At 60.8% G+C, this 54620-nt stretch carries 59 protein-coding genes and 9 pseudogenes (2 of these 68 running past the window's edge); 40 read left to right on the top strand and 28 right to left on the bottom strand.

Features of this window, described 5'->3' with window-relative positions; all coding sequences use genetic code 11:
• From IVB26_RS40415 to IVB26_RS40450, 8 genes are all read right to left on the bottom strand, one after another.
• On the bottom strand, positions 1–664 hold the 5' portion of the coding sequence (locus tag IVB26_RS40415; protein WP_247973456.1) for an NAD-dependent epimerase/dehydratase family protein. It extends 449 nt beyond the left edge of the window; 664 of the gene's 1113 nt are visible here — the first part of the coding sequence; the start codon lies at positions 662–664; its stop codon lies off the left edge, out of view.
• 211 nt (positions 665–875) lie between these two features.
• Positions 876–2081 carry a phosphopentomutase gene (locus IVB26_RS40420; protein ID WP_247973457.1) on the bottom strand — a complete coding sequence of 402 codons (1206 nt, stop codon included), beginning with the start codon at positions 2079–2081 and terminating at the stop codon, positions 876–878.
• Entirely contained in the window at positions 2069–3022 is a 954-nt protein-coding gene (locus IVB26_RS40425; RefSeq protein WP_247973458.1) for a glycoside hydrolase 5 family protein, read from the bottom strand. The genes IVB26_RS40420 and IVB26_RS40425 overlap by 13 nt, the downstream gene beginning before the upstream one ends.
• Positions 3019–3786 (bottom strand): TIGR04290 family methyltransferase, encoded by a 768-nt coding sequence (locus tag IVB26_RS40430; protein WP_247973459.1) that lies wholly within the window; start codon positions 3784–3786, stop codon positions 3019–3021. The genes IVB26_RS40425 and IVB26_RS40430 overlap by 4 nt, the downstream gene beginning before the upstream one ends.
• Positions 3783–4589 carry a nucleotidyltransferase family protein gene (locus tag IVB26_RS40435; protein ID WP_247973460.1) on the bottom strand — a complete coding sequence of 269 codons (807 nt, stop codon included), beginning with the start codon at positions 4587–4589 and terminating at the stop codon, positions 3783–3785. Before IVB26_RS40435 ends, IVB26_RS40430 begins: the two co-directional genes overlap by 4 nt.
• 2 nt (positions 4590–4591) lie before the next feature.
• Positions 4592–5695: a CgeB family protein gene (locus IVB26_RS40440; RefSeq protein WP_247973461.1), complete on the bottom strand. Its 1104-nt coding sequence runs from the start codon at positions 5693–5695 to the stop codon at positions 4592–4594.
• On the bottom strand, positions 5692–6288 hold the full coding sequence (locus IVB26_RS40445; protein WP_247973462.1) for a histidine phosphatase family protein: 597 nt from the start codon (positions 6286–6288) through the stop codon (positions 5692–5694). Before IVB26_RS40445 ends, IVB26_RS40440 begins: the two co-directional genes overlap by 4 nt.
• Positions 6288–7388, bottom strand: coding sequence for an inositol-3-phosphate synthase (locus IVB26_RS40450; RefSeq protein WP_247973463.1), 1101 nt, complete (start codon positions 7386–7388; stop codon positions 6288–6290). The genes IVB26_RS40445 and IVB26_RS40450 overlap by 1 nt, the downstream gene beginning before the upstream one ends.
• Before the next feature lie 337 nt (positions 7389–7725).
• On the opposite strand from IVB26_RS40450, the gene IVB26_RS40455 reads away from it, so the two are divergent.
• The 3 genes from IVB26_RS40455 (at position 7726) to IVB26_RS40465 (ending at position 10015) form a co-directional block, all read left to right on the top strand.
• A complete protein-coding gene (locus IVB26_RS40455) occupies positions 7726–8013 on the top strand; it encodes a hypothetical protein (RefSeq protein ID WP_247973464.1) in 288 nt (95 codons plus the stop codon).
• 38 nt (positions 8014–8051) lie between these two features.
• Positions 8052–8942: a glycosyltransferase family 9 protein gene (locus IVB26_RS40460; protein WP_247973465.1), complete on the top strand. Its 891-nt coding sequence runs from the start codon at positions 8052–8054 to the stop codon at positions 8940–8942.
• A 713-nt stretch (positions 8943–9655) separates the two neighbouring features.
• The gene (locus tag IVB26_RS40465; protein ID WP_247973918.1) at positions 9656–10015 is read left to right on the top strand and encodes a transposase; all 360 of its coding nucleotides are present in this window, start codon (positions 9656–9658) and stop codon (positions 10013–10015) included.
• Between the two features lie 2057 nt (positions 10016–12072).
• Here the strand turns inward: IVB26_RS40465 and IVB26_RS40470 are convergent.
• Complete coding sequence (locus tag IVB26_RS40470) at positions 12073–12255, bottom strand: hypothetical protein (protein WP_247973466.1); 183 nt, start codon at positions 12253–12255, stop codon at positions 12073–12075.
• A 239-nt stretch (positions 12256–12494) separates the two neighbouring features.
• Between IVB26_RS40470 and IVB26_RS40475 the strand changes: the two genes are divergently transcribed.
• Positions 12495–12716, top strand: coding sequence for a hypothetical protein (locus IVB26_RS40475; protein WP_247973467.1), 222 nt, complete (start codon positions 12495–12497; stop codon positions 12714–12716).
• Between the two features lie 69 nt (positions 12717–12785).
• Here IVB26_RS40475 and IVB26_RS43625 read toward each other — a convergent pair whose 3' ends face one another.
• Positions 12786–13043, bottom strand: a complete 258-nt coding sequence (locus IVB26_RS43625) for a hypothetical protein (protein WP_458309386.1) — start codon at positions 13041–13043, stop codon at positions 12786–12788.
• 710 nt (positions 13044–13753) lie between these two features.
• On the opposite strand from IVB26_RS43625, the gene IVB26_RS40485 reads away from it, so the two are divergent.
• Positions 13754–15058, top strand: a complete 1305-nt coding sequence (locus IVB26_RS40485) for an Nramp family divalent metal transporter (RefSeq protein WP_247973468.1) — start codon at positions 13754–13756, stop codon at positions 15056–15058.
• A gap of 372 nt (positions 15059–15430) precedes the next feature.
• On the opposite strand, the gene IVB26_RS40490 is transcribed toward IVB26_RS40485, so the two are convergent.
• The 3 genes from IVB26_RS40490 to IVB26_RS40500 are packed head-to-tail and all read right to left on the bottom strand — an operon-like array spanning position 15431 to position 16145.
• Entirely contained in the window at positions 15431–15676 is a 246-nt protein-coding gene (locus tag IVB26_RS40490; RefSeq protein ID WP_247973469.1) for a hypothetical protein, read from the bottom strand.
• On the bottom strand, positions 15673–15939 hold the full coding sequence (locus tag IVB26_RS40495; RefSeq protein ID WP_247973470.1) for an ABC transporter substrate binding protein: 267 nt from the start codon (positions 15937–15939) through the stop codon (positions 15673–15675). The genes IVB26_RS40490 and IVB26_RS40495 overlap by 4 nt, the downstream gene beginning before the upstream one ends.
• On the bottom strand, positions 15939–16145 hold the full coding sequence (locus IVB26_RS40500; protein ID WP_247973471.1) for a type 1 periplasmic-binding domain-containing protein: 207 nt from the start codon (positions 16143–16145) through the stop codon (positions 15939–15941). The genes IVB26_RS40495 and IVB26_RS40500 overlap by 1 nt, the downstream gene beginning before the upstream one ends.
• A gap of 795 nt (positions 16146–16940) precedes the next feature.
• On the opposite strand from IVB26_RS40500, the gene IVB26_RS40505 reads away from it, so the two are divergent.
• The 4 genes and pseudogenes from IVB26_RS40505 to IVB26_RS40525 all read left to right on the top strand — a co-directional run bounded on the left by IVB26_RS40505 (position 16941) and on the right by IVB26_RS40525 (position 19497).
• The gene (locus tag IVB26_RS40505) at positions 16941–17129 is read left to right on the top strand and encodes a hypothetical protein (RefSeq protein WP_247973472.1); all 189 of its coding nucleotides are present in this window, start codon (positions 16941–16943) and stop codon (positions 17127–17129) included.
• Between the two features lie 1022 nt (positions 17130–18151).
• Positions 18152–18561 (top strand): annotated as a pseudogene (locus IVB26_RS40515) (DUF2243 domain-containing protein).
• Positions 18533–18697: a hypothetical protein gene (locus tag IVB26_RS40520; RefSeq protein WP_247973474.1), complete on the top strand. Its 165-nt coding sequence runs from the start codon at positions 18533–18535 to the stop codon at positions 18695–18697. The pseudogene IVB26_RS40515 and the gene IVB26_RS40520 overlap by 29 nt, the downstream one beginning before the upstream one ends.
• A gap of 14 nt (positions 18698–18711) precedes the next feature.
• On the top strand, positions 18712–19497 hold the full coding sequence (locus tag IVB26_RS40525) for a succinate dehydrogenase iron-sulfur subunit (protein ID WP_247973475.1): 786 nt from the start codon (positions 18712–18714) through the stop codon (positions 19495–19497).
• 477 nt (positions 19498–19974) lie between these two features.
• On the opposite strand, the gene IVB26_RS40530 is transcribed toward IVB26_RS40525, so the two are convergent.
• Positions 19975–20196: a hypothetical protein gene (locus IVB26_RS40530; protein WP_247973476.1), complete on the bottom strand. Its 222-nt coding sequence runs from the start codon at positions 20194–20196 to the stop codon at positions 19975–19977.
• On the opposite strand from IVB26_RS40530, the pseudogene IVB26_RS40535 reads away from it, so the two are divergent.
• Both IVB26_RS40535 and IVB26_RS40540 read left to right on the top strand, forming a co-directional pair.
• A pseudogene (locus IVB26_RS40535) lies at positions 20196–20348 on the top strand (Ku protein); the annotation flags it as partial. The gene IVB26_RS40530 and the pseudogene IVB26_RS40535 overlap by 1 nt on opposite strands.
• A gap of 114 nt (positions 20349–20462) precedes the next feature.
• A pseudogene (locus IVB26_RS40540) lies at positions 20463–20708 on the top strand (efflux RND transporter permease subunit); the annotation flags it as partial.
• Between the two features lie 12 nt (positions 20709–20720).
• Here the strand turns inward: IVB26_RS40540 and IVB26_RS40545 are convergent.
• Genes IVB26_RS40545 through IVB26_RS40555 form a run of 3 tightly spaced genes read right to left on the bottom strand, consistent with a single transcriptional unit; the run spans position 20721 to position 23158 of the window.
• Entirely contained in the window at positions 20721–21527 is an 807-nt protein-coding gene (locus IVB26_RS40545; RefSeq protein ID WP_247973477.1) for an ABC transporter permease, read from the bottom strand.
• Entirely contained in the window at positions 21524–22120 is a 597-nt protein-coding gene (locus IVB26_RS40550; protein ID WP_247973478.1) for an ABC transporter ATP-binding protein, read from the bottom strand. Before IVB26_RS40550 ends, IVB26_RS40545 begins: the two co-directional genes overlap by 4 nt.
• A 3-nt stretch (positions 22121–22123) precedes the next feature.
• Positions 22124–23158, bottom strand: a complete 1035-nt coding sequence (locus IVB26_RS40555; protein WP_247973479.1) for a Cj0069 family protein — start codon at positions 23156–23158, stop codon at positions 22124–22126.
• A gap of 321 nt (positions 23159–23479) precedes the next feature.
• Between IVB26_RS40555 and IVB26_RS43630 the strand changes: the two genes are divergently transcribed.
• From IVB26_RS43630 to IVB26_RS40575, 4 genes are read left to right on the top strand one after another with little or no spacing between them, the layout of a single operon-like run.
• Positions 23480–23689: a hypothetical protein gene (locus IVB26_RS43630; protein ID WP_458309387.1), complete on the top strand. Its 210-nt coding sequence runs from the start codon at positions 23480–23482 to the stop codon at positions 23687–23689.
• Between the two features lie 49 nt (positions 23690–23738).
• The gene (locus tag IVB26_RS40565) at positions 23739–23972 is read left to right on the top strand and encodes a hypothetical protein (protein ID WP_247973480.1); all 234 of its coding nucleotides are present in this window, start codon (positions 23739–23741) and stop codon (positions 23970–23972) included.
• Positions 23973–23989: 17 nt separating this feature from the next.
• Positions 23990–24892 carry a DUF1259 domain-containing protein gene (locus IVB26_RS40570; RefSeq protein WP_247973481.1) on the top strand — a complete coding sequence of 301 codons (903 nt, stop codon included), beginning with the start codon at positions 23990–23992 and terminating at the stop codon, positions 24890–24892.
• 28 nt (positions 24893–24920) lie between these two features.
• A complete protein-coding gene (locus IVB26_RS40575) occupies positions 24921–25517 on the top strand; it encodes a superoxide dismutase (protein WP_247973482.1) in 597 nt (198 codons plus the stop codon).
• 215 nt (positions 25518–25732) lie between these two features.
• On the opposite strand, the gene IVB26_RS40580 is transcribed toward IVB26_RS40575, so the two are convergent.
• Complete coding sequence (locus IVB26_RS40580; protein ID WP_247973483.1) at positions 25733–25888, bottom strand: hypothetical protein; 156 nt, start codon at positions 25886–25888, stop codon at positions 25733–25735.
• Between the two features lie 580 nt (positions 25889–26468).
• Between IVB26_RS40580 and IVB26_RS40585 the strand changes: the two genes are divergently transcribed.
• Entirely contained in the window at positions 26469–26885 is a 417-nt protein-coding gene (locus tag IVB26_RS40585; protein WP_247973484.1) for a hypothetical protein, read from the top strand.
• A 146-nt stretch (positions 26886–27031) separates the two neighbouring features.
• Here the strand turns inward: IVB26_RS40585 and IVB26_RS40590 are convergent, their stop codons facing one another.
• Positions 27032–28585, bottom strand: a complete 1554-nt coding sequence (locus IVB26_RS40590) for a winged helix-turn-helix domain-containing tetratricopeptide repeat protein (RefSeq protein ID WP_247973485.1) — start codon at positions 28583–28585, stop codon at positions 27032–27034.
• A 107-nt stretch (positions 28586–28692) separates the two neighbouring features.
• On the opposite strand from IVB26_RS40590, the gene IVB26_RS40595 reads away from it, so the two are divergent.
• On the top strand, positions 28693–29157 hold the full coding sequence (locus IVB26_RS40595; protein ID WP_247973486.1) for a cupin domain-containing protein: 465 nt from the start codon (positions 28693–28695) through the stop codon (positions 29155–29157).
• A gap of 28 nt (positions 29158–29185) precedes the next feature.
• On the opposite strand, the pseudogene IVB26_RS40600 reads toward IVB26_RS40595, so the two are convergent.
• Positions 29186–29430: pseudogene (locus IVB26_RS40600) on the bottom strand (hypothetical protein).
• A 263-nt stretch (positions 29431–29693) separates the two neighbouring features.
• On the opposite strand from IVB26_RS40600, the gene IVB26_RS40605 reads away from it, so the two are divergent.
• The 7 genes and pseudogenes from IVB26_RS40605 to IVB26_RS40640 all read left to right on the top strand — a co-directional run bounded on the left by IVB26_RS40605 (position 29694) and on the right by IVB26_RS40640 (position 34455).
• Positions 29694–30146: an Hsp20 family protein gene (locus IVB26_RS40605; protein ID WP_247973487.1), complete on the top strand. Its 453-nt coding sequence runs from the start codon at positions 29694–29696 to the stop codon at positions 30144–30146.
• 79 nt (positions 30147–30225) lie between these two features.
• Entirely contained in the window at positions 30226–30549 is a 324-nt protein-coding gene (locus IVB26_RS40610; protein WP_247973488.1) for a hypothetical protein, read from the top strand.
• A gap of 952 nt (positions 30550–31501) precedes the next feature.
• Entirely contained in the window at positions 31502–32035 is a 534-nt protein-coding gene (locus IVB26_RS40620) for a hypothetical protein (protein WP_247973490.1), read from the top strand.
• A 390-nt stretch (positions 32036–32425) separates the two neighbouring features.
• A complete protein-coding gene (locus tag IVB26_RS40625) occupies positions 32426–32842 on the top strand; it encodes a molybdopterin dinucleotide binding domain-containing protein (protein WP_247973491.1) in 417 nt (138 codons plus the stop codon).
• Positions 32843–32859: 17 nt separating this feature from the next.
• Complete coding sequence (locus IVB26_RS40630) at positions 32860–33030, top strand: hypothetical protein (RefSeq protein WP_247973492.1); 171 nt, start codon at positions 32860–32862, stop codon at positions 33028–33030.
• Between the two features lie 19 nt (positions 33031–33049).
• Positions 33050–33565, top strand: coding sequence for an SDR family NAD(P)-dependent oxidoreductase (locus tag IVB26_RS40635; RefSeq protein ID WP_247973493.1), 516 nt, complete (start codon positions 33050–33052; stop codon positions 33563–33565).
• Between the two features lie 70 nt (positions 33566–33635).
• Positions 33636–34455 (top strand): annotated as a pseudogene (locus IVB26_RS40640) (enoyl-CoA hydratase-related protein).
• A 73-nt stretch (positions 34456–34528) separates the two neighbouring features.
• On the opposite strand, the gene IVB26_RS40645 reads toward IVB26_RS40640, so the two are convergent.
• Positions 34529–34960, bottom strand: coding sequence for a winged helix-turn-helix transcriptional regulator (locus tag IVB26_RS40645; RefSeq protein ID WP_247973494.1), 432 nt, complete (start codon positions 34958–34960; stop codon positions 34529–34531).
• Between the two features lie 159 nt (positions 34961–35119).
• On the opposite strand from IVB26_RS40645, the gene IVB26_RS40650 reads away from it, so the two are divergent.
• The 10 genes and pseudogenes from IVB26_RS40650 (at position 35120) to IVB26_RS40695 (ending at position 44023) form a co-directional block, all read left to right on the top strand.
• Entirely contained in the window at positions 35120–35983 is an 864-nt protein-coding gene (locus IVB26_RS40650) for an alpha/beta fold hydrolase (RefSeq protein WP_247973919.1), read from the top strand.
• Between the two features lie 33 nt (positions 35984–36016).
• Complete coding sequence (locus IVB26_RS40655) at positions 36017–37021, top strand: NADP-dependent oxidoreductase (RefSeq protein WP_247973495.1); 1005 nt, start codon at positions 36017–36019, stop codon at positions 37019–37021.
• Between the two features lie 78 nt (positions 37022–37099).
• A complete protein-coding gene (locus IVB26_RS40660) occupies positions 37100–37888 on the top strand; it encodes an SDR family NAD(P)-dependent oxidoreductase (RefSeq protein WP_247973496.1) in 789 nt (262 codons plus the stop codon).
• Positions 37889–37926: 38 nt separating this feature from the next.
• A pseudogene (locus IVB26_RS40665) lies at positions 37927–39014 on the top strand (alkene reductase).
• A gap of 93 nt (positions 39015–39107) precedes the next feature.
• A complete protein-coding gene (locus IVB26_RS40670) occupies positions 39108–39887 on the top strand; it encodes an SDR family oxidoreductase (RefSeq protein ID WP_247973497.1) in 780 nt (259 codons plus the stop codon).
• A 232-nt stretch (positions 39888–40119) separates the two neighbouring features.
• Positions 40120–41712, top strand: coding sequence for a class I adenylate-forming enzyme family protein (locus tag IVB26_RS40675; RefSeq protein WP_247973498.1), 1593 nt, complete (start codon positions 40120–40122; stop codon positions 41710–41712).
• A gap of 79 nt (positions 41713–41791) precedes the next feature.
• Positions 41792–42991, top strand: coding sequence for an ABC transporter substrate-binding protein (locus IVB26_RS40680; RefSeq protein ID WP_458309388.1), 1200 nt, complete (start codon positions 41792–41794; stop codon positions 42989–42991).
• A gap of 62 nt (positions 42992–43053) precedes the next feature.
• A pseudogene (locus tag IVB26_RS40685) lies at positions 43054–43313 on the top strand (oxidoreductase); the annotation flags it as partial.
• Positions 43314–43481: 168 nt separating this feature from the next.
• On the top strand, positions 43482–43676 hold the full coding sequence (locus tag IVB26_RS40690; protein ID WP_212479497.1) for a hypothetical protein: 195 nt from the start codon (positions 43482–43484) through the stop codon (positions 43674–43676).
• Between the two features lie 146 nt (positions 43677–43822).
• The gene (locus IVB26_RS40695; protein WP_247973499.1) at positions 43823–44023 is read left to right on the top strand and encodes a hypothetical protein; all 201 of its coding nucleotides are present in this window, start codon (positions 43823–43825) and stop codon (positions 44021–44023) included.
• Positions 44024–44037: 14 nt separating this feature from the next.
• Here IVB26_RS40695 and IVB26_RS40700 read toward each other — a convergent pair whose 3' ends face one another.
• From IVB26_RS40700 to IVB26_RS40720, 5 genes and pseudogenes are all read right to left on the bottom strand, one after another.
• Positions 44038–44637, bottom strand: a complete 600-nt coding sequence (locus IVB26_RS40700) for a phasin family protein (RefSeq protein WP_247973500.1) — start codon at positions 44635–44637, stop codon at positions 44038–44040.
• Positions 44638–44945: 308 nt separating this feature from the next.
• Positions 44946–45169, bottom strand: a pseudogene (locus IVB26_RS40705) (DNA polymerase/3'-5' exonuclease PolX); the annotation flags it as partial.
• 43 nt (positions 45170–45212) lie between these two features.
• Positions 45213–45584, bottom strand: coding sequence for a GGDEF domain-containing protein (locus IVB26_RS40710; protein ID WP_247973501.1), 372 nt, complete (start codon positions 45582–45584; stop codon positions 45213–45215).
• Positions 45585–45653: 69 nt separating this feature from the next.
• Complete coding sequence (locus tag IVB26_RS40715) at positions 45654–45851, bottom strand: PAS domain-containing protein (RefSeq protein WP_247973921.1); 198 nt, start codon at positions 45849–45851, stop codon at positions 45654–45656.
• A gap of 404 nt (positions 45852–46255) precedes the next feature.
• Complete coding sequence (locus IVB26_RS40720) at positions 46256–46960, bottom strand: IclR family transcriptional regulator (RefSeq protein WP_247973502.1); 705 nt, start codon at positions 46958–46960, stop codon at positions 46256–46258.
• Between the two features lie 325 nt (positions 46961–47285).
• Here IVB26_RS40720 and IVB26_RS40725 point away from each other — a divergent pair, with 325 nt between their 5' ends.
• From IVB26_RS40725 to IVB26_RS40735, 3 genes are all read left to right on the top strand, one after another.
• On the top strand, positions 47286–47795 hold the full coding sequence (locus tag IVB26_RS40725) for a lipocalin-like domain-containing protein (RefSeq protein WP_247973503.1): 510 nt from the start codon (positions 47286–47288) through the stop codon (positions 47793–47795).
• Between the two features lie 301 nt (positions 47796–48096).
• Positions 48097–48288 (top strand): hypothetical protein, encoded by a 192-nt coding sequence (locus IVB26_RS40730; protein WP_247973504.1) that lies wholly within the window; start codon positions 48097–48099, stop codon positions 48286–48288.
• Positions 48289–48944: 656 nt separating this feature from the next.
• Positions 48945–49949: an ABC transporter substrate-binding protein gene (locus tag IVB26_RS40735; protein WP_247973505.1), complete on the top strand. Its 1005-nt coding sequence runs from the start codon at positions 48945–48947 to the stop codon at positions 49947–49949.
• Positions 49950–50176: 227 nt separating this feature from the next.
• Here IVB26_RS40735 and IVB26_RS40740 read toward each other — a convergent pair whose 3' ends face one another.
• On the bottom strand, positions 50177–50821 hold the full coding sequence (locus IVB26_RS40740; protein WP_346732898.1) for an ATP-dependent DNA ligase: 645 nt from the start codon (positions 50819–50821) through the stop codon (positions 50177–50179).
• A 746-nt stretch (positions 50822–51567) separates the two neighbouring features.
• On the opposite strand from IVB26_RS40740, the gene IVB26_RS40745 reads away from it, so the two are divergent.
• On the top strand, positions 51568–51717 hold the full coding sequence (locus tag IVB26_RS40745; RefSeq protein WP_247973507.1) for a hypothetical protein: 150 nt from the start codon (positions 51568–51570) through the stop codon (positions 51715–51717).
• Between the two features lie 838 nt (positions 51718–52555).
• Here the strand turns inward: IVB26_RS40745 and IVB26_RS40750 are convergent.
• Entirely contained in the window at positions 52556–52798 is a 243-nt protein-coding gene (locus IVB26_RS40750) for a hypothetical protein (protein WP_247973508.1), read from the bottom strand.
• A gap of 455 nt (positions 52799–53253) precedes the next feature.
• Between IVB26_RS40750 and IVB26_RS40755 the strand changes: the two genes are divergently transcribed.
• Positions 53254–53496 (top strand): hypothetical protein, encoded by a 243-nt coding sequence (locus IVB26_RS40755; RefSeq protein WP_247973509.1) that lies wholly within the window; start codon positions 53254–53256, stop codon positions 53494–53496.
• A gap of 390 nt (positions 53497–53886) precedes the next feature.
• Positions 53887–54620 (top strand): annotated as a pseudogene (locus IVB26_RS40760) (IS110 family RNA-guided transposase); it runs 297 nt beyond the window's last position.

Raw genomic sequence — 54620 nt, forward strand, 5'->3', positions numbered from 1 at the left:
GATTGGAGAGAGCCTGGCGCGGGCCGAACACGTTGAAGAAGCGTAAGGCCACCGTCGAAATGCCGTATGCCTTGCCCGTGATCAGGCACATACGCTCCTGGGCATATTTATTCAGCGCGTAAATCGAGCTGAGCGACGGCTGCTTCGTCTCCGGGGTGGACACGGGATGGAGCGGATCGCCCGCGGTGTCCCGCAATTCCCATTCTCCCTTCCGCAGCTGCTCGATCGGCCGTTCATCGCAGGCGATAACGCTCGCGTCCGCTCCACGATAGAGGCCCTCGCCATAGATGCTCATGGACGATGCGACTACCAGCCGTTCGACCGGGCGTTTGGATAGCGCCTGCAACAGCACTGCGGTACCGAGTTCGTTGGTGCGAACATAAGGTTCGATATCGTACATGCTCTGGCCTACGCCCACCGCCGAAGCGAGATGCAGAACCATGTCGGCGCCGCGCAGGGCCTGCTCGACTGCGAAGGAGTCGGTGACATCGCCGACGACGAGCTCCGCCTCGTCGGCAAGATAGGCGGGTCGCTGACGATTGCCGCCGTGAACCTGCGGACAGAGATTGTCGAGAAGCCGTACGTCATAACCAGCGGCAAGCAGCGCGTCGGCCGCGTGCGAGCCGATGAATCCCGCGCCTCCAGTAATCAATACCCGAGTCATTCATCGCTCCCTGCCGTCATGGGACCGATCCTTTCGGGATCGATCGATGATGAGAGTTGAAGCGCGCTTCTGCTTGGTCGGGCGACCGCACGCGCCAGTCACGTCTGGGAGTTAGAAGCGGTGCAAGGAATGTTCGTTCCTTTGAAACGTACAAACGAAAATTTCTCTAACCTGGATCAATAGCAAAGGTGAATCGCCGGATTATCAAATGTTAGAAGCTTGCGCCGTGAAGCGGTGTGTCGAGACCAAGGTGCTTCGCAACGGTCGCACCGATGTCGGCAAAGCTGGTGCGCCGGCCGATGGGCGATGTCGATCCAACACCGCGAGCCAGGATCGGCACCTGTTCGCGCGTGTGATCCGATCCGCTCCAGGTCGGATCACAGCCATGGTCGGCGGTGATGATCAGGAGATCGTCATTACGCAGGCGGTTCAGCAGATCGGGGAGGCGCGCGTCGAATGCTTCCAGCGCTGCTGCATAACCGGCTACGTCGCGGCGGTGTCCGTAGAGCGTGTCGAAGTCGATGAAGTTCGCGAACAGCAGGCCGCCATCCGCAAGGCCGGCCAGTTCTGCGAGCGTAGCGTCGAAAAGCGCTTCATTGCCGTCTCCGCGCTTGTTCCGTCCGGTGCTGCGATGGGCGAAGATGTCGTCGATCTTTCCGATAGTAACCACATCGCGGCCCGCCCCTTCGGCAAGATCGAGGACCGTCCGCTCCGGCGGCGGTACGGAAAAGTCGCGGCGATGCGCAGTTCGCTTGAAATCGCACGCCGACGTGCCCACGAACGGCCGCGCGATGACCCGCCCGATGTTGAGGGGATCGACGAGCCGTCGCGCAATCGTGCAGACCTCGCAAAGACGATCCAGCCCGAAGGTTACTTCATGGGCGGCAATCTGGAACACGCTGTCGGCGGAGGTGTAGCAGATCGGCTCGCCGCTCCGCATGTGGCGCTCGCCGAATTCGGCGATGATCGCGGTTCCCGAAGCGTGGCAGTTCCCAAGGATGCCGGGAAGGGCAGCTTCTGCGCCGAGGCGCTCGATCAGGTCGGGCGGGAAGCACGGCACGGACTTGGGGAAGTAACCCCAGTCGAACGGCACTGGCACGCCCGCAATCTCCCAGTGACCTGAGGGCGTGTCCTTGCCCTTTGAGATCTCGCTGGCGCAGCCGTAGTGAGGATGCTCGACCGGGGCGTCCAGCGCCGGTGGTATGCGACCCGTGGCGAGACGGCAGGCCGCGCCGAGGCCAAGCGCCACCAGATTGGGAAGCCGCAACGGTCCCCCACGCCGCGAATTGTCCGCTTTGCCCGCTGCACAGGCCTCGGCGATGTGTCCAACCGTATCGGCGCCTTCATCGCCATAGCGATCGGCGTCCGGCGCGGCGCCGATCCCGACCGAATCCATCACGAGGATCAGGGCACGCATGTCGGCTCTCTGGTTGCTGGCTGCGGGCTTGCCACGGAAGACGCGACCCCGGTCTTGGCGCAGTAGCGCTCGACCATCAAGGCGCAGAAGTCCGCGAACTCGTTCGCATCGACCGGTGGGCTGGTATGGTGAGGTTCGAGACCGCGATGCTCCGGCGTGAAGCAGAAGGTCACCGTGACTTGAAACTCGGCGAGCGCATCCATCTGGCGGTCGAACCAATCAAGCGCATTGGGGCGAAAGCTGTCGGCCCAGGACAGTCCGGTCCGCAAATGCGCCACGCCGAGACGGCGCATCCAGCGCACGGCATCATCAAGTCGATGGTCCTCGAAGTGGAACCATTGGCACAGGCCCATTGCCGGTGCACATTGGCCGAACAGGTCGGCTGAAGCTTTCGGCGTGCCGTCTTCACGAAGCAGACCCATGTGGAAGTGGCGATAGTATGAGGAGCCCTCCGCTTCCTTGTGCCGGGTGGTGGCCTCCCAGCTCGAGGGCAGATCGTAGAGGCTGTACCAGTGGATACGCGGTGCGCGGCCAGTCAGGAGTTCGGCGGTGCGGCTGAGGCCCCAGGCCTGCACTTCTTCGGCGCCGAAGGATGAGACGCCGACCTCGGTAACCCAGACCGGCAGCGAGGTAACCGCTTTGATCTCGTCGATCTTGGCCGGCCATTCCCCGATCTGCCACAGATTCCAGTCGAGCGGAAAGCCGTGCACGGCGACCGCGTCGACGTGATCGAGTACGCCGCGTGTCTGCATGCTGCGCATGAAAGCGGGATCGATCGGCGAGATGCCGCCGAGTACGCGGGGCAAGATCGGATGCGCGCTGCGGATCGATTTTCCGGCGGCAATGGCCAGGTTCGCGAACATCGCCCAGTCCGGATCAATCAGGATGTCCCAATGCGACTTGTTGTTCGGCTCGTTCCAGATCTTCGCAGCTTCGATCATCGGGCGTCCCCCCGTGCCGGATAGACGGGGCCGTCGGCCTGCGGCCGGGCCGTCCGCCTGCACAGATACACTTCCTCCTCCGGATGCGCCGCGATGGCAAAGCCTGCGCTGCGCAGCATGGCCTCGACGCAGGCGCGGTTGGGCACCCACCAATTGGTCGGATCATCGGCGTATTTGTGCTCGATGAAGTGCAGTTTCGGGTACCCAGCGGAATCGAACTGATCCGTGGTCCAGAAATCGTAATTGGTTTCGACCGCATCGATGCGACTGTCTCCCCGTTGCATCGATTGGAACAAGAGGAGGTCAGCCGCCACGTGCTCGTGGATGAGGTCCAGTGCGAGCAGCGGATGACGCAAATGGTAGAGCACCCCCATGAAGATCACGAGATCGAATTTCTCGCGGAGTTGCCCGACATCATAAGCCGACATCTTGCGGAATTCGACTTTGAGCCCGTTGACCTCCGCGGCGAAGCGGGCCTGTGCCAGATACTCCTCGTCCGTGTCCAGGCCCAATACACGTTCGGCGCCGCGACGCTTCATTTCCATGGCGTAGAAACCGGCATTGCAGCCGATATCGAGCACGCTCTTGCCTTCGAGACGAGCCGGAATGATGCCGGAGAAGCGCTGCCATTTCACGTTGGGATAATCGCCGAGGAAATGCGATGGCGCTGTAGGCACGCCTTTCAGGTCCAGATTGTGAAACCAGGGTCCGAGCGCATCGACGCGCTGGCGGATTTCCTCGCGGGAGAGGGCGCCTCTGGTCATGCAATCGCTCCATTGCCCATGGTAGCCGGACGAGCTCCGTCCGGCGATGCGCCCGCCACCCATTGCCTCACCCGCCCGTCGCACGTGCTGTCGGCAAGGAGGGCCATCGCCGTCCGGTAGCCACCGAGGGTACCGACATCGACGTAGGACTCGCCGGCTTTGACTCCGATGCCGCGGCCACCCGCTGCGAGATAGGCATTGACCAAAGTCCCGAAATACTCGTCGCGGCGCTCGCGCGCATTCCAGAGCGCCTGAAGTTCGCCAAAGCCGCGTGCGGACATTCTGAAGGCACCCCAGATCCAGCGCGATGCCGCATTCGGTTGCTTCACCTGAATTTCGACAACGCGGCCTTCGTCGAGCACGACGGCATCGAAGAATTCGGGGTGCTCGACAGGAAACAACAGGAACGAGAGGTCCGCATCCGGCAGGGTCTGCAAGGCGGATTTGGGAAACCACACGGTGTCGGGCAGGCCGACCATCACATCCTCGTGCTCGCCAACCACCGTGCTTGCCCTGAACACGGCGTCGCACAGTCCCGATGCGTCGGGCTGCACGACGTAGGCGAGCAGGGCGCTGCCATAGTGATCGCCGAAATATTCGAGAATGTCCGACTTGCCCGGCGAGATCACGAAGCAGATTTTATCGACGCCGCCCAGGATCAGGCGCTCCAGAAGATATTCCGAGACGGCGCAGGGACGATCCGTGCCGTCGTGGTGCCGGCTGCCGACAGGCAGCAACTCCTTCGAGAAGGCGAGCGGTTGGATGCGACTGCCGCGACCCGCGGCCGGAACGATGCCCCACATGATCAGGCCTCCTCGGGTTGCTGCCGACGCGCGCCGCTTGCTGCAGCCTGCTCGAGCAGAGATATCAGATCGTCAGCACGCTTGCTCGATGTGTGTAGTTCCAGGACGCGTTCGCGAGCGCGGTCAGCCATGTGCCGTAATTCTGCATCGCCGACGGTCAGGGCCGCGATCGTATCGTGCTCGTCACGTGCAATGAGGATCTCTTCACCTGGCTGAAAGAAATCCTCGATCCCCGGCCAATGATCGCTGAGGAGCGGCGCGCCGCAGGCGGCCGCCTCGAACAGGCGGCCCGAGGGACACCAGCCCATCTCCACCATCGCGCGCCGGGTGACGTTGAGCGTCAGGCGGGACGATGCAAAGAACGGGGCGTGCTCCGATGGAGGCAAGTGTCGCACGAAATAGACATTCGGCGACCAAGGGAAACTATCCGGATATTGCGCACCCGCGATGAGAAAACGAAGATCCTGGCGCGCCTGCGCGGGCACGACGAAAAGCTTTGCGAGCGTGTGTTGACGATCCTCGGAGTACGTGCCGAGGTAGGACAGATCCGCGCGATAATGCGGTTGGGGCGGGACCGGCCGATGAACATCGCTGTCCACATGGCCGTACAGGGGGCGGACGTCACGCGCTCCAAGTCTGCCGCGGAATTCGCTGGCGATGCGAGGTCCGCCGGTGAAGCTGAGGACGAGGGCGAAATCCTGCAGGCCGCGCGGCCCAATATAATCGACCGCTTCGCCCGCCATTAGTCTTGCCAGCGTCACCGGCGTATCGAGATCGTAGAACACGGGCACCGCGCGCCCTGCGGAGATGGTCAGATCGGTGGCCGCCAGGGCGTCCGGACAATAGGACGTCACGATTGCGACGTCGGCATCGCGAACGGCATCGCTGGCGTTCGGACGGACATCTTCCCAGTTCGAGAACAGCCGGAGCTCACCGCCCGGCAGTTCATGCAGGTCGCGGGCGCCAGCATAATATGGGACGTCCCGCTCGAAGAAGACGATACTGTGGCCGGACCGCGCGAGATGCTTGCACAGGCCACGCCAAAGCGTGGCGTGCCCGTTACCCCAGGAGGAGGAGATTGTCAGTCCGAAAATGACAATCTTCACGCCGGCACCCGCTGGTTGATCCCTCTGACCCGCACTCCACGATGATCCACGCTTAGAGTACTGATGCTGGCAGGGTCGATCTCGATGGAGAGAAAGTCGTCGAGCTGCCTGCGCGAGTAATGGAGGAGGGCCGCGCGGATCGGCTCGGCGTGACTGACCGCGATGACAATCTCGCTATCCCGATCGCTGCGCAATTGCTCCAGATGACCGACGACCCGCCTTTGAAGCGCTCGCATACTCTCGCCTCCGGGCGGACGGCTGGTGCTACGTCGTCTATTCCAGCGCGACCATCGCGGGTCGCTGCCGAGATCCTCGAAGGACCGGCCCGTCCATTCGCCATAATCGAGTTCGTCCAGAGCAGGTACGATTTCGACCGGCAGTCGGAGATAGGCGGAGAGGATGCAAGCCGACTGCATGCAGCGCCGCTGCGGGCTCGACTGAATCAACGTCGGCGACGGGGTGATAGTCTCGGCACAGCGTGCGATCTCGCTAGTGCCGAGCTCGTCGAGCTCCACACCCTTCATCCGGCCGCACAGCATCCGGCCGAGCAGAGCATGATGACCATGACGGACGAGATGAATGGTCCGCGCCATCACGCATGAGCCTTGTCGTCAATGAAGGCGCGCGTCCGCCGGCCGGCTTCCTCGTCGGTGAACTGCTGCGGCGGCGACTTCATGAAATAGCTTGACGGACCCGTCAGTGCGCCGGCCTGACCACGGTCCATGGCGAGCTTGGCGCAGCGCACGGCATCGATCACGACGCCTGCGGAGTTCGGGGAGTCCCAGACCTCGAGCTTGACCTCTGCGCTCAGGGGAACGCCGCCGAAAGTCGTACCTTCCAGGCGGATGAAAGCCAGCTTGCGATCGGTGAGCCAAGGCACATGGTCGCTCGGCCCGACATGGATGTTGTCGGGGTCGATTGGGACATCGAACTGGCTGGTGACGGCCTGCGTCTTGGATATCTTCTTCGAGGCCAACCGCTCTCGCTCCAGCATGTTCTTGAAATCGGTGTTGCCGCCGACGTTGAGCTGATAGGTCCGGTCCAGCCGCACGCCGCGGTCTCGGAAGAGGCTGGCGAGCACGCGGTGCAGGATTGTTGCGCCGACCTGACTCTTGATGTCGTCGCCGATGATCGGCAGGCCGGCCTCCTCGAAGCGTTGGCGCCACACCGGATCGGAGGCGATGAAGACTGGGATGCAGTTGACAAAACCGCAGCCGGCTTCGAGGGCACGCGCCGCATACCACTCGCTGGCTCGTTGTGAACCTACCGGCAGATAGGACACCAAAACGTCCGTGCGTGACATTGCCAGCGTCTCCGAGACATCGGCCTCGGGCACATTTGCGATTGGTACGTCGTTGATCAAATATTGACCAATGCCGTCCATGACCGGCCCGCGCTGCACGATCACGCCAGTCGGCGCGACGTCGGAGAAGCGGTGTGTGTTATTGGGAGTCGCGAAGATCGCATCGGCGACGTCGCGTCCGACCTTGCCGGCGTTGACGTCGAAGGCGGACGCGATCTGGATGTCGCTGATATGGTAACCGCCGAGATCGGCGTTCATCAGTCCCGGGACCGGCTCGTTCGACTTGGCGTTCCGATAATAGGTGAGGCCCTGGACGAAGGAGCTCGCGCAGTTACCGATGCCGACGAGCCCGACGCGCACGCGGCGCCTGTCTTGAAGACGAGAATGCATGGAATGAAACCCTCCCGGAAACAGGCGGCGTCGGTGTAAGTACGTCGGCGAACGTGCGGAAGGTATGTTCGTTCCTGATGGGGAGATGCGAGCGTCGCGCCGCGAGCGACTCAGGGCCCACAGAATACGCCGAGCTTAACATGGGATAGAATCCTGAGCCGTTTGCACGGAACGGAAGAGCTTTCATGATGAAGATGAAGAAGATGATGCTGGACGCACGGGTTCGCTTCGCGTCCGAAGAACAAATCCATCGGGGGCGCGTTTGTCGGCCTATGGTCCGAGCGATGGCAAGCTCATCGCGCGGCCGGGCCAGCAAGACCAGCAAGGGAGGTGCAAGATGGCGTCCAGAGCACAGAATAGCGGCGGTCGACAGACAACCGATCATGACGTCATCCGGAAATGGACCGAGGAGCGGGGCGGCAAGCCGGCGACGGTCAAGGCAACAGAAGAGGATGGTCACGCAGGAATCCTGCGCATCGATTTCGATCCGCCGGATGGCGGGCTCGACCGCGTCGGCTGGGACGAGTTCTTCGAGAAGTTCGACGAGGCCGGAATTGCGTTCCTTCATCAGGACCGGACCAAGAACGGCGAACTGAGCCGCTTCCACAAGTTCGTGCGGCGGTAGCCCGGACCCGCGCCATGTCGAGCGGTTGGATCGACGCGATGCGTGCGGGCGATTTCGCTCGCGCTTGGGAAATCAATGATCGTGATCTAATTGAGATCGCGCACCCGCCCAAGCACATGGGGCCGCGCCACCTCCAGCGGATCTGGCGGGGGGAAGACCTGAACGGCAAGAACGTGCTGGTCCGTTGTTACCATGGGCTGGGCGATACCATCCAGTTCCTTCGCTTCATGCGGCCGCTCCGGGATATTGCGCGCAGCGTCACGATCTGGTGCCAGAGCGAGCTTCTGCCGTTGGTCGAGCGAACGGATGGCGTCGATCGTGCCTTTGCTCTCCATGACGGTGCGCCTGATCATCAGTTCGAGGTGGATATCGAGATTATGGAGGTGCCACACGCCGTGAAGGCGAGGCGGGACCAGATCGAGATGCGGATACCTTATCTGGCGCTGCCGTCAGCGGTCGCGCCGACGCTCCCGCAAGGCGGAGGTCGTGCCGTCGGGCTGGTTTGGGAAGTCGGAAATTGGGACAAGCGTCGGACGATACCATCCGCGCTGTTGCGGCGCCTGGTCGTTCCAGGCGTAACGCTTTGCTCGCTCCAGCTCGGGGCCGGCGCGGCCGAACTGGCCGAGATCGGCGCGATCGACATCAGCACGCCTGACGTTGTGGCTCTCGGTCACGTCCTGCAGCAGCTCGATCTCGTGGTTTGCGTCGACACGATGGTTGCGCATCTTGCCGGAGCCCTTGGGTATGATGCATGGGTCTTGTTGCATGCTGATTGCGACTGGCGCTGGCCATTAGCCGGATCTCGCTCCTCATGGTATCCTAGCCTGACGCTGTTTCATCAGAGAGTGTCGGGCGACTGGGATCATGTCATTTCCGACGTGCGCAACGCCTTGGTTGGGCGCGTCTCGGAGCTTCAAGGCGTCGTTTGAAGGCTCAAGCGAGCGTAGTCTGCGGCCTGAAATGGGGCGGTTGGGCAGCCTCGCGGTTGGGCTGAGTTCCCAGATAAGTCGGATCAAATCTTGGGGCCGCACAAGTCCCGGCCAATTCATGATGGTGATGGATTTGCCGTGCCATTGCAGCAGGCTGCATCGAGGCAGTTCCTGGATGGTACGGTCGGCAGGACAGGGGAGATACTGCGCGCCGCACCAGGTTGCTATCGACACGAGGTCGGTAAAGCGCCAGGAGATTGGCAATGTCGCCGCCACGACGCAGTCTCAAAATCTGCTATTCCCGGCAGGGCTTGAACGTCTATATGGTCTCCATGTTGTCTTATCGCTTTCCGGCCCCCATGATGGATTGGAGCGAGAGTTCAAATTCTTCAATTGGATGGAAGGCGGCGTGTGCACAACGTGTGCATCGGAGATCAAACGAAATCTCAGCACAGGTAACGTGAGCAGGCCCGTGGCGCATGGCACGATCTGAGTTTCGGAGGGCAGGAGGCGGGACAGTGCTTGCGGGCGGTGGTCATCTGTTCGGCGCGGAATGATCAGATATCGAGGATTTGGCTCCCGCGATTGCGCAGTCGCCGCAAGTGGGGTAGCCGCGCGTCGGCCCTTAGTCGCGCCTGCGCGCGCGCAGTTTGCGGAAATGATCGAGCGCGACGAGCAAACGGCTGGACGCGATCCCTGGCGTCGGGCCGGCGCTGGCAACAGCGCTTGTCGCGAGCGTTGCCGATGCCAAGGTCTTCCGATCAGGTCGGGATTTCTCGGCCTGGGTTGGGCTCGTGCCGAAGCAGAACTCGAGCGGAGGCAAGGACAAGCTTGGCAGTATCAGCAAGCAGGGCGATCGCTATTTGCGCAGCCTGTTCACGGCAGGCGCACTCGCCGTGATCCGCTATGCCAAGATCCATGGCACGGGGCATCGGCCCTGGCTCACCGCGTTGCTGGCGCGGCGACCCACCAAGGTCGCCGCCATCGCACTCGCCAACAAACTCGCCAGGATGGCATGGGCGATGATGGCCAGGAACGAACGCTACAAGGAACCCGCCGCTCCCACGGCGTAAACGAGACCACAGCCGGACACACCGGTGTGACGTAACGGTTGGAAGGGCGAACAGCACTTAATGCAGCGCGGTCGATCCGGCGATCAGGACAACCCACATGGGCCATGGCATCTTCGAATGCGTGCTTTTGATCGGGACCTGATCCGCGGAGGGCAATATGGCCAGCGGTCATGTGAACCGCGCAAACAGGCCGAACACATGGCCGCTTCGACCAACGCCGCAAAGTGAAGATTCTCCTTGCCAACCAGGAGCCGTCCACACATGGCATCTTCGAATGCGTGCTTTTGATCGGGACCTGATCCGCGGAGGGCAATATGGCCAGCGGTCATGTGAACCGCGCAAACAGGCCGAACACATGGCCGCTTCGACCAACGCCGCAAAGTGAAGATTCTCCTTGCCAACCAGGAGCCGTCCACACATGGCCCATTAGCGACATGTTGCGCTGCCGCACGAACTCGGTCGCTGTAAGGGCAAAGCGGACATTGCGTTCGTCGTATCGCGCGAATATCTCGCTCCGGCTTTGAGCGTCGGAAATTCATCAGTGAGGGACCGATGAAAGTCGCATTGCCTTACCTTGGAATTGCGCTCTCTGCTCGCTCACGGTCTGGTTGGTAAGTCTGGTGCTGTAGGCCCGCTTCTTGGTGTTCTCCTAGGGCTCGTCAGCGAGAAGCTCCGCTTCTATCAGGCTGTAGATCTCAATCGAATATCCGGGCCGGATAATAAGCGGCGCTCGGTTGCGCATATGCCCGCGTGCGTACGCGCTGCATAGGCGTTCATGAACCTAAACAACGGGTTCGCGCGTTGCTTCCGGGGCGACAAACAAGGAATCAAAAAGGGAGTAACGTCTATGCGTAAAGTGATCTTTGGTGCGGCAAGTGCATTAGCTCTTGCCTCGCCGGCAATGGCCAACGGGGTAACGCTGCCAAGTTTGCCTGTGCCATAGGAACGATGGCCGCGGCAGCTTTCCGCACCTGGAAAATGCCATGCGGCATGTTGCGTAACGCGGTCGATTTGTCCGGCATTGCTCGCGCAGTTTACGAGATCGATTACCAGACCGACAAAGACGCGGATGATCGAGCCGAGAAATTTCTAGATGCGCACCCTATTGTAGAGGTCTGGGACGGTCCCGCAGGCGAAGAAGTAAGCGACCGTAGCACTTGTTCAGCTTGCTCCTTGGTCAAACTGGCTGCCCAGGCGGTCCCGATCAATGCTGGCCCCTGCGTTCTCGATCGTAGACCCATCCAACCCCTGCATGCTCCAAACGCCCGGCGGCCCGTGCGAACTATTAAATCATTCTGCGGCCTTCAGCCCCTGTTCCGTGGGGTCGTAGCGCTGCCCGTTCTTCACCAGGCAGCCACCCTCAACCATCTTGTGGCCAAACACAGCGAACATGCCGGTTGGCTGCCACTCGGGTGATGCCGTCTCTGCGCTCGACGAGAAAGCCGTAGACTCGCGCCAGCCGTAGCGGCTTGAGCATGCCAGGAATGAGGATGATGGAGTTGGTCATTGCTTCCCAAGCGCGCGCCATCGTGAACGTTCCGAAGCGCAGCCGTGGCGACGAGCACCGAGGCGGGGCTTACAGTTTGAGAAAGCTACGGCGAGCGGGACGAGCGGCTTCACTCTGGGCTTGCAACAAAGAAACGGCCCCAGGCCAAGGGGAAGGACCCAGGGCTGGGGCCGCTCCGGGCTAACAATTAGATAGCCGGATACGTCTAAAACGCATGCAGATCAAACCCGCGTCGGATCGTGACAGTTCCTATGCCCCTGCTTTCGAGGCGGGTGGGCCTCGCCCGAAGGGCAGCGGTGCGCTCAACCGGCTTTAGAGGCGGTTGAGGCTCCGAGGGCGACGAGGCGTCGAGCCACCTGTGAAGTTACAGGGGTTCGCCTGCCACCGTCGAAGCTAGAACCTCGGCGGACTTCCCGTGAGCTAGTGTGCACGCCTGCGTACCGTAGCCTGTCAGGTGGTCCGCGTGACGGATACGAAAGGGGCGTGTTGCGCCCCGCCTGCCTCATCGCGTGCAAGAGTGGCTGAGGAGAGGCCGCCAGTTGAGGCGGCCTCACTCCGCGGCGTCCTGCACGGTGCGGATTTGCTCGGCGCGACGGGCAAGATCGTCATAGGTCTTGGCGACCTTGCGCAAGCTTTCCTTCGCCTCGCGATGCTCGCAATTATCGGCCTTGGTGCGAAACTCCTCCGCTCGCATTCGCCAATACTTTGGCGGGTGCATACGCTCGATGCCCATAGCGCCAATCCCTGAATTTGGTCCTTCATGCCGATTAATGGACCTTCGGTCCAAGTGTTCCGGCGGCCTACTAAAGTAGCAAATTGGATTCAGGCGCTCGAAACAAACTAGGCCACTGAGGTCGGAAACAGGCCAGCGCCTGGGGGACTGGCCGAAATAAGCCACTCTGAAAATCAAAATAGGCCACTTAAACTGCCTATGATTTTCGATCTGCCTCAAGGCACCGTTGGGAGGCCGGAATGGCATGTGAACACATCGCTGCCTTTTTGGATTCAATTTTCGGAGGCGGCATGAACGCCCTCAAGCCTCCTTACGTTATCAAAGTGGTGAATACGGTGCACCTGGCACCAGAGCTTAAGGAGTTGATCCGGGATCTTTCGTCGGCGATGGCGGAGACGCGAATGCGTCGGCTTGCCCGTACAGGCGAGGACGTTGTGGCTAGTCTTGAGATCGCGAAGTAGGGACACGCAATTTCGGCTGTTTGGGCCGCTCAACGTTACAGGCGGACAAGTCGGCGGACGCGCGGCAAGTCAGCTATGGACCCTGGCTGTGTGAAAACGCGGCGCCGCTGTTATGATTCTCCCGTGATTCTTGGAGGAATTGAATCCACGTCCGGTGCCCACGCGGCGCGCCGCCTCTGCGCTGACGAGTTCAGTTCCCAACTCATTGGCAAGACTGGCACCGATCTCGTCCTGCATATCGAATAAGTCCGCGATTGGTTTGTCGAAACGTTCGGCCCAGACGCGGTTGCCAGTCTCAGTATCAACAAGCTGGCAGTTGATGCGCATCCGGCTTCTACCTAGCTGCACGGCTCGCTCGAGGACGTAGCGAACGCCGAGATCGCGTCCGATCTGCTTCAGATCGACATGCTTTCCCTTGAAAGTGAAGGCCGTATGCGGCCAATCACGAAGATGCCGGCCACCCGCGAACGGTCGGCTGTCAGACTCTCCGTGACGCCGTCAACGAAGTAGTCCTGCTTAGGATCGGGACTGAGATTGACAAACGGCAGAACGACGAGCGAAGGCTTGTCATGGGCAGGTCTCAGTAGATCGCTGGTGATAGTTGGCGTCTTCCGATCGGGCGCCTCGCGCACAGTCGCATGAATCGGACAGCATTACCATTTTGCTTGCTGTAACAGCCGCAGCACGTCCGCAACAGGTCGCCACGCGGCCCTCAGCCGGGACCGGCTTAAAGATCGCTACGGGCCATCAGCAGCCCTTCACATCAGCAGACACAACGCTAAACAAAGCTTGATAGAAGATTGCAGCTAAAGCTTGTCTGGCTCCGCAAAGCAAGAAGCAACGCGATCACAGTGGTTGCTGATCCTAATGCAGTCATGAGGTAACACCCGCAGCATGCTCCGATGAGCGCCGCTGCAGCTCCAGTAACCGCGCACGCTATCTGCAGCACCCTCAGGTCTTGCAATGCAGGAACCTTCCTCTGTCTGCGATCTTGGTCGCGGGATTATCCTTCTGTTCAAATTCGGTGCGCTTAATCCATGTTAAACGAGCACGGCGAGAGCCGAGAAATTCAGTCGTCCTCGCCTGGTTCCGGTCGGCGAGGTATTGGACGTGCCCTCGGCCTGGGTGTGGTGGCGGGCGCAGCAGACGACGACTGCTCCGCAATTGGGACCTATGCAAGCGCAGGAGCGCAATTTGGTACCTCCCTGCTCTGGACGGCGCCGGTCACCTTCCCGATGATGTTCGCTGTCGTCTACCTGTCCTCCAAGCTTGGCCAGGTTAGCGGCAAAGGCTTGTTCCATGTCATTAAAGAAAACTATCCAAATTATATTCTCTGGCCGACCTTAATCGCCGTCCTGCTGGGTAACACGATCGAGGCCGCAGCCGACTTGGGAGGCATGGCAGCTGCCATCGGGCTTTTCATTCCACTTCCTGTTCCGGTCATCGTGATCGGTGTGGCTGCCGCGATCGTTGCGCTGCAAATTTTGGGCTCTTACGAACTAATTCGCAATGTCTTTCGGTGGCTTGCCCTGGTCCTCTTCGCCTATATAGGATCGGCCTTGTTGGCGAAGCCAGACCCGTGGGAAGTGCTGCGTGGCACTTTCGTGCCTACAGTCCAATTCTCGCGCGACTTCCTCTCGATACTAGTTGCGATCATCGGCACCAGCCTCTCAGCCTATCTCTACACATGGCAATCAAATGTCGAGGTGGAAGAGGAGATCGAGCAAGGCCGCACCAAATTGTCGGAACGTCAGGGTGCAAGCACACAAGAGCTTCGGCAATCTCGCAACGACATTCTAACAGGCATGCTCTTCTCTAACATCATCATGTACTTCATCATGCTCTCGACTGCGGCCACGCTGCACAAGGCTGATCAGACCAATATCGAAACTGCAGCGCAGGCTGCGGAAGCATTGCGACCGATAGCAGGTGACGCGGCAGGATTGCTGTTCGCCTTGGGAATTATCGCCGTTGGATTTCTAGCTGTACCGATCATGACGACTGGTGCGGCCTATGATCTTTGCCAAGTGCTTGGTTGGATAAGCAGCCTTCATGCCAAACCAAAGGACGCCCCGAAGTTCTATGCTGTTATCGTCGCCTTCACGATAATCGCCGTCGGCCTAAACTTTCTTGGCTTCAACCCCATGCGGGCGTTAGTGTACTCAGGCATCGTGCAGGGATTCTCGACGCCACCTTTGTTGCTTTTCATCCTGTTGATGACCAACAACCGCCAAATCATGGGTGACAAAGTCAATACCTTACCCCTCAATATCCTTTCCTGGATAACAGTGATCGCCATCTTCTCGGCGAGCGTCGGCCTTGTTGCCTCGTGGTTTATTTAGGTCCGCGTAGGGTCAAAAGCAGCGGTGGACGCCAAGTTGGATCGGTGTCCGGTTTGCCCTGACAGTGGACACGACACGCGCTCAATCGAGTTCCAAATTTTGAGTACCCTTGAGGGGGCAATTCCCCCACTTTAAGGACGGAGGCGCTCATCTGATCAAGTCCACCACGAGATAAAGGATGTACCCTACCGAGCAGGCGATCCAAATGAAGATCGCAATGAGAAACCAGTCGCGCTTTTTGGCCATCGGAGCGTCCTTCGCAACAATCGAAAAGGCACGCAAGCAGGAATGAATAGAGATCGACTCGGCCTCGGCGAAGATACGCCTCTTCTGCAAGCCTAATCCATTCGTCGGCGAACCGCCAAGCTTCTGTCAGCGAACAATGCCAGCAGCATCATCCTTGCTGGGGACCAGCCAATCAACGGCGAGCAGGCAAGCTTCGAGGACAAGGACGGCGGCTAGGCCGCCGAGCCAACCGAAGAACACGATGGAAAAGGTTGCGAGTAGGAGAGCACAGAAGATGTCGGCGAGCATCTTGGCCGAGCTGCTCGCCTCGGCTCTGGTCTGACGTGAAGTAAGGCATTGGAATTGCTCCTTGAGGATCTCGACGTCAGTCATAAGCACGGCGGCCGTCCACCCCTTTCAAGGGATAGAAGGATCCGGTGCACCAAAGAAATATCGTCAATCGTTTCATCTGCGCTGATCATCAGCGATGGCGGCAACGAAATGCCTAGGGATTTCGCGGCTTTCAGGTTAACAACAAACTCGAGACGAGTGGGCTGTTCAACGGGGAAGTCCGCCGGACGTGCACCCGCCAGGATTTTTGCAGAATAAGTCGTGGCCTTGCGGAAATGTTCTGGGAACTCCTGTCCATACGACATCAGCAACCCGTACGGCACCATTTCCGACCGAGCACGAATACGATCGGGATCGATGATGTTGCCTTTCTGAGCGCAATAGCTCCGTCCTGAGTGACGGCAATGAGCAGGTCGACATTGGCATCGACCAACTCACGCGCAAGTATCGGATACCTCTCGGCTTGCTCGGCCGGACACTCATGGAAGAACGTGAGGTTTTTACCTTCCACCCCCGAGATCCCTGAACGCCTTAACTAGACCCATGCTCTTCTTCGGGGTTGAGTTTTGTCGAGCTTCCTGACTGTGCTGCCGCCGCCATCGGCAATAAGGCTGTCAGGCCGATCGCTGCAATAAGCTCCCTGCGCAGCATGTGCCCCTCCCGGAACGGACGATGTGAGATTGTAGCTTGGGTTCTGAAGGTCGTTGCATCGCATTCTCCTGTCGGCGCTGCGTAGTAAACAGACTGCTTGTCATCATCGCGCGCCAGAGCCGAACGTTCTAACCGTGGGCTGCCAGGTACGCTCGCGTCCCGGAGGCCCGGCGCGTGGCCGCGATCATCGCGGCCGGATTCACTTCTCGATCGCTGCACCCAGCGCCCATCCGGCACGGACGTCCGTGGCCAATGCGCCAGGACGGCTATTCTGGGCGTAGCGAGCACTCCGCCGAGCGCAGATGTACGCTCTTTCCTGGGGTACGCTCAAGCCAGGGCTCCGACAACTGCTCCAAGATGCACGCTGTGACCGGAGGGAAAGGAATCGTACGGCTTCCCGGAGATACCAACACCTCGTGGATCAGAACCGTCACGTGCAACTGAAACGATCCGCCTCGATGGACGGGACGGAGGCTTTTCTGATCTCCATGCATCGTGGAATATTTACCGGGCATCGACTCTAGTACCCAGCCACTCGGCTGCCGTATCATTTGATGCGGCCCGCCAGAAATACTTCACGCGCACAATTAACTTATGTGCCTGCAGCTTGCATTTGTTCGGAGATATAACTCCCGAACGTCAAAGGGAGATCACCGTGACCAAGCGCAGGAGACGATTCAAGCAAACAGACTCTCTCGAAGCGCGGCTGGCGCAGTTCGCGACAAATCTGCGAGAACAGGCAGACCACCAGCCTCCGGGAGACGAACGCAACTCGTTGCTGAAGCGCGCCTACAACGCAGATCAAGCGATCGACATCGATCGGCATCTACGCGAGCAGCGTTAGCACTCATTAGCTTCGTCACGTCGGGAATTCACTGGCTCTTCCGGAAGTGAGGACAAAGGTCCCGGCACGTCAGGGCGGATGTACCCCTCGTGCCAGGAAAGGCTCCCGCTCCCTAGACCCACAGCCTTTTCACTTTGGGCATTGAACGGCCGCACGCGTCAAGATGTTGGCAGTACAACGGAGATTCGAATGATGCGGAAAGCATATTCCAAGTTAAGCGACAACCAGAGGGACGTCGCCATGTACTTTGCATTCCTGGGCTCTTCGCTACCCGTCATGCTGGTGCTTAGCGCCGGTCACTTCTGACAGGTCATCGGCACAAGCGGGTCGATGCGCCAGAGGTGTACTCAACGGACCGGATCGTCCGCAGGTGCAGAGTGGTGCGAACAGGTCAATTTGTCGAGCAGCCTTGCTGGAGCATATTTGGTGTTAAAGAATCTCGGTCGCGGCCCAAGCGGCAGTTACCCCGGCTCGGAGCACGAGCCAGTCGTCCTTCTGTTCGAGTCTGGACCAGCCAGCTTCGCCAGCGTTTCTGCCTCAAACGTTCGGCTCAGGGCAGCGCTCCCGGAAACCGCGGCTAGTGCATGTTCGATCTCTGCCATTTCTCAAGGTCAAGTGGTGGCCGCTTCGGATCGATCTGGCCTTTCTCCGGATTGCCCCCCGCTAGGGTTCGCCGGTCTGCCGGTGAGTTGGCATATCGGTCTCTGCCGCGGATCGTCGCGCGGCGTTGTCGAACGTTCCTATCGGTGAACGAATGTCGGGGAGCGGCGCGTTCGCATCAACGAATGCCTTGATCGTTTAACGCATGTTTATTCCCGAGGAAGTGGCCTTGCCATTGCAAGCATACCTCCGGCGATCATAGGAACGCCCGTGTGGGAATCGGCTTGTCTGACATCAATGTGCCGAGCCGCGCACGAGTTCACCACATGCAAGCACGTCAATCAAATAGCTTCCCGACCTCCGCGGGCGTCCTTCTCGGACTCGGCCTCGGCGGATTCTTCGACGGCATCGTTTTTCATCAGCTGCTGCAATGGCATCATATGTTAAGCGGCTGGTATCCGCTCAATTCCATCGACAACATCAGGCTCACACGACCTGGGACGGCCTTTTCCACAGCGCCACCTATGTCTCGGTGCTTGCTGCTCTCTATTTGCTCTGGCGGCGGGCGCGCCGAAACGAGTTGCAATGGTCTCGCTGGCATTGTCTCGGTGCGATCCTGCTGGGATGGGGCATCTTCAACCTGGTCGAGGGCGTAGTCGACCACCAGGTCCTCCGGCTCCATCAGGTCAATGAGACGGTGCCCGAAGGCCAGCGCATTTTCTGGGATATCGGCTTCCTGCTGTGGGGAGCGGCAATGACCGTCATCGGCGCCGCGATGGCGCGTGCGGGAGCGGAGAGAGCGCATGCGCAAGGCAGTCTACAGGCTCGTTAAACGCACGCCGCCGGCTTTGGTCTACGCCATCTTATTATTGCTGCTGGTGCTGGCAACAGCACCGGCGTTTCGCCTCGTCCTGTTCGGTCTATCGCTGGATGAACTCTTGCAGTTGCGCTGCTTTGCGCCGATCTGAGGGAGAAGGAGAGCATGGTGGAGTTCAGGCTTCCGAAACATTCCCGCATCGAGCAGGGCAAGATTTGGCCGAAACCGGACACCACGAGCTTGCGCGAGTTTCGCATCTATCGCTGGAATCCGGACGATGGCCGCAATCCGCGCCTCGACACATACTTCGTCGCCACCAGTGATTGCGGGCCGATGGTGCTGGATGGTCTGATCTGGATCAAGAACAACGTCGACTCGACCTTGACGTTCAGGCGCTCCTGCCGGGAGGGCGTCTGCGGCTCCTGCTCGATGAACATCGCCGGCCAGAACACGCTGGCCTGCACCAAGTCCATGAGCGAGGACGTTGCGGAAGGCGAGCCGCTCCGCGTACTGCCCTTGCCGCACCAGCCGGTGGTGAAGGATCTGGTCCCTGACCTTACGAACTTCTATGCGCAGCTTGCCTTGATCGAGCCATGGCTGCAGACCCGTTCGCCTGAGCCCCAGAAGGAATGGCGGCAAAGCCACGAGGACCGGGCAAAGCTCGATGGGTTGTACGAGTGCATTCTCTGTGCCTGCTGCTCAACATCCTGTCCGAGCTATTGGTGGAATTCCGAGCGCTTCCTCGGCCCTGCCGCCCTGATTCAGGCGGCACGCTGGATCAATGATAGCCGGGACGAAGCCACGGGTGAGCGGCTCGACATGTTGGAGGACCCCTTCAGGATCTATCGCTGCCATACCATCCTCAATTGCGCGAAGGCGTGTCCGAAGGGCCTCAATCCCGGAGAAGCCATCGCGGCGCTGCGCCTCAAGATGGTGGAGCGCAAATTCTGAGCGCCCCGGGCGACCTTCCTGCTTTTTGCGGCAATGATCGAATGGGGCGAGCAGTGCAGCCTGCAGGCGGTGTACGGCGCTCACTTTGTCACCACGACCGGGGCTGCGAGGCAGCGCTGTCATGGCGATGTCAACGGTCAGCGCCACGTCATGAATAGGTTGCAGCGAAAGTGCCACGCCGACTGCCGCGGCGGCGTCACCGCCCAGCGCCACAGCAAATTCGCCGTGGCGGTCCATCACGCAGATGGCGTCGAGCGTGTCGATCACCAGCATATGCTCAGCATCGCGGAAACGATTGGCGGGGAGAGTCCGCCAACACGCGAGCGGCGAGACATCCTGAGGGGTGAAGGGCCACCCGGAGGTAGCCGAGCTCGAAAATATCCGAGTCGGATCAGCAGCGTCGGTGATCTGGGCAGCGAGGTCCGATGCCGGCGCTTGCGCGCCGGCATTTTCGTCTTCTTCGACATGATGGATCCCTCAACCCGTGATCAAGATCGGCTCGGGATAGCGGCGATTGACCCACTTACCGCTGGCGACATGGGCGCCGGTTACGACCTTCGCCGCGATGGCGGGCGTGGGGAAGCAGACCGCTACGCGGAGGCGCAGCCGGTCCTGGATGCCGGGGATCGCTGTGAGCGCGTCAGCCGCAGCGAACTCAGCACGGCGGGTGTGCAGGATCGGGTTGACGCTCTGATTCACGGCCGGACGGCAAGGTCGGCCACGACGCCTTCGCGGTGATCCGCGAGACCATCCGCGAGATGAAAAAGGTCGCGATCGGCCGCGTCGTGCTGACCAACCGCGAGCACATCATCGGGCTCGAGCCGATGGACAAGGGTCTGGTCGGCGCGCTGTGTTTCGCCGCAAATGCTCGACCAGGCCGGTGCCGCTCGAAACTGGGCTCTCAATATTCGGATCCTGTCTGAATCTCTCGCCGCGCCCATTGCTCTAGTGATCCGCTACGAGGCCTTGAACGTCTCCGTCCCGTCGTGATGACCGCGCTGGTCGCGTCGCTCGGCTTCGTGCCGATGGCGCTGGCCACAGGGACAGGCGCCGAGGTGCAGAAGCCGCTTGCCACTGTCGTGATCGGAGGGCTGCTGACCGCGACGGTGTTGACGCTTGTGGTGTTGCCGGCGCCCTATTTGAGGTTCGCCAGACAGACCGTGGTCAAACGAGCTAATGAAGGAAACGGCATGCAACGGGCGGCCGAATGATTGGCAGCCCAGTTATTCTGACCGTTCTGCTGCAATTCGATCAAGGCGTAGCCGGTGTCGATGATCGGTCAGCAGGTGTGCGCCACCCAAGACGGCGGCCAGCGTTCCCAGCCCGGTTCCGCCAGCGATCAGGAACATGATCAGCAGTTGATATTTTACGGCATCCACCGGTTCGACGCCCGCGAGTATTTGGCCAGTCATCATTCCGGGCAAGGAAACAAGGCCGATCGCCGCCATGCTGTTCATGATCGGCATGAAGCCGCTTCTCAACGCATCCCGTATGATTGGCAGCAAGGCTTGGTGTCGGGTGCCGCCGAGCGCAAGACAAGCTTCCACGGCAGCACGTTCGCGCACCAGGCTGTTCGTCAGCACGTCCAGGCCCAGGCTTATTCCCGTCATGGTGTTGCCTAGCAACATGCCCAACAAAGGCAGCGCGTAGCGCGGGTGATACCAAGGATCGGGGCGAAGCTCCGTGAGGAGCGCGAACATCGTGACAGCGCCGGCGGCGAGCAGCGTGCATGTCGCTCCCAGGCCGTACTTCCAAACACCCGTCAGGCGCCGCTTCTGTCGCGCGACGATTTCCCGCGAGGCGAAGAGAACCATGATGAAGGCGGCGAGTGCGGTCCAAATCGGGGATACCGCAGCAAAAAGGAACGTCAGCAGGTATCCGACCAGGACGAGTTGAACCACCATGCGCACGGTCGCGACAGCCAGTTGTTTCTCGAGCTTGAGGCGGAGGACAAGCGACAGAACGCCGTCCATGACGACGAGGAGCGCAGGTAGGACCAGATCGCCATATGAAAGCTGGATGTAGGTCACGGCCGGCTTTCCTTGATGACCCCATCGGGACCCATCGCGAATATCCTTGCCCCGACGCGGCGGGCTTGAGCGTCGTCGTGTGTGCTCCAGATGACGCTCGTTCCATTCGCGACACGTTCGGCAATCAAAGCTTCGACGGAGGCGGTGGATGCCGAGTCGAGCGCCGAGGTCGGCTCGTCCAGTAGCAGGACGCGCGACCGCAGCATGAGCCCCCGCGCAAGCCCCAGTCGTTGTCTCTCGCCCGTCGAAAGTCTTTGAACCGGCCAAGGTCCGCAGTCGTCCGGAAGGCCGAGACGCATGACCAGCGGTAGTGCATCATCCCAGGCCGTGAAGTGCTCCTGCACGATGTCGGACCACCAGCCGGGCTCGGCGGCGAGATAGGTCACTCGCTTTCGCCAAGTGGGCGCGGGCACCGCCTCCCTCGGCGTTCCGTCAAGCTTAACCGCCCCTTCGTTGGGATCGAGGTCCGCGATCGAGCGAAGCAGCAAGGTCTTCCCGACGCCGGATGGCCCCTGCAGGGCGACGCATTCGCCGTCCCGCAGATCGAATGACACTGAGATGTGCAAGCGCTTGAGCCCGCTGACCGTCAGCATGCGTCAAAGCTTGAGCTGCAAGCGATCGGCAACCCGTCGGGCGATCTCCGCCGGCGCCTCGGCCGGATACGGATGCACCGAGCTCACGTTGATCTCGCCGAGCACGTAGCTGTCGCTCCCGTCGGCCTGGACAGGGCCGAGCATGAAGTCCGCATCCCAGATGACTGGCAGGTCACCTCGCGCAATGTTCAGCAGCGAAGTCAGCTGCGGCGTCCACTCGTCTTCCATCAGCCGCCGCAGCCGCTGGAAGCGAGGGTCGGCGTTTGACGTGTAGAGCCGCGGGCCGGCCCCGGCTCGCGCGCCCGGCGACTCCACCAGGGCTTTGACCTTGTGGTAACCGAAGCCGGCGCAGCGCTCCCCGGCCATGTAGCAACGCACGACGCCCTCGCCCAGGCGGGGCTGGAACGCTTGGTCGACCACGCTGCCGTTCTCGAAATACTCCGCACAGCGGCGGAGAAAATCGTCCAGCGTCAGTTCCTCCGGCGTGTCTTTGGTCGCGTCCAGCACCCTGATCATGGATGGGGTCGGCAGCTTCTCGACTTTCCAGATGCCCTGGCCACCGTTGCCCCTGTTGCGCTTGATCACGCGCGGACCGGTGGCGAGCCGGGCCGGCAGCTCGGCGCGCATCGCCGCGGCGGTCTGGTACAGCGCCGTGTCGCTTCCCCAGCCCATGGAGCGGGTGCGATAGAGGACCTCCTTGGCGCCCATCTTGAGGATGACGTCCGGGTGAGCGCTCACCCAAACGCCTTGCGCGGCGACGTCGCGCAGCAGGGCGTCGAGACCGGCGCGGTTCCGGCCGTCCTGGATGGGGTTGACCCAGACGAGCACTCCATCCGCTGAGAGCAGTTGTTCGCGGGCGGCGTCCGCAAAACTCTCGTCGTAAATCACGGGGCGCCCGTCGATGCCGACGGCGGCGAGCGCTTCGAAGATGTCGACGAAGCGGCCGCTTTTCGGGGTGGCATCTCGACGCGCGGCGGCGTCTCCTCGCGAGAGGATGGCTACGGTACGTCGAAGAGAGGAGTGTTTTTCGGTGTCCATGCGCAAGCTCCACGTGTTGCGTGCTGCGCAGAGCTTGGACCGAAGTCTCGCCGGGAGTCTGCTTGATCCCGCCCAGGCACTCTACGTGAGATCGCGTGGATCCTTCAAGCGGCGATTTTCCTGACCGGCGCGTTGACCCAGCGGTGAGGTCGCTTCCGTTCCGGTCGGCGGTGAAATTCTTGTGACGTTCGGTTTCACGCGCCCGAGCGATGGCGGGTTGACAGCCTCGCTATCTGAGTTTTTATTCGCGTGACGGGGATATGCGATCTCCCCGCGAGGCGTCATGCCCAAGAATCGCGTCCTGATCACCAAGGGCGCAGCATGTCAGCATCGTACACCTACCTTTCACCCGACAAACTGTTTCGATCGGTATGCTCGGCGGCCGCGCCGACGCTGGGCCTGTTCGCGGCCCTTTCGCGCCTGTTCGACGACGCCCTCGAGCAGTTGAACGCCGGTCTCCTGCTATACGACCGATGTTGCCGCGACGCGATCAAGAGATCGCACGACGGGCCGGCCAACAAGATCAGGTGAGGCCGGATGCGGGACTACTTCTGGGGCAGGGACACCCAGGAGATCAGACATGCGAACATCGACGATTTATCGGACAGCGCTCTTCGTGGCGCTTGCGGCGGGACTCTCGCCTGCCGGCGCCCTGACCCAAGACGAGCTCGTCGCCAAGATCCAGGCGGCCGGCTACTCACAGGTGTCCGAGGTCAAATCGACTGCCGAAGGCATCACGGCCAAGGCAGTCAAGGACGGAAAGCCGGTGACGCTCGTCGTCGACAGCAGCGGCCAGATCAAAGAGCGAAACTGAGATGGAGGAGGCGTACGATGAAACGCAAAGTCTGGTGCCTGGCAGTGATCGGCCTCGCTCTCGCCTACTTACCCTTCGTCTACATGGCACGCGCGCAAGCAGTCGATTGGCAAAAGGTCGACGAGACCCTCGGTCGGAAGGCAGCGGTCTCTGATGACGTCCATCGGTACGGCTTCCCGCGCAGCGACCTTTCGGTGACCCTGGACGGCGTGACGATCAAGCCTTCACTGGCGCTGGGCGGCTGGATCGCCTTCAAACCCGGGCACGGTGGCGCCATGGTCATGGGTGACCTTGTGCTGCTCGAGACCGAAATCAATCCCGTAATGGCGAAGATGATCGCGAGCGGGCTCGAGATCACCGCCGTGCACAATCATCTGCTACGGGCAAGCCCGGCGACCTTCTACATGCACGTCGCCGGCCACGGCGACCCCGTCAAGCTGGCCTCGGCGATTCACAATGCGCTGGCCGAGAGCAAGACGCCGCTGACGGTCACAGCGCCGGCGAGCCCGCCGCCGACCATCGAGCTAGACACCGCGAAGCTCGACCAGATCATCGGCGTCAAGGGCCAGGCCAACGGGGGCGTCTACCAGTTCAACGTCAAACGGCGCGACCCGATCACGCAGGACGGCATGCCGTTGACGCCCGTCGGCCCGATGGGCGTGGCGATTGGCATCAATTTCCAGCCGACCGGCGGGGGGAAGGCCGCCATCACGGGCGACTTCGTGCTGACGGGCGACGAGGTCAACCCGGTCATCCTGGCGTTGCGGACGCACGGCATCGAGGTGACCGCGCTGCACAGTCACATGCTCGACGAGCAGCCCAGGCTGTTCTTCATGCACTTCTGGGCGAACGACGACGCCGTGAAGCTCGCCGAGGGTTTGCGCGCGGCTCTAGACAAGACTGCCAGTACGAAGAGTTGAGCCAAAGATTGAGCGAGGGAGCCGCCTGATGCCTTACGAAACCAAGCCGTTGCCGTTCGATCCGAAGTCTATTAGCGGCATCTCGGAAAGGGTGCTCGTCAGCCACCACGAAAACAACTACGGGGGAGCGGTCAAGCGCCTCAACGCGATCGCCGCCCAGCTCGCCGAGCTGGACTTCGCCAAGGCGCCAAACTTCGTCATCAACGGCCTGAAGCGCGAAGAGCTGATCGCGTCGAACTCGATGATCCTCCATGAGATCTACTTCGACGGCCTCGGCGGCGCGAGCAAGCCGGGCGGCGCGCTCGCCGACGCCATCACGCGGGACTTCGGCAGCGTCGAGCGCTGGCGGGCGGAATTCGCGGCGATGGGCAAGGCGGAGGGAGGGGGGTCGGGATGGGTGATCCTTTCCTACTCGCCCCGCGACCGGCGGCTCATCAATCAGTGGGCCGCCGATCATACGACGACGCTCGCTGGGGGCCGCCCCGTGCTGGTGCTCGACATGTACGAACACGCCTATCACATGGACTTCGGCGCCGCTGTCGGCCGCTACGTCGACGTCTACATGGAGGCCATTCGTTGGGAAAACGCCGCCAAGCTCTACGATCAATATGCGGCCGAAAACTAAGAAGAGCGCGGATGAGGGGAATCAGAAGCCTGGCCGCCGCACTATTCGGGCTGGCGATTCTACTTGCGAGCGGACAGCCGTTGCGGGCGCAACCTGCAAGGTATGCGCCGAGCAACGGGATGCGTGCATGAAGAACTACGCCGGCCCCGCCTGCAAGACCGAGTACCAGATTTGTCGGAAGGCCTGCAAAAAGTGAGGACGGCGGCATCTAAAGGTCAACTTGCGAGGCGCTTCATCGCAGCCCTCGCTAAGGGCATCGGGAGACTGGTCACCTCGATGCCGGCTTTGTCGCAGCCGAGAATCTCAAGACCTTGACGGGCGCGCAGATACGCGCGGCTTTCACCGGCAAACAACTGACCGACGAGGTCCACTACCGGTTCGTCTATGAGAGGGACGGAACGCTGCGAACTACTCGATGGGGGCCAAGCAGGTAGGAACCTGTGCCTCTTCCTCAAGGATATGGAGGATGGCTGCTACCTGGTGACGCAAACCGGCAAGCGGCGCGCGACGGCGCCGGTTTCGCGCCAGACCTCGAACCAGCGCTTTGCTTTCCGGTAGGGCGCGCCCATGGGCTCGGCCGCCGCCTTCGGGTCGGCACCGGACCACTGCCCCGATCAGCCGCACCCGAAGGGAGTCTTCGGTGTCGGCGAGCGAAGCCATCACCTGGGGTCTTGTCGATGACCGCGGCGAGCAGGGGCTCGACGGCGAGAGGCGGGTATCCGTAGTCGCCGTTTCCTGCATCTCGATCTCGGGATGGACTTTTACCAGCCTTTATCGTCTGCGAATTCACCGAGTTGCTCGGAGGGCTTGGTGCCGTTGCCGTCGTCATCATCGACGGCACTGCCGCGCGCCTTACCGAGCAACTTCGTGCATTCTCGCGAGTTACATCACTCGCTGAGACCCGCGCCGCTGAGAGGCGTGGGTTGTCTGTCTCAAACGAGGAGCAATCCGATGTGTGACTACAGTCTGCATGCTGTTGCGTCGCGCCCTGCCCAGGTTGGCGAGACCCTGATCACCACTGCTTTCCGAGGGACTTCCACTCGCGGCTTCGCATCAGAAAGCGATCCGTCAGTCGCCGTCTGTATGCTCCCCGGCACCGAATTGGCCTTCGATGGAAACGTCAAGTATGACAATCGATGGATCTGGACCAGGGCGACTGGCTTTCGCGTCGGCAAGTTCGGGAAAGTCGACCCGACGCAACCGGATCGCCACCACGATGCGATCGAGTTTCCGGATGGGACCAGTGTGCTTGTGACCAAGCTTTGCGAAGGGCAGCGGGCAACCGTACTGCAATTACCGGTAGCTTCGCAGCCTGCTGCGTCGCACAAGTCGGAGCTAAGCGCTGCTCCTCCGCTCGCTGTCGACTGATCAAGTCCATCCATCCCGCCAGAGCTGGCCGACAGCCTGGCGGGGGCCAACAGTGAAGCCAGTTGCCGCCGTCTTCGAGTATGACGCCGCGCTGGTCTTTGGAGGTCGCCGCCGACCTGAAAGTCATAAGGTAAGTGAACGCTGGGCTACTCCGGCAACCCGGCGTCCCGCAGCGCGCCGCCAAGGGCCTCCGCGAGCGCTGGCGAGCAGTTCACGCCAGCAAACTGGCGGCTGTAGCGAAACGCCGGCTGAAGCTCGAGCACACGTGCGGCGGCCGCCCTCGCTTCATCAAACCGGCCAAGCTTGGCGAGCGAGGCGGCCAACTGCACATAAGTGATGCTGTGGGCCGGATTGGCTTGAACGGACTTGTAGGCAGCACGACAAGCTTCTTCGTAACGCCCACGCAGCAAATGGCTCATTGCTTGCGCGTCAAACGCGGCCCAGGTCCACGAATCGAACGGACTTAGCCGCATACCCTTCTTGCTCCATTCTATCGCGCGCTCCGCATCGCCGGTCCATCCTAGAATGATGCTGCCAAGAATGTAGGTTAGCGCGGATGACGGGCTGATGGCGAGGGCGGCTTCCAATGCTGTGAAGGCAGCGGCGTGATCGTGCGCATCCATGCCGACGGAAAATCCGGCCCACGTCAGGGCGAGCGCATCGTCTTGTCCATGGACAATGGCCGATCGGGCGTGGCGGATCGAAGCGGCACGGTTGACCTCCTGCAGGCCGGCGCGAAGGAACAAGCAATGGTGGCACATCGCGGCATTACCATGCGCAAGCGCATATGCAGGCTCGAGCGCGATGGCACGCTCCAGAAGCGCCAGTGCTCTCGTCACTTGCTCGGGCATGCCTGTATCCACGTCAGGTTGGGCTCGCAGCACGAGATCGTAGGCATCGAGACTGTCGGGTCGTTTCCGCCTGACGCGTTCGATTTCCGCTTTCCGCACGCTCGGCGCAATCGCGCCCACCGCCGACAGCGCGATCTCATCCTGCAGCGCGAAAATATCGTCGGAGCTGCGGTCGTAGCGCTCGGCCCACACGTGCGCGCCGGTCGACGCGTCGATCATTTGCCCGGTCACGCGCACGCTGTCGCCGGACTTCCGCACGCTGCCTTTGAGGACATAACGCACGCCAAGTTCGCGGCCGACCTGCTTCACGTCCACGGCACGGCCCTTATAGGTGAAGGTCGAGTTTCGCGCGATGACGAACAGCCAGTTTATGCGGGCGAGACCGGTGATGATGTCGTCGACCATCCCATCGGCGAAGTACTCCTGCTCCGGATCGCCGCTCAGGTTCGAGAACGGCAGAACGGCGACCGAGGGCTTTTCGGGCAAGATTGGTGCCGACGCGGCGCGGGCAGCATCGGCAACCTTGGTGACGACGGCCGGTCCGACATACCGATAGCCGCGCCGCGGCAATGTTTCGATCCAGCTCCCAGCATCCGCCGACTCCGCGAGCACCCGGCGCAAGGCTGCGATCTGAACCGTAAGGTTGTTGTCTGCAACCGCCAATCCGCTCCAGCCCGCCTCGACCAAGGCGTCCTTGGACACCGGTATGCCCGCATTTTCGAGCAGCCGGCGCAGGAGCGCTACGGCGCGCTGCCCAAGCATGGTCGGCTCGGTCACGTGGTAGAGAATGCCCGCCTTCGGGTCGAGGCGGAACGGGCCGAACTGGTAGTGGTGGCAGCCCACTGTCATTCGCCCCTTTTAGCAGATTTTTAGGAACGGATTTACGACTTCCCGGCCAGGACGGCCGATGTTGCGTAAGTGCCTGCAGAAGTAGCACCTGGTCAATGGAGGATCACATGAGCGCCAATGCCGTCATTCGCATGCCCGATGAGGAGAAGAACGGGGTCATGCTGCGGGGGCATCCCATGGTCTTCCTCGTCACCGGCGAAAATACCAAGCACACAAGCATGTTCGATTGGACGATCCCAGCGGGGTTCGCCACTGGGCGGCATGTTCACCGGGTGCAGGAGGAGACCTTCTACCTGCTCGAGGGCGAGTGTGAGTGGCATGTCGGCGACAAGACGATCCGCGCGACGCCCGGGACCTATCTGTTCATCCCACCGGGGATGCCGCACAACATCACGAATGTAAGTGAGAAACCGGCCCGCGTGCTGATGACCGTCTCGCCGCCGGGCCACGAGCATTACTTCGAAGAGCTCGCCAAACTCGCGGCGCAGGGGGCGCCGGATCCAAAAGCGCTCGCCGAGCTGCGAAACCGCTACGACACCGATCAGCTCTCAACTTTAACAACACCCGCGTAAGGCCTTCGTCCAGCTTCGATGGCAGCTTCTACAGCGCGCTCAGATCGTCCGGCACCTCGCCGAACTTCCGAATCTGCGTGGCGTCGCCGAATTCGCCGGTCGCGGGATCTCCGGTCCGGCTGAATGCAACCGCGCCGGCGCAGCCCGGCTTGCGCGAAAGCGCCTCCGCGCACATGAGGGCGGCGTGGGCGCTCAGGCACTCGACTGCCTCCCTGCCGCGACACCGTCGTCGGCCAGCACGAACGGCAGCGCCACGTAGTAGGTGACATCCATTGCCGTCACTCCTTGCGGTCGCGCTGCGCCAAGTGTCGACCGCAAGGCCAGCGATGGCCTTGCGAAATTCCAAGCCGACGGAAAAAACCGTCGCGCTCCTTCCCCAAAAAAAAGCCGCCGGGTCTTGAAACTTTTTCGCAGCTTCCAAATTTTCTTGTCGCCGCAGAAGACGCGGCCGGGGCGCTTTCGAGGCCCTGCAAGGCGGGCGCCGGTCAGTGTCCGGTGCCGGCTCGTATCCAACTTGCTCTTTGGAGAATTTGGCTATGAGGTATGATTGGACTCCCCTGTGGAGGTCGACCATCGGTTTCGACCGCCTTTTCGACGTTCTCGACGAGGTCCAGCGGACCGCCGAAGAGAGCTATCCCCCCTACAACATCGAACGCTTCGACGAGAACCGCTTCCAGATCTCGGTGGCGCTCGCCGGCTTCTCGCCCGACGAGGTCGCACTCACGGTCGAGCAGAACGTACTGACGCTGGAGGGCCATAAGGCCGAGAAGGAGGAGAAGACCTTCCTGCATCGCGGCCTCTCGGCGCGCAATTTCAAGCGCCAGTTCACGCTTGCCGATCATGTCGAGGTCAAGGGCGCCCGGTTCGAGAACGGCTTGCTGATCATCGACCTGCAAAGGGAAATCCCCGAGGCGATGAAGCCGCGCCGCATCGACATCAATGGCGCGACCTCGGGCAACCTCAAGCAGATCGAAGGCAAGGCGGCCTGATCAGCCTGCGACGTCCACGATCCCCGCCGCGCGGACCCGCGCGGCGGACACCGGCAACTCGTCCAAGCAGGAGGCGACCATGCGGCCGACGACCGCGATCCACGACAACGTATTCGATTTCGACTACCTGCTTCACCCGGGCACCAAATTCGAACGCCCGCGGGATGTAGTCTCCCATCCGGGCCTCAGCCTCGGCGAGAAGCGCTCCATACTGGCCTCATGGGCCTCGGACGCATCGGCGATCGCATCCTGTCCTTCGCTGCGGGCTCCCGAAGGGCTGAAGTGTCCAGTCACCATCGACGAGATCCTCGAGGCGCTGTGCGAACTCGATGGCGGCCCGCGCGATCCGCCGCGCGGCAAACCGATGCGCCTTCGGTCGGCCGAGCGTTGTGCGGCGGCATGAAGGGGGGCGGCATGGAGAAGCCGCAACGGCATCCGGAAATGGCGAGCCTTCCGAACAAATCTGCGCCAGGACCGGCCCAGGGTAGCGCTTATAGGCGGATCGCGAGCGGCAGTAGGCTGCCGCGGCAGGGAAATCCAATGGCAGTGATCCATCCGATCCGGAAGGCATGTCCGGCGTGCGGGCGGACTATGAAGCTTGGGCCTGATGACCCCGGCACGGGCGGCGAGCGCTATGTCTGTCCATACTGCGACGGAGACCCCTTGCACGATCCAGCCGCCCGGAAGTGGATCGACAGTCCGCTGAAACCGCCAAGCTAATCTTGCGTCTCGTAGTTGGTGGAGGTGTCGAACCCCGTCATGCCGATCGTCGAACTGACAGTGAGCGCGCGGATCACACCGTCCGACTCCGACGCCCTCAAGCAGAAGCTGCTGACCGGCCCGCCATGCTGGTCGGCTCCGGATCAGGCGACGTCTGGCTGCACAGGCTTCCGGTTAGACCAAGCCGCCTCATGCGGCGCCGTCATCGTGACGAGGCGGCTTCGGCAGCTTGCTGGCGTCGAACTTTGGCACCGCGCGTTCCGTCCTGACTTCGGCGGTCGGCTCCGGGCGACAAAGGATGAGCGTCGCCTCGAGCGTTACACCGGGCGCAGCGTGGGTGGTGCCGGTGCCTCGCCGCGCGGCGTCTTGATCCAGGCCGAGGAGGTGCCCCTACGGGCGGGGAGGGGGCGCGACATAAGGAAGCGGCCGCCAGGGAGGGGAAGCGTGCGCATCGGCGGCAGTTAATCGACAGATGGACGCGGTGGACTCGCCACGCTGCGAACGATCCTTCTGCCATGCAGTCATCTGAACGAATGATGCATGGAGAACACGCGTCTAATGGACGCATTGGAAACACCAACATGGAGGTCTTTGCTTTGAGCAGTTTAACCCGCCAACCCATATGGGAGGAAACCATGAGGTATCGTCTCAATTCATCGTGGATGTGCGGTTGTGTTGTGCTTGCTTTGGTGGTCCCCGCGGCGGCTGTTCCGTCCGTCGCGGAAGAAGCGGGCCAATGGTTCGGTCGAGCCGTCCTGGTCACCCTGTCGAACAAAAGGGTGAAGCTCGAAGACCGGGCTGACCATACGGTGTCGGTCACCGAGTACGACGGCGCCGTTTTCAACGCCGACGGCAAGCCCTTCCTCGACAAGGCTCGCTATCAGGTGGTTGATCTAACGGATGCTGGCACATCCAGCGGCGGCCACAAGACCTTCACCGAGGCTGACGGCTCCAAGGTCTTTGCCAAGTACGTCCTGAAAGACGCGAAGCCGAAAGAGTTCCGCGGCACTTTCGAGTTCACTGGCGGCACGGGGAAATATGCAGGGATCACCGGCCGCGGTGAGTATCACGTCGTGCTGGTCAGCGACACGGCGTTGTGGGATGAACTCCGCGGCGAGTACAAGATTCCGGGTACCGTTGGAAGCGCGCGACCGGAGTCGACCAAATAAGCATCGGGAATCCGAGCTATGGGGAGCGCCGTTCGCGCCCCACGGCGGCCTGAGAGAAGTCTGAGCACGAAGCGCTACACCGGCCGCAGAACGGCTCTTCTAAAAGCGAAATGGCCGCTGATTTCTCGGCGGCCCACCGGCTCGAAGTATGCGTTGCCGTACTGAAATCGCCAGCCTCGGTGACTGTCATTTTCGGCCGGAACGGCGGTCCAAGCGGATCCGGCGGGCAATGGCGATCTCGTTCTCGCCCAGGTCGGCGGCCATCGCGCAAGACGTCAAGGTTCGGCTGGTCGTCCCGCAGATGCTGGAATGGCTGGCGCGTCTCGATCCGCAAGCCGCCGGCGCGCCAAAGGAGTGTTCCCGTTCGTGCTGGCGGCTGGAGGCCGCCGCATGTTCAATGCCAACCAGATCTTTCGCCATCCCGCGTGGCGTCGCGAGGACCCGGACGGCGTCCTGTTGATCAATTCGAGCGATCTGAGCGAGTTGGGCGCGAAGGATGGCGACTGGATCGCCGTCGAGTCGTCGGTCAGACGGCTCGTTGTCCGTTCCAAAATCGATGACGCCATGCGCAAGGGCCGGCTGGCGCTGCCGCACGGTTACGGCCAGGCTTATCCCTCACCGGACGGTGAACGCCTGATCAACGGACCGCGTATCAATCTGCTCACCGAGAGCGGCAACCGCGATCCCATTGCGGGCACGCCCTACCACAAGAACGTCGCGATTCGTCTCGCCCTGGTATCCGCGCAGGAAGCTGCCGCCTATCAGTCGCAATCCGAGCGAATTCACAAGAGATCTGTGGGCCAATAGCTCGAAGGGAACGTCAGATGACCGAGAAACTGATCGCGATCGTGACCGGGGTGGGGCCGGGCCCCGGAGCTGCCATCGTCAAGCGCTTCTCTGCTGGCGGTTTCCGTACCATCGCGCTTGCTCGCTCTACGGAGCTCATCAATCGCCTTGCGCAAGAGCTTCCCGACGTGCACGCGGTGACCCTGTGACGTCTCGGACGAGAGCCAGGTGCGAAACGTAATCAGCGACGTAAAGCGTCGGTTCGGCCCGGCTGACGTTCTCATCCACAATGCGGTCGGAGGGGGCTGGGGGAATTTTCGCGAGATCGATCCGAAGATGCTGAAGGGCAACTTCGAAGTCAACGTGATGGGCCTTTTGTACCTGGCCCGCGAAGTGGCGCCTGACATGATCGATCGAGGTAAGGGCGCAATCCTGGTCACCGGAAATACGTCTTCGATCCGAGGCAAAGCCAATTTCGCAGGCTTCGCTCCGACAAAGGCGGCGCAGCGTATCTTGGCCGAGTCGATCGCACGTGACGTCGGACCTCTCGGCGTGCACGTCTCCTATGTTCTCATCGACGCCGTTATCGATACGCCCCGGATGCGCGCGCGGATGAGTGACAAACCGGATCAATTCTTCATCAAGCCGGCGGCGATCGCCGACGAACTATTGCATCTCTACGGTCAGGACCGCTCGGCCTGGTCGTTTCTCACGGAACTGCGGCCATTCAACGAAAATTGGTGATGCTCGAACACGGACACGGCGCGCTGGGTCACTTTGGAGAGCTCTCCGCGGGACTTGAAAGGTCAGAAACATGACTGATGGATCCATCTCGGTTGATACGGGGACGGACGAACTGCTGTGCGCGATCCGGGATCGCGTCGCGGTGATTTCCTTGAACCGACCCGAAGCCCGAAATTCGTTGTCCGATCATCTTACGCCGGCGTTGCGCCGGATGATCAAACAGAATGGAGATGATCCTGAGGTCGGAGCCCTCCTGATTACCGGTGCAGGCATTGCGTTCTGTTCGGGCGGCGACGTCAAGGGGATGGGCGGCAACTCTGCCGCGCCGGCCATGTCAGTCAGCGACAAGGTTGCGCGATTGCGGGAACGTCAGCGAACCCTGACCGGCGTACTTGTTTCGGTGCGGAAGCCACCATCGCGGCCTTGCCGGGGCCGGCGGCTGGCGCCGGGCTTGCGATCGCGCTCGCCTGCGACCTTCGTATCGCAGCCGAATCCGCCATCATGACGACTGGCTACGCCAGATTGCGCTCACCGGCGATTACGGTATCTCGTGGCTGTTGACCCGGCTGGCCGGGACGGCGCGTGCCCGCGAGTTGATGTTCTTGTCCGAACGTATCGATGCACGCCGCTGCGAAGCGCTGGGGCTGGTCAATCGCGTGGTGTCCGATTCTGAGCTGCAACACGAAGCGTTTGCAGTGGCCAGGACGTTGGCGAACGGTCCGGCGAGCGCGTTTGCCTCCATGAAGGATAATCTCGACCTTGCGCTGTCGGCTGACTTCCTGACGTCATTGGATCAGGAGGCCGAGAGGATGGTCGTTGCCGCGGGCACTGCGCAGCACGCCGAGGCCGTCCGGGCATTTATTGAGAAACGTCCTCCCGGTAACAGGTGAAACCCGCTGGGTTCATTGCCTTGAGGTGCGGTTGGGCCTGCGCTCGCAACCGCACCAGAAGAATGTGTGTAGCTCATTCGGGTTCGGCGATACGAATGGAACGTGTTCCGATCGGAGCGCCGGTCGCACGGTCGATGGTAAGGGGATCGATCTCCGTTCCGCCCTCGGCGTCGTAGAACCGGATCATCTTGCCTCCGCCACGATGCTTGCGTCCCCACGCGCCAATCGCGAAGAGCACCGGCAAGAAGTCGCGCCCGGCTTCCGTCAGCACATATTCGTCCCGTGGCGGACGGTCTGAATAGCGACGTTTCTCCAGCAACCCTTCCTCGACTAGGGCTGAAAGCCGCCCTGTCAGCATCGTGGGCGCGATACCGAGACTCTTACGAAAGTCATCGAAGCGGGTCAGGCCCCCATGGGCGTCGCGCATGATCAACATGCTCCACGCGTCCCCGACAATGGCCAGGCTCCGGGAGATCATACAGGGTTGGGTCGAAAGTTTTTCCATGTCGGTCTCGTTTTAGTAGTGACTTCATACTAAATTGATAGTAACGGGTTGTTCGTCGATGTTCCAGAGCAAATTGAGAAGGCCGGTATGAGCAAGACAGAACAGGGAATTGCGCTGATTCCGGGTGCTTCCGGTGCCAGCCGAACGATGGAGCAAGTGATGCCAAACTATGTCAGCCACGCCGGATCGGTTGTGCGCTATGTCGATGCGCCGAATCTCTCGATCAGTGCTGCAGGAAAAACCTTCGCCTATCGCGACATCGGTCCACGCAGTGGCGCGCCATTGATCCTTCTCAACCATTGGGGCGCGGTTCTCGACAATTTCGATCCACCGATTGTCGATGGGCTCGCCACCAGGCATCGCGTCATCGCGATCGACTACCAAGGGATCGGCGCTTCAAGCGGGAAGGCGCCTGTTACCGTTGGCGAAATGGCACAAGATACGATTGCTCTGATCGCCGCGCTGGGCTTTGAAAAAGTCGATCTGCTCGGCTTTTCCCTCGGCGGCTTCGTGGGGCAGGATATCGCGCTGAAGGCGCCTGATCTCGTGCGAAAGCTCATTCTGACCGGCACGGGCCCGGCAGGCGGCAAAGGCATTGAGAAGGTTGGTCCGGTGTCCTGGCCGCTGATGATCAAAGGCTTGCTGACACTGCGAGACCCGAAATTCTACCTGTTCTTCACCTCGACGGCCAATGGCCGCCGGGCCGCAAGGGCCTTTCTGGAACGGCTGAAGGAGCGCAAGGTTGATCGGGACAAAGGAGCCACACCAGCGGCCCTGTTGCGGCAACTCAAGGCGATCAAGAATTGGGGCCAGCAGGCGCCTCAGGATCTCGGCAGTATTCGCATCCCGGTCCTGATCGCGAATGGCGATAACGATATCATGGTTCCGACCGCGAACAGCACCGACATGGCACGGCGTATCCCAGGCGCGCAATTGGTCATCTATGAAGATGCCGGGCATGGCGGGATTTTCCAGTACCACGCCGATTTCGTGCCGAAGGCGCTGTCCTTCCTCGACCCTTGACGCTGCGATCAAATTTTAAATGGAGATGACATCATGAAGGCATTCGTCGTCGACAAATACGAGAAGAAAGGCGCTGTTCGCCCGGCAACCATGCCGGAGCCGGAGGTGCGGGACGACGATGTCCTGGTTCGGATTCACGCAACAGCCGTGAACGTTCTCGACTCCAAGATTAGGGGTGGGGAATTCAAGCTCATCCTGCCGTATCGTCCGCCTTTCATTCTGGGCCACGACGTTGCCGGGACGGTCGTCAGTGTTGGCCGCAATGTCAGGCGGTTCAAGGCGGGCGACGAGGTCTACGCACGGCCGCGCGATCATCGCATCGGAACATTCGCCGAATTCATTGCGATGAACGAAGCCGACGTGGCGCCGAAGCCTGCGAACATCAGCATGGAGGAGGCCGCGTCCATTCCGCTGGTGGGGCTGACCGCCTGGCAGGCGCTGGTCGAGGTGGGCAAGCTGAAGCCTGGCCAGAAAGTTTTCATCCAGGCCGGCTCCGGCGGGGTGGGGAGTTTCGCCATCCAGTTCGCCAAGCATCTCGGTGCGGTCGTGGCGACGACGACGAGCGCGAAAAATGCCGACTTGGTCAAGAGCCTCGGCGCGGACTTGGTCATCGACTACAAGACCCAGGATTTCGAGAAGGTTTTGTCGGGCTACGATCTGGTCCTGCACAGCCAGGATGCCAAGACGCTTGATAAATCTCTGCGGGTGCTCAAGCCGGGCGGCCTGCTCATCTCGATCTCCGGGCCGCCCGACCCCGAATTCACCAAGCAGCAGGGCATGAACTTCTTCCTGAAACTGGTGATGCGTTTGCTGAGCCATGGTGTGCGGAAGAAAGCCAGAAAACTTGGTGTGCGCTTCTCATTCCTGTTCATGCGAGCGCAAGGACAGCAGCTACGCGAAATCACGTCCCTGATCGAATCCGGCGTGATCCGTCCGGTCGTGGACAAGGTTTTCCCGTTCGAAAAGACCGCCGATGCGCTCGCCTATGTCGAGACCGGGCGCGCAAAGGGCAAGGTCGTGATCAGGGGAGCAGCCTAGCATCCCTAGCATCCACGGCGGGCACCAATCGAAAATTGCGATCCTGCCTAATTGAGTACCTCGAGAAAGAACAAGATCATGGCTAGAAATCCCGCCGTCCTTATTACCGGAGCATCCTCTGGCATCGGAGCCACCTATGCAGACCGTTTCGCCCGCCGCGGACATGATCTCGTGCTGGTGGCCCGCGACAAGGAGCGAATGGAGGCTCTTGCTGCGGGGCTTCGCGACGAGACGGGTATTGCTATCGACATCCTGCAGGCCGATCTGACCAACCCCGGCGACCTTGCGGCCGTCGAAAAGCGGCTGCGTGACGATCGCCGCATTGGTGTCCTCGTCAACAATGCAGGGGCCGCCCTGGGCGGGTCCTTCGTGGCGCAAGCGGTCGAGGATGTCGGTCGTCTTGTCGCTCTGAACACGACCGCCGTCGTTCGTCTCGCGAGTGCCGTCGCGCCGCGGTTTGCAGAGGCCGGTGAAGGCGCGATCGTCAATATTTCATCGGTGGTCGGGCTCGCGCCGGAGTTCGGCATGTCGGTGTATGGGGCGACCAAGGCTTTCGTGACTTTCCTGTCCCAGGGGCTCAGTCTCGAGCTCGGCCCCAAAGGCGTCTATGTCCAGGCAGTGCTTCCCGCCGCGACACGCACCGAGATTTGGAAGCGCGCCGGCGTCGACGTCAACACGCTTCCCGTGGTGATGGACGTGGCAGAGCTGGTGGACGCTGCACTGGTCGGCTTCGATCGCCGCGAGCCGATCACCATTCCGCCGCTGCACGACGCTGGGCAGTGGGACACCTATCAAATTGCCCGGCAAGCGATGCTCCCCGGCCTTCGGCAGGAACGCGCGGCTGCCCGCTATCAGCCGTCGGTGTGATTAGTTTCGATGCGGCAAACTCTTGGTGAAAGTGACAAATGACCAACACACTCTTTGAACCCTACGTACTCGGTGCTCTCACGCTGTCCAACCGGATCGTCATGGCTCCGTTGACGCGGAACAGAGCGGGCGGCGAGTTTGTGCCAGGCGATCTGGCTGCGGAATACTACGCACAACGTGCCTCGGCAGGCCTGATCATCTCGGAGGCGACCCAGATCTCGCAGCAGGGGCAGGGCTATCAGGATACGCCGGGCATCTACAACCAGGCGCAGATTGACGGTTGGAGAAAAGTGACGGATGCCGTTCACGCCAAGGGCGGTCATATCTTCTGCAGCTCTGGCAGGTTGGCAGGGTATCGCATGTCGACCTGCAGCCGAATGGGCAGGCCCCAGTAGCGCCGTCGGCTGTGAGGGCCGAAACCAAGACATTCGTGAACAATGCTTTCGTCGACGTGTCGGTCCCTCGAGCGCTCGAACTGAACGAGATCGCGGGCATTGTCGATGATTTTCGTCGCGGCGCCGCCAATGCGATTGCCGCCGGCTTCGATGGTCTGGAGGTTCACGGCGCGAACGGCTACCTGCTCGATCAGTTCGCCAAGGACGGAGCCAACACCCGCACCGATGCCTATGGCGGGTCGATCGAAAACCGCGCCCGGCTGACGCTCGAGGTGACCGCTTCGGTCCCAGGGGAAGTTGGAGCCAATCGATCCGGGGTTCGGATTTCTCCGGTGTCGCCGGCAAACGGGGTGTCCGCAACCGATCCGCAGGCACAGTTCAACTATATCGTCGAGAAGCTCGACGAGCTCGGTATTGCCTATCTCCACGTCGTCGAAGGCGCGACGGGCGGGCCGCGCGATGTTGCATCGTTCGACTTCGGGGCGCTTCGGCGCAAGTTCGGGAACACCTACCTCGCCAACAACGGTTACGATCTGGACCTCGCGACAGCGAGACTAAAGCAGGGCCAGGCAGATTTGTTTGCGTTCGGAAGGCCGTTTATCGCCAATCCGGATCTTGTCGAGCGCCTGAAGATCGGTGCGCCGCTGGCCAGCTTCAGTCCGGCGACTCTCTACGGGGGTGGCTCGGCGGGCTACACCGACTACCCCGCTATGGCTGGGGCAGCCCGCTGACGATCATGGGGTCGCGCAGGCGCGGCCCCATTTTTCGCGTGTACGATCGCAGAGTAGATCCTGACGGCCATAAAACGCATCGGAGGAAGCAACATGACTCAGTCCGGCCTCGGCACCCAGACTTCTACACAGGAGGTTGCGCTTATTGTGGGCGGTGGCCCGGGCATCAGTTCGAGTTGCGCCAGGCTGTTCGCAAGAAACGGGATGCGCGTCGCCGTCGCAGCCAGGAATCCGGAAAAAGCGGTTCTTCAGTCTCTCGAAAAGTCGCATGGCGTGCGTCGATACGCCTGCGATGCAAGTGAACCGGCAGAAGTGGCACGGCTGTTCGAGAATGTCGTTCAAGAGATCGGGACGCCAAGGCTTGTCGTGCATAACATCGACGGCCGGGTTCCCGGCATTTTCCGCAAGAACGTGGTCGAGGCCGATCCGGTCATGGCGCTCGAGACGCTTCGAAACGCGGCGTTCTCTGCGTTTCTGGTCGGCCAACAGGCGGCTCGGCTCATGCTCGGAAACGAGCCTGATGCCAATGGCGCGCGAGGAACGATCATCTTCACGAACGCCAGCGCGGCGCTCAAGGGCTTTCCATCGGGTGGGCCATTTGCAATGGCATGCCATGCCAAGTCCGGACTCGCGCAAAGCATGGCACGAGAATTGATGCCGCAGGGAATCCACGTGGCGAACGTGCCGATCGACGCCGCGATAGGCTGGACCCAGGAGGACGGGACCCGCGCGCACCGGCTGGCGGGAACGACTGTCGACGACAACATGGCCGACCCTGTCCATATTGCGGAAACCTATCTGCAACTGCACCGCCAGCATCGATCCACCTGGGCCTTTGAAGTGGTGCTGCGGCCGTGGGTCGAGAAATGGTAATCGCGCTCAGCTGATCTCTCCGGGTGATTGCACGGCGCTAGCCAATTCCAAATTAGAATTCTGTGCCTCTGCTAAAATTCCTCTATTCGACGCTTATCTGGCGCTCACTTTTGTCTTGACCGTTCTATTTTAGAACGGTTTACTCCGCTGGCCAATAGGAATGAAGGGTGCGGATCTCCCGGTTAAAGGGGGCCGCGCACGCTGCCGAAAACAAGGCGCGAGGGAGGATGGCATGAGGAGCTTCGACGAGCTCACCGCAGCCGAACTGCTGGGCGGCCTGCCGTCCAGGGTGCACGACATCTACGCGCCGTTCGTGCGGGACATTCCGGATCATCCGGCTTTCGTGGAGGGTGGCCGTTCCTGGAGCTACCGGCAGTTCTCGGACGCTGTCGACGCTGCGGCAAAGGATCTCGCCGGTTTGGGCATCAGGCCCGGTGATCGCGTGATCATCGCGAGCGAGAACAGCGTGGCGCTCGGAGCGATGCTCTTCGCGGCCAGCAAGCTCGATGCCTGGGGTATTCCGGTCAATCCTCGCCTTTCGCCCAGGGAGATTGACCTGATCGGGACGCACAGCGGCGCCAGACGCGTGCTGTTCAACTCGGCGCTCTCGAAGGAAGCGGCCGATCATGCCTCCCGGCTCGGTGCGAAGATCGGCGCCGTCGGGCCGTTCGGCGGAATCGGTGTCGGTCCTCTCAATGCGGATGCGCAACCGGAGCCGGTCGAAAAGGACGGCGCCCACCAGGTCGCGGGCCTTTTGTACACCTCGGGCACGACCGGCGCACCGAAGGGCGTGATGCTGAGCCATCGCAACCTCCTTTTCACCGCAAGGACGTCGGGAATCCTTCGCCAAAATAGTCCAGGCGACCGCATCTACGGCGTGCTGCCGATGTCGCACATCGTCGGGTATGCGATCCTGCTGATCTCCACGCTGATGCACGGCGGCACGTTGCATGTCGTAGCCAAGGCCGATCCGGCTGCGCTGGCTCACGCCATCGCCGAGGAGGGGATCACGAGCCTGTTCGGCGTGCCCGCCACATATCAGCGTCTGCTCGAACACAAGGCGGTCAAGGGCCTCCAACGGCTCGAACGGGGCAGGCTGCGGATCATGGCCGTCGCCGGCGCTCCGCTCGACCTCGATCTGAAGCAGCGGATCGAGGACGAGTTTGGAATCCCGTTGCTGAACAATTACGGTATAACAGAATGTTCGCCGGGACTTACGGGGGTCCGTTCGGAACAGCCTGTCGCGGATGAGTCGGTCGGCCCGTTTCTTCCGGGTATCGAGCACCGGATCGTGGACGGGCAGGGAATGCAGGTGGCGACCGGCGAAGTGGGCGAATTGCACGTTCGTGGTCCAAACATCATGCTCGGCTACTATCGCGCGCCGGATCTGACGGCGGCGGCGATCGATCACCAGGGATGGTTCAATACGGGGGATCTCGCCCGGGTCAACGGCCAGGGGCATCTCTATATCGCCGGTCGTACCAAGGAGCTGATCATCCGCTCCGGCTTCAACGTCTATCCCGCCGAGGTGGAAGCGGTGCTGAACGCGCACGACCAGGTCGTTCAATCGGCCGTCGTCGGACGGAAGGCCGACGGCAACGAGGAGGTGGTCGCGTTCGTGCAGCTGCTGCCCGGCGCCAGCATCAGCGCCGAAGAGCTGAAGGCGTATACGGCTCAATTGCTCACGTCGTACAAGCGTCCGACCGAATTGATCGTGCTCGACGCTCTCCCCTCGGCCTCAACCGGCAAGATCCTCAAGCATCAGCTGCGCGAGATGGCGAACGCGCGCCCAAGCGCACGGATGTCCAACGCAGCCGCGGGCTGACGGAGGCGCCCGAAATCGAATTACGCCCGATCAAGGAAGAATGGTGAGCGACGGAATTGTCGCCGAAGGGAGATGGCAAATGCTTAAGACGACCATGATTGTTGCGGCATTCGCGGTATCGATGGCAAGCGCGCAGGCCCGCGCGGAAACGCCTGGGGTCACTGAATCCGAGGTGAAGATAGGGGCGACCTTCCCGTTTAGCGGCCCTGCTTCGCCGCTCAGCAATACCGGAAAGGGCATGATCGCCTACGTCAATTCGATCAACGATCGTGGCGGCATCAACGGGCGGAAGATCAACCTCGTCACCTACGACGATGCCTACAGTCCTCCCAAGACGGTGGAGCAGACCAGGAAACTCATCGAGAGCGACGAGGTGGCGTTCCTGTTCGGCCCATTGGGTACGCCCGGCATCAGCGCCACCATCAAGTACGTCAATGCGAAGAAAGTGCCGCATCTGTTTGTCGTGAGCGGAGTCAGCAAGTTCACGAACTTCGCTGAATTCCCCCTGACCACGACGGGATTGCCGAGCTACGATACCGAGGGACGCATCTACGCGAAATACATCACCCAGACCCGTCCGGACGCGAAGATCGCGATCCTCTATCAGAACGACGATCTCGGTAAGGACTTCGTCAATGCATTCAAGGCCTACCTGAAGGACGATTTCGACAAGAAAGTCGTCGTGTCCTCCTACGAGGTGACCGAGCCGACCATTGATTCCCACGTCGTGTCGCTGAAGTCGTCCGGCGCAGAGGCGTTTTTGGTGGCCGGCACGCCAAAATTCGCAGCTCAAGCGATCAAGAAAGTCGACGAGATCGGTTGGAAGCCGCTGTTCCTGATCAACTTCGTCTCGAGTTCAGTGTCGTCGACCATCGTCCCCGCGGGACCCGAGAAGGCTGTCGGCATCGTGGCCGCGACAATCACCAAGGATCCGAATGACAAGAAGTGGGCCGACGATCCCGGCATCAAATGGTACCGCGACTACTTTGCCAAATACCTGCCCGGCGCCGATATCGGCGATAACAATTACCTGTTCGGTACCCAGCAGGGACAGATCCTGGAGCAGGTGCTCAAGCAATGTGGTAACGATCTCTCGCGCGAGAACATCGTCAGGCAATCGCGCAGCATCCGTGGGCTGTCGCTTCCCACGGCCATACCAGGTGTCGTGATCAACACGGGACCGGAAAGCAGCATGGCGTACACGCAGCTGCAATTGCAGCGCTGGAATGGGACCACGTGGGAGCAGTTTGGTAGCGTGCTCAGCGCCGACGGAAAGTGAATTGTACCTTCTCAAGGTGCAAGGTTTGAGCCCGCAATACGACCCTCAGCATTGGAGCACGGATGTCCAGCGACGTTCTTTTCCGCCCTTTCAAGCTGAAAGGGCTGACCTTGCCGAACCGGGTCGTAATGGCGCCGATGACGCGCTCATTCTCTCCGGGCGGAATCCCGACCGACGACGTCGCGCAGTATTAGCGTGGGCGTGCCGAAGGAGCGGTCGGCCTCATTATCTCGGAGGGCACGGGCGTGGATCGTCCGGCAATCCTTGAACGATCCGAATGTTCCCCGTTTTCACGGAGAGAAGGAGTTGGCGGGGTGGCGGCGTGTGGGCTTCATTTTATACCGGTCGGCACACAAAGGCCGGCACGCGAAATGGCGCACGTCGTCCGGAAACGGTGTTCTTCATGGGTAGGAACGCCCGGAGCCCACACGAGGTTAGATAGATCGCGCGCCATCGCAGCGGCGCTGACCGGCGGATTGGAGGCGGCCCCATGAAGTTCATCGTGGACGAAGCCGGCGAGATCATTGCCCAAGCAACGGATGACCATACTCTAATCGGCGGCCACCACCGCCTCGCAGTGGCGGCCAGCCTCGGTAAAAGATTGTTCTGGCGAGATACCGGCGAACCTGTAAGGCTTGATAACTTCTTCAAGCATTACGGAAGTTCTCTTCGGCATACAGCCTGAGCCGCTAAGGTAGAGGACGCGTCACCAAGGTGCGCGGAACGTCACTGCTGTTGAACCGGATGGTCCTGGCGCGAGAAAGCAATCGCGTGATTGGGCTGCGAAGCTGATGCAACGGCGGCAAGGCTGCCCAACGTGAAGCCCATCGCATGGTCAGTGAAAAAATCCTCCCTGCGGCGAAGACCAGCACCAGCCAGCCTGACGGCGGCGCTTCCGGCGACAAGATTGTTGAGCAATATCGAAGAAAGGTGGGAGCGAACACCAAACGGCTCGGTCGCGAGCGAACGAAAATCGCGCTGAATTCGCCGGGGCGGCAAGAGCGGCTTGCCCTAGCCGCTCTCTCCATTTAACAAGTCCGCCCCGCTTAGCGTGGGATCTGATCCATAGTTTTTTTAATTTGCTTCCCGGTATCGTCGGCCATTTTGAGCGACAAGTCGGCGATACGACGGCCGCTTTCCAGAGCGGTCTCCATGGTCTCCCGCACCATGTCACTCTGCACCGCTGCAAAGTCCTGTGGAGTTCGGCACGTCCACAACCTGTTCCAGTGTTCGATGTGCTTCTCAAATTGTTGCCGAGCCATCTGGAGGTACTCTTGGGACAAGCCCCCCATCACTTTGGCGGCGGCTGTACCACTGTAAAGGAGCGTCTGCGCGTTGCGAGCTGACCGTTCGGTTGCCGCCGTTGCCTTTTGCGCATCTTCTTCAGATAAGCCAAGCGTGCGACTAAACTGCTCGCTTGACCGTCCCATTACCGAGGTCGCCGCTTCGAGGCCGGAGCGCCAAGTCTGCTGTAACGTCTCAACATTTTGCTTGAGCATATCAGCGCTGGCCCGGGCCACTTCCTCGCCGGCTTCAGCCGCAGCTTGCCCGATGCGCGTAGTCTGCTCCGCAGCCCTCTCGCCTGTACGACGGGCTGTGTCTTCCATGTTTTGTGTCGATCTCTCTTCCGGACGCGGGTTTGCCATCTTTAGTTCTCCAATGATTGTGTCGATGACTGCCCTCAGCCTATTGTGCAGAAACGCGATCCTGATGAGAGCGTTCCTGAGGCTACCCACTCTTTCCGCTTGGGCTGATGTCACTATTAACTACAAGCGAGATGTCTACTGCAGCTCGTTCCGCCGCAACGTGTGTTGCTCAAGAAGGCTGAGTAGAAGGCTCTCGCCGGCTATTCTATCGTGATCCCACGAAACCGATGGTGCGGTCGTGAGACAGGTCAGCATACTTGATCATCGACAGGCCGGTTGCACCGAGAAGTAATATCCACGCCGAAGCGATGGTGGCGAGGAAGGACACTCAATATGCAGCCATGCCTGAGCGCCGCTTGTGCCAGCGGCAGTGGGCATCCAGTCGCCACGGGTCCGCGCTGATCTCAACCGCGACGCCGTGCTTGGCGCAGGCACGCAGCACCTTCTTGACGTCGATCTCATATCCCCGCCGCCGCTGGAGCTATCGACCGGTCATGTGGCCGATGATGGTGGTGTGTTTGTTGGAGATCGCGAGAGGCCGGCAGCGTCGTCTGGTGGCACGGCTCCGAAGGCAACTACGCGTCTGCGACTCTGACCGCCCTCGCTTCATTGACACCTGGTAGGACCACCGCAAACTCCTCGCCGCCATACCTTGCCGAGAGGCCGCCCGTATCCTTTGTCGCGCTGCCGATCACTTCGGCAATCTGTTTGAGACAGCTGTCGCCAGCTTGATGACTGAGGGCATCGTTGAAGCCTTTGAAATGATCGATATCGATGAGAAGGACAGAGAACCCGCTGCTTGGCGTACGCTCTCGCAAGAAAGCGTCTAAGCTGCGCCGGTTCGCAAGCCGCGTTAACCCGTCCGTCGTCGCCAGCTGCGCAAGCTTCAGGTTGGCTGAGGACGACTCCTGTTCCAGCCATATTTGCTCAGCGACGTCACGGAGCACACCGATGATTTCCAGATCCTACCGGAGGAATGGTCGACCAGTTTGAAGCGACATTCCAACCAGACCGTCTTAGCGTCCGCGCGGCGCATGCGGAACCGCACTGAAGGGCATGCTCCTGCTCAACCTTCGACTCGCATCGACTATTTTCTGGCGGTTGTCCTCGTGAACCATCTCCAAACACGCGCGCCCACGGAAAACGTTCTTGTCCAACCCGAGAGCCGTCACGACTGAGGGTGAGACGTAGCGAAGGCATCCCTTGCGGTCCATCACGACTACGATATCCGCGAGAGCAGCCGAACCCGCGCCTCTCTGTCCCGAAGGAAATGTTCAAGCTTGGTGCGGAAGCGGAACTGGCCGTTCAACAGACCAGCCATTCCTATGACCAGAGCCACCAGGCCGCCAACAAGCGCGTCGGAAAGGAGATCGGCAGTGCTCCAGGATCTGGTGCTCTGAACGCGCAACGCCACCACCACCTGATATTCAGCCGTCTGCTCATAGTATTTCGGTAGTCCGTCTCTCGGTTCTACTGCGACACTCCCAGAGCTTAGAATCGAGGGCTGCTTGTGACCCTGAGCAGACATCGACCTGACGAACTCGGATGTCTGGTGATGCGGACGAAACCCGCGGCCACTGACGTGTCGGCAGAACAGAGTAGAGGTTCGACCAGCGCCTTACGGGCTCCCCTTCTCTAAAGAGCTGCGCGGTGGCCGCGGGGCCGCCGCTTTGCGGAGTTCATATTCAATCGCTTGGGCGTGCATGCAAAGCCGGGCTACGATCTCGTCGGTGCGCTTGGGCGACAGCCGGCGCGGTATCGGGGTTATGGTCAAAGCGCCCTGAGCGGCGCCACAGGAAGATCGGATCGTCACGGACACGGGACTTGCCCCCGGGATAAGGGAGCTTGCGCGCGCTGCAAAGCCGCCTTTCGCTCGTGCCATCGCCACCTCCCGCAAGATCGCTTCCGTTGAGACGCCGTACGGCGATAAGCGCGATCGGTTCTTGGCGAGTACGTCACGCGCCGCGTCAGTCTGCATGCCTGATAGGATCGCAATTCCGGCATTGGAGACACCAAGGGGGCGGCGCTCGCCAACATCCCGAACGAGCGCCTGGATGGGGTAGGTTCCTAGCTCCCGTGCCACGCAGACAGTCTCAAGTCCCACACGGCGCGTGAAAAAGCCGGTGTCGCCGAATTCACCGACGGCAGCCCGCAGATGAGGACTGACGATATCGAGCAGCGGATCGCGTGTTCGGCGCGACAGTGCCAGCAGCGGTATCTGCTCGCCAATGACATACCGTCGAGAGTTCTGTCGCTGCTCAACGATGCCTTCCGCAACCAGGACGCCCAGTATGCGATGCGTCGTCGGGCGCGTAAGCCCCATGCATCGAAACCTCGGAGAGTCCTAGGCCGGATTCGCGGGCGGCCGCCAGAATGCGCAACACCGCCAGTGCTCTCTGAATGCTCTGCGTTCCGCCCGGCAGATCAACGGATGCAGTGTCCGATCCAGTCGTTCCATCATCGCCCCGAGCTACCATGAGACGCCTCCGGCCGGGCTAACAGCACAATGTCTGCCGGCAAGTCGCCGAGAGGGTGACACCTTTCCTTGGCAACGTCCACAATGTGGAAACAATCAGCGCTTTTCCGTTGCGCCGCGGTCAACGACCTGTAGCGTTAATTGATCGACATCGGCATATGAGGGCTTCGTCATGAACAGGCGTTTTGTACTTGGCCTTTGCGCGGTTGCATTGATCTCGACTCCGGTGTTGCCCAACAGCGGTGTGGCACAGGGAAAGTCGCTTAAGGATCAACTCGTTGGCACGTGGATTTACGTGTCCAGCACTGCCAAGCGGGCTGATGGCAGCAGTGTGCCGCGCCCACAATTGCAGGGAGCAGTGACTTATACCGCGGATGGGCATTTCCACTTCATCACAGTGCCGGTTGATCTGCCCAAAATCGCGTCAGGCGACCGGCTGAAGCCCACTCCAGAAGAGGCCAAGGCTGTCGCCACTGGAGTGATCGCTTACACAGGGACTTACACCATCGACGAAAGTACCAAGACGGTTCACCCGACTGTAGTAACGAGTACTTTTCCGAACATGGTTGCTTCGGATCAGAGTCGGATCGTCACGTCGGTTACGGCCGACGAATTGCGATTGACGAATCCAGGTGGATCAGGCGGTTTGATCCTTGAACTGGTATTCAAGCGGGCGAAGTGACGGCTCTTCTTCCGAGCGAGCACAAAGGTCGATTGCGTCTGCTCCTGGCCCAAATGCGAAGTAACGGCGTGGGGCGCTGAGGTCGCTGATGGCCGCACAGCGGACGGGATTTTGCTCTGCCAGGGTTCTTCTCAGGTTGACCATAGCTCACGCGGGCCTTTGTTCGCGGGCGTTTGTGGTCTGTCCTATAGCGCTTGCGACCGGCCTGTTTCCGACTTGGCAGTTTGATTGCTCAGTGGCCTGGGTTGATACGGAACCGGGTTTGAGGGAACAGAGTTTTGTAGGAACCAGGAGGGTTCCGATGACCACGTTTCCTCTGCCGGACATCCTGCACAGAATGATCACAGGCGAGCTGGAGCCGATTAATGCCACGAGCCTCTCGGCGCGATCCGCCACGGCCGAACGCGTCGCCATCTCAAACGAAATGCTTTGGCGTTCTCGGCGATTGCTTGCTCAGTCCGTGAAAGAAGAAGGCCCCTCGTCCGCTTCTTAACCTATGAAAATGCAACCTTTGCTAAGCGCGTGCATTTTTTGCCAATGACCGACGTCTTGCTCTCTCGGGCCGAACTTGCCATCCAGGAAGCCCGCAAACTGCGGGATGAGCGAGACGCTCCCGCTCGGCATGGCGAGACGATCCGCGCTGAGTGCCGCCGCGCTTTGCTGGCAAGTGAGATGGTGCGCTCAAAGGTCCGAGAGGGCAACAAAGAGTAAGTCCGCCCCAGTTGGCTTGAGATAGATCAAGGCTCCCACCCATTCCGGGATGACCAGCGGACTATGGCCGCCGGCGACAAACAGACCGATGGCAAGGAAACCAAGCCTCCCGCTTGGAGGAGGCGCGGCGGATCATTGAGGAATACGCAAACGACTTGCGAGACATCATCCGGAAGCTACGCCGCAAGATGAATTGAGGCCGCCTCAGTGGGCGGCCTCTTTCATTTCAGCCCACGTTGACTTCCGTTGCTGGCCCGTTCCAGACATTCGGTCTCGACCCGCTGAGGAATGCTCGTGACCATTAGCGGTCATGGTGGCAATGCAGATAGCGGATCGCCGCGCTGACATCTTGCGCCTCCAACGCCCCGGACTCCATGCCGCGATGTGGTATGCTCCAACCTGAATTTAGCGTGGTCCTGAGCCTCCTTGGAGGGCTGCATGAGACGGCGCGATTTCATCAATCTTCTTGGCGGTGCGGCGGTGGCATGGCCGCTGGCTGTGGCGGCGCAGCAGAGCACCAATAGCAAGCGTCTTGCTATCTTCAGCCCAGCAGAGCCAAGCGCGGACTTGCATGAGCATAGCGAAAGCAAAAAGTCCCGAGCCTTTTTCGCGGAGCTTCGGCGGTTGGGGTGGGTCGAGGGACAAAACCTCAAGGTCGAAAGTTACGGCCGAGAGCAAAATGCGTCCGGCCCCGAATCCCTGGCGGCGGAAATCGTTCGGAGCAGCCCGGATGTCATCCACGTCGTTGGCCCGGGCGCAGTCATCTTCAAGAAGCTAACATCGCGTATTCCAATCGTAGTGATAACGACCGACCCCGTTAAGCAAGGGATCGCCGAAAGTCTGGCTCACCCGGGCGGCAATTTCACCGGAGCTAGCATCGATGCCGGTCTGTCCATTCATGGGAAGCGGATTGCACTGTTGCGCGAGATGGTTCCGACGATGTCGAAACTTGGCTGTCTCGCTCTTCGTTTCCAATGGAATGGGTCGAGCGCAGACGCTTTCCGCGCAGCTGCCGAAATAGCAGGCCTCCCTCTCGCAGTGTCTTTACTGGAATTTTCTACCAGCGAAGCAGACGTTCGGGCGGCGGTCGAGAGCATCTCCCGCGACGGTGCAAACGCGATCATGGTCCTCGATTCGCCTCAGGTCCTTCAAAACAGCACTTTGATCGCCAAGCTGCTCGGCGACGCGAAACTTCCGGCGATTTTCACCTTTACCGAATCCGTCGAGGCCGGGGGCTTAATGGCCTATTCCTTCGATCTGATCGAAGTGCATAAGCGCGCCGCCCACAATATCGACGCGATTCTCCGAGGATCAAAGCCCGGCGACATCCCGATTTACCAAGTAACCAAATTCGAGTTGTCCCTCAACCTCAAGACAGCCAAGCAACTGGGGCTTTTCGTACCTCCTGCGCTCGTCGCGAGCGCCGATAAGGTAATTGAGTGAACAAGCAAAGGTCCGGTTCTGGCCCATCGCGTTGGCGCAGTGCAGCGGCAGAATCATCCTGGAGCCGGGAGTAGAGCCGAAGTCATCGCCTCCGGTGCAGATCGGCCGTTGAGGTCCGCTGTTAGTTCACTCGGGCGAGACTCCCTTAACCGACGCTTTAGGGCGGCGTGGGCTGGCGATGCTGATCTTCCAGCAGCGCGGAAGCGAGCGCGAGCAAGCTCTGCTGGTCATAGCTCGCGCTCCATCGCTGGATGCTTGGGGTTCTTCAATTTGATCCAATAGCGACAGCGACCGGCCTCATAAGGACGGTCCCGCCGTTTGGACACCAGTCCCTCAAGCCCGATGTTGCAGGCAGCGCGAAACAAATCAGGCCCAAGCTCGCCAAGTTCGAACGGATTGATGAACACGCCTTCAGGACGCCGCGCCAGCAGGCGCTCCAAGTTGACCTTCCGCATCGACAGCGGGAGCATGCGGAGGTCGTCGCCGTCCTCAGCGAGAATATCGAAGGCACAGAACTGCACCTCGTCATCATGCTTGCGCGAGTGCAACGCGTTGAAATCTGAGACGCCATCGACGCCCAGCACGACCGCTTCGCCGTCGAGCACGAACTGCTTCTGGCGGACCTTACGAGCGGCTTCCACGATCCAAGGATAACGGCTGGCCCAATTGTAGCCTCCGCGCGTGATCAAGCGCACGCGGGCGCCGTCGCGCTCCAGACGGAGCGGTAACCGTCGTATTTTACTTCGTGAAGCCAATCGGCGCCGTCCGGGACCGTGGGTGCCCCTGGTCGGCAGGCAAAACTCAATGAACGCATGCGGAAAAAATAGGCATTCCCGACCGTTTTGGCAGGTCGGCATACCCGTAGATCGCATCTACGGGAAAATTTGTAGCGCTCTGAGCGGTAGTCCGGACTCCCCCGGCACACCGATACCTTTAAGTAGACAGCGCCGGGGCTGGCATTTCATCCCGAACAAGATTGTAACCGGCAAGGGGTCGCTGTGAGGCGGCCCCTTTCGGTTTTGGTGTCTCGCGCAGATTAAGCTTGAGCACCCGCACTTTCGGACCGCTCCGAACTTCGGGCGGATTTCGCACTGCACAATTGGTTCCCATGGTAAGGTCCTCCCTTGAGGCTTGGCTCCGAGAGCAAGATGGCGATCTATCTGCATCTACAGACCCACGGCATGGCGCCGAAAGAGGTTGCCTGCATCACCCCAAAGCATACGAGCAAACGTTGCATGCCCTCTCTGTCAAGGATCGCGACGACCCGCTAACGGAACTGATTGCGAAAACGATCATCAAAATCGCGCAGACCGGCATCAAATCGCTTCCCACATTCGGCTCTGGCGATCAGGGAACTCGAAATGCGCTAAGGCGCCCCCGTGGGAACCGAAACATTTCCGAGCCTCCGGGAGTTTGGTTCTCGGCTCGGGGCTTCGCAATCACGCGAGGCGCGCTATGACCCATTTACCGGCGGGCGACGCAGTTCTCACTGTCGCCATCATGGGCATCACCTTCCTAATTGAGGTTACGTTTTTCGCCTGGATCGGGGTGTTCTGAATGCGCGCCCCCGCATGATTGATGGAGCGGTCGGCGTCATTGCTCAGGTGCGGAGCGTGTGATGGACGACGATGAGGACCAGCACGACCTTGAAGATCAGATCATGCGCTACCGTATGATGGAGCGTGATGTCACCGATCCGCTCGCACTCGGCCTCCTACAAGACATCGTTGCAGAATTAGAGGCGGCACTGCGAGTGCCCAATGAGTAGGGCGGCCTGACGGCTACTTCTTCAACAGCAGTCCCAACGTTCGCGCCATTCGCCTCACTGATCCTGCGTGACGGCCCAGCTCGGCTGCTATCTTCGATACGCCAGCGCGTGCCCCGGGCCAGTCTGACCAATCCTCGGACTTCCTGCTCGTCCCATTGTTTTGGCTTCGGTGTTTTCATGGTGCGGCGTTCAACCCGCGCTAGTTAACCAGTGGGCCTACTAGCCGACACTTGGGAAATTTACGGGTGGTGCCTGCCCCCACGAGGCTCGGCGGTGGCGGCGGATTTTGGCGCGCGCAAGATGGGCGTGCGCGGCGGCCCGACTATCGCCCGAACTCTATCGGGGATCGGACCGGTGTCGTGGCATAAGAGGTCCGGTATCAAGGGTAGATCGGACCTGCCGTATGCGAGCGCGGACCGCCGCTTTGCCCATAGCGGACCTCGCACGAGTCGCTTCATTTTGTGGCTAAGCTGACCCCGTTTAAGGCAGTCGGAAAGAGCGCAGCCAACGGACGTGGTGACAGCAGAGGCATGCTGGAGGGCGAGGGTTACATTTCAGAGCAGGAAGAGTGGCCGAGAGCTTGCTCGATCAGCGCTTATCTGCCGTCTGACTGTTGGCTTTCTTCTCGAGTTCATCAATTCTGTCTAGTGCGTTGCTTAGAAGCTCGCCTAACACCAGCAGTGTTGAGTAGAGCTGCTGCGACATACCTGGCGTCGCAGCATGTATCACTCGCTTTATTTCCTCTCGCATTGCCATGGCAGTTCTCGCAGTGCCCTTCGTGATCGGAGCTAAGACAGACGCGACTTCGTCGGCTCTGGAACTAAGGTGCACGTCGAAGTCACTTGCGGCGATCCTGCTCAGTCCGGTTGGCAGTCGCTAGTTTTTCCCGGATGTACTGCTTTAGATCACCAACCTCTTCCTCAATGGCCGCTCGCGTGATGTTTTGGTTCTTGGCGCCTTCAACGAGGCGGTCAACCAATACGTCCACACTTTGTGAAGCACCCGGCGTCCCGTATTGCTCCGCAGCGTGAACGCTGTTCTCGATCCAAAAAACAATGTACTCGCGTGCCGTCGTAAGCATGTGAAGTCTCTGCCAGCATCGAATTTAGCTTCGCTTGGAGCGTAACTAGATGCAGGGCTCGGGGCAAGGCGGCACCCCCGCACGGCGGTTCCAGGCGTTGCTATCAGACGTTGCGGTTGCGGCCTGTATCCTCAGCTTCACGGGGCAGTAGGCCTGTTTCCGGCCTCGGCGGCCTGGTTCGGTTTTCGCAGTGGCCTGTTTTGCCTTTCGGGCGCATAAACGGACATGTCCGATTCTCATTACCGAACCTGTCGGTGTGGCGCGGTCTATAGCCGAACTGAGGCGATGGCCCCGGGTCGGCAGATCGCCAGCTTCGAATGCTCGGTTTGCGGCGCGACCATGGAATCGTGGAACACCGCTTGGGTGCCCACCTATAGGTTGATTGCCGGACCCGTCCGACTTCCTCGACCCAGCTAGTTATTGCAACTCTCGGCATGTCCCCGGATTAGCCATTGATGGCAGAGTCGTTCGGCAATTCGTTCACTATCGTTGAGGTGACCTCAGACGACGCGCGGCCAGCGAAGCAGATGTGGCTGGCCTTAGCCAAGCCCAGTCAGGCGTTGACATTGGTACTCGCGGCTGTTCCCGAAGGCTGGACGGCCGAAATTGTACCAACGGTTCTCACTGCAAAGCAGCAAAAGCTGTTTCAGGAACTCAACCTCGGACCAGGAGAGGTTTACAGGCTCGCTCCAGAGTGAGGCACCGGGTGACCCCTAGTAGCTCCCCGTCTCCAGTTGAGCCGATCCCATGATCGTAGAAACCTCTGCCACTGTTCGAGCGTTCCCGGGGATGGCGAAGCAAGAGCAAGAAACCAAGCATCTGCCGGCTTGTTCGGCTTGTCATAAGCCCATGCACTTCGTTGACGTAGTTGGTTCTCTGGACGGGCCGATTGCCATCTTTCGATGTCCCGACTGCAAGAAGCTGTTTTGGGACCAGCCGAAGCGTGACGAAAAATAAGGTCGCGTCAGTTGGCGGCCTTTTTCTCCATTTGAAGTCCGCTGCTGATGCTGTGGACGGCTCCTCCACGGGCACGAGAGTGCCAAGGAGTGGGCGCCGTTTGAGGCTCCCACGATTCCGAGGAGCAGCCTATGCAGTCAATTTCGACGATTGGTCTGGATATCGCGAAGTCGGTCTTTCAAGTGCATGGCGTCGATGCAGCCGGTCAGGTGGTGATCCGCCGCCAGCTCAAGCGCCGTTTGGTGCTATCCTTCTTTGAGAAGTTGCCGCCGTGCCTGGTGGGGATTGAGGCTTGCGCGTCATCCCATTATTGGTCCCGCGAACTGCAGGCGTTGGGACATACGGTGCGGTTGATGCCTCCGGCCTATGTGAAGCCCTACGTCAAGCGGCAGAAGAACGACACCACGGACGCGGAGGCGATTTGCGAGGCGGTCACCAGACCCAACATGCGGTTCGTGCCGACCAAGACGGTCGAGCAACAGAGCTGTCTGATGCTTCATCGAGCGCGCCATCTCTTCATCCGACAGCAGACTGCCGTCATCAATTCAATCCGCGCTTATCTTGCCGAGTTCGGGATTGTCGCCCCGGTGGGGCGCCGGGGTGTCGAGCAACTGCTGGAAGTTGTCGCCGACACAGCTGACCGCCGGCTCCCGGAGGTGGCCGCGCGTGTCTCGCGGCTCTCGGCAGCCAATTGCGGGCAGTGAAGGCCCAAATCCTGGAGTTCGACCGACGCATCATCGCCTGGCATCGATCGAGCGCGACGAGCAAACGGCTGGACGCGATCCCTGGCGTCGGGCCGGCGCTGGCAACAGCGCTGGTCGCGAGCGTTGCAGATGCCAAGGTCTTCCGATCAGGTCGGGATTTC

The organism is Bradyrhizobium sp. 195 (assembly GCF_023101665.1).
GTDB lineage: Bacteria > Pseudomonadota > Alphaproteobacteria > Rhizobiales > Xanthobacteraceae > Bradyrhizobium.

Coding starts and splice junctions, on each gene's coding strand:
- IVB26_RS40420 (WP_247973457.1), bottom strand. CDS start 2,081: ATGCGTGCCCTGATCCTCGTGATGGATTCGGTCGGGATCGGCGCCGCG.
- IVB26_RS40425 (WP_247973458.1), bottom strand. CDS start 3,022: ATGATCGAAGCTGCGAAGATCTGGAACGAGCCGAACAACAAGTCGCAT.
- IVB26_RS40430 (WP_247973459.1), bottom strand. CDS start 3,786: ATGACCAGAGGCGCCCTCTCCCGCGAGGAAATCCGCCAGCGCGTCGAT.
- IVB26_RS40435 (WP_247973460.1), bottom strand. CDS start 4,589: ATGTGGGGCATCGTTCCGGCCGCGGGTCGCGGCAGTCGCATCCAACCG.
- IVB26_RS40445 (WP_247973462.1), bottom strand. CDS start 6,288: ATGGCGCGGACCATTCATCTCGTCCGTCATGGTCATCATGCTCTGCTC.
- IVB26_RS40450 (WP_247973463.1), bottom strand. CDS start 7,388: ATGCATTCTCGTCTTCAAGACAGGCGCCGCGTGCGCGTCGGGCTCGTC.
- IVB26_RS40455 (WP_247973464.1), top strand. CDS start 7,726: ATGGCGTCCAGAGCACAGAATAGCGGCGGTCGACAGACAACCGATCAT.
- IVB26_RS40460 (WP_247973465.1), top strand. CDS start 8,052: ATGCGTGCGGGCGATTTCGCTCGCGCTTGGGAAATCAATGATCGTGAT.
- IVB26_RS40470 (WP_247973466.1), bottom strand. CDS start 12,255: ATGGGCATCGAGCGTATGCACCCGCCAAAGTATTGGCGAATGCGAGCG.
- IVB26_RS40475 (WP_247973467.1), top strand. CDS start 12,495: ATGGCATGTGAACACATCGCTGCCTTTTTGGATTCAATTTTCGGAGGC.
- IVB26_RS43625 (WP_458309386.1), bottom strand. CDS start 13,043: ATGCGCATCAACTGCCAGCTTGTTGATACTGAGACTGGCAACCGCGTC.
- IVB26_RS40485 (WP_247973468.1), top strand. CDS start 13,754: ATGTTAAACGAGCACGGCGAGAGCCGAGAAATTCAGTCGTCCTCGCCT.
- IVB26_RS40490 (WP_247973469.1), bottom strand. CDS start 15,676: ATGACTGACGTCGAGATCCTCAAGGAGCAATTCCAATGCCTTACTTCA.
- IVB26_RS40495 (WP_247973470.1), bottom strand. CDS start 15,939: ATGTCGTATGGACAGGAGTTCCCAGAACATTTCCGCAAGGCCACGACT.
- IVB26_RS40520 (WP_247973474.1), top strand. CDS start 18,533: ATGCGCAAGGCAGTCTACAGGCTCGTTAAACGCACGCCGCCGGCTTTG.
- IVB26_RS40525 (WP_247973475.1), top strand. CDS start 18,712: ATGGTGGAGTTCAGGCTTCCGAAACATTCCCGCATCGAGCAGGGCAAG.
- IVB26_RS40550 (WP_247973478.1), bottom strand. CDS start 22,120: ATGCTGACGGTCAGCGGGCTCAAGCGCTTGCACATCTCAGTGTCATTC.
- IVB26_RS40555 (WP_247973479.1), bottom strand. CDS start 23,158: ATGGACACCGAAAAACACTCCTCTCTTCGACGTACCGTAGCCATCCTC.
- IVB26_RS43630 (WP_458309387.1), top strand. CDS start 23,480: ATGTCAGCATCGTACACCTACCTTTCACCCGACAAACTGTTTCGATCG.
- IVB26_RS40565 (WP_247973480.1), top strand. CDS start 23,739: ATGCGAACATCGACGATTTATCGGACAGCGCTCTTCGTGGCGCTTGCG.
- IVB26_RS40570 (WP_247973481.1), top strand. CDS start 23,990: ATGAAACGCAAAGTCTGGTGCCTGGCAGTGATCGGCCTCGCTCTCGCC.
- IVB26_RS40575 (WP_247973482.1), top strand. CDS start 24,921: ATGCCTTACGAAACCAAGCCGTTGCCGTTCGATCCGAAGTCTATTAGC.
- IVB26_RS40585 (WP_247973484.1), top strand. CDS start 26,469: ATGTGTGACTACAGTCTGCATGCTGTTGCGTCGCGCCCTGCCCAGGTT.
- IVB26_RS40590 (WP_247973485.1), bottom strand. CDS start 28,585: ATGACAGTGGGCTGCCACCACTACCAGTTCGGCCCGTTCCGCCTCGAC.
- IVB26_RS40595 (WP_247973486.1), top strand. CDS start 28,693: ATGAGCGCCAATGCCGTCATTCGCATGCCCGATGAGGAGAAGAACGGG.
- IVB26_RS40605 (WP_247973487.1), top strand. CDS start 29,694: ATGAGGTATGATTGGACTCCCCTGTGGAGGTCGACCATCGGTTTCGAC.
- IVB26_RS40610 (WP_247973488.1), top strand. CDS start 30,226: ATGCGGCCGACGACCGCGATCCACGACAACGTATTCGATTTCGACTAC.
- IVB26_RS40620 (WP_247973490.1), top strand. CDS start 31,502: ATGAGGTATCGTCTCAATTCATCGTGGATGTGCGGTTGTGTTGTGCTT.
- IVB26_RS40625 (WP_247973491.1), top strand. CDS start 32,426: ATGTTCAATGCCAACCAGATCTTTCGCCATCCCGCGTGGCGTCGCGAG.
- IVB26_RS40630 (WP_247973492.1), top strand. CDS start 32,860: ATGACCGAGAAACTGATCGCGATCGTGACCGGGGTGGGGCCGGGCCCC.
- IVB26_RS40645 (WP_247973494.1), bottom strand. CDS start 34,960: ATGGAAAAACTTTCGACCCAACCCTGTATGATCTCCCGGAGCCTGGCC.
- IVB26_RS40650 (WP_247973919.1), top strand. CDS start 35,120: ATGCCAAACTATGTCAGCCACGCCGGATCGGTTGTGCGCTATGTCGAT.
- IVB26_RS40655 (WP_247973495.1), top strand. CDS start 36,017: ATGAAGGCATTCGTCGTCGACAAATACGAGAAGAAAGGCGCTGTTCGC.
- IVB26_RS40660 (WP_247973496.1), top strand. CDS start 37,100: ATGGCTAGAAATCCCGCCGTCCTTATTACCGGAGCATCCTCTGGCATC.
- IVB26_RS40670 (WP_247973497.1), top strand. CDS start 39,108: ATGACTCAGTCCGGCCTCGGCACCCAGACTTCTACACAGGAGGTTGCG.
- IVB26_RS40675 (WP_247973498.1), top strand. CDS start 40,120: ATGAGGAGCTTCGACGAGCTCACCGCAGCCGAACTGCTGGGCGGCCTG.
- IVB26_RS40680 (WP_458309388.1), top strand. CDS start 41,792: ATGCTTAAGACGACCATGATTGTTGCGGCATTCGCGGTATCGATGGCA.
- IVB26_RS40690 (WP_212479497.1), top strand. CDS start 43,482: ATGAAGTTCATCGTGGACGAAGCCGGCGAGATCATTGCCCAAGCAACG.
- IVB26_RS40695 (WP_247973499.1), top strand. CDS start 43,823: ATGGTCAGTGAAAAAATCCTCCCTGCGGCGAAGACCAGCACCAGCCAG.
- IVB26_RS40700 (WP_247973500.1), bottom strand. CDS start 44,637: ATGGCAAACCCGCGTCCGGAAGAGAGATCGACACAAAACATGGAAGAC.
- IVB26_RS40715 (WP_247973921.1), bottom strand. CDS start 45,851: ATGGACCGCAAGGGATGCCTTCGCTACGTCTCACCCTCAGTCGTGACG.
- IVB26_RS40720 (WP_247973502.1), bottom strand. CDS start 46,960: ATGGGGCTTACGCGCCCGACGACGCATCGCATACTGGGCGTCCTGGTT.
- IVB26_RS40725 (WP_247973503.1), top strand. CDS start 47,286: ATGAACAGGCGTTTTGTACTTGGCCTTTGCGCGGTTGCATTGATCTCG.
- IVB26_RS40730 (WP_247973504.1), top strand. CDS start 48,097: ATGACCACGTTTCCTCTGCCGGACATCCTGCACAGAATGATCACAGGC.
- IVB26_RS40735 (WP_247973505.1), top strand. CDS start 48,945: ATGAGACGGCGCGATTTCATCAATCTTCTTGGCGGTGCGGCGGTGGCA.
- IVB26_RS40740 (WP_346732898.1), bottom strand. CDS start 50,821: ATGCGATCTACGGGTATGCCGACCTGCCAAAACGGTCGGGAATGCCTA.
- IVB26_RS40745 (WP_247973507.1), top strand. CDS start 51,568: ATGGACGACGATGAGGACCAGCACGACCTTGAAGATCAGATCATGCGC.
- IVB26_RS40750 (WP_247973508.1), bottom strand. CDS start 52,798: ATGCTTACGACGGCACGCGAGTACATTGTTTTTTGGATCGAGAACAGC.
- IVB26_RS40755 (WP_247973509.1), top strand. CDS start 53,254: ATGGCAGAGTCGTTCGGCAATTCGTTCACTATCGTTGAGGTGACCTCA.